This is a genomic window from Nocardiopsis sp. NPDC055879 (assembly GCF_053615935.1).
In genome coordinates, this window is the sequence record NZ_JBSHCT010000012.1 from 1 (window position 1) to 57,671 (window position 57,671).

General features: G+C 68.2%; 48 protein-coding genes, 1 tRNA gene, 1 pseudogene and 1 riboswitch (1 of these 51 running past the window's edge). Of the genes and pseudogenes, 28 read left to right on the plus strand and 22 right to left on the minus strand.

What is annotated here, in order from left to right; all coding sequences use genetic code 11:
- Positions 1-442: 442 nt before the first annotated feature.
- From ACWGKS_RS15670 to ACWGKS_RS15700, 7 genes are all read right to left on the minus strand, one after another.
- Positions 443-655 carry a DUF397 domain-containing protein gene (locus ACWGKS_RS15670; protein WP_358512941.1) on the minus strand — a complete coding sequence of 71 codons (213 nt, stop codon included), beginning with the start codon at positions 653-655 and terminating at the stop codon, positions 443-445.
- A 378-nt stretch (positions 656-1,033) separates the two neighbouring features.
- Entirely contained in the window at positions 1,034-2,245 is a 1,212-nt protein-coding gene (locus tag ACWGKS_RS15675) for an acyl-CoA dehydrogenase family protein (protein WP_358512943.1), read from the minus strand.
- A 204-nt stretch (positions 2,246-2,449) separates the two neighbouring features.
- Entirely contained in the window at positions 2,450-3,529 is a 1,080-nt protein-coding gene (locus ACWGKS_RS15680) for a ribonucleotide-diphosphate reductase subunit beta (protein ID WP_358512945.1), read from the minus strand.
- Positions 3,530-3,623: 94 nt separating this feature from the next.
- Positions 3,624-6,212 (minus strand): ribonucleoside-diphosphate reductase subunit alpha, encoded by a 2,589-nt coding sequence (locus tag ACWGKS_RS15685; RefSeq protein WP_358512947.1) that lies wholly within the window; start codon positions 6,210-6,212, stop codon positions 3,624-3,626.
- Positions 6,213-6,368: 156 nt separating this feature from the next.
- Positions 6,369-6,575: riboswitch (cobalamin riboswitch) on the minus strand.
- A 388-nt stretch (positions 6,576-6,963) separates the two neighbouring features.
- Positions 6,964-7,527: a hypothetical protein gene (locus tag ACWGKS_RS15690; protein ID WP_358512949.1), complete on the minus strand. Its 564-nt coding sequence runs from the start codon at positions 7,525-7,527 to the stop codon at positions 6,964-6,966.
- Positions 7,528-7,561: 34 nt separating this feature from the next.
- Complete coding sequence (locus ACWGKS_RS15695; RefSeq protein WP_358512951.1) at positions 7,562-9,205, minus strand: NYN domain-containing protein; 1,644 nt, start codon at positions 9,203-9,205, stop codon at positions 7,562-7,564.
- A gap of 197 nt (positions 9,206-9,402) precedes the next feature.
- Positions 9,403-12,348, minus strand: coding sequence for a sigma-70 family RNA polymerase sigma factor (locus ACWGKS_RS15700; protein WP_358512953.1), 2,946 nt, complete (start codon positions 12,346-12,348; stop codon positions 9,403-9,405).
- 221 nt (positions 12,349-12,569) lie between these two features.
- Between ACWGKS_RS15700 and ACWGKS_RS15705 the strand changes: the two genes are divergently transcribed.
- A complete protein-coding gene (locus tag ACWGKS_RS15705; RefSeq protein ID WP_358512955.1) occupies positions 12,570-13,331 on the plus strand; it encodes a hypothetical protein in 762 nt (253 codons plus the stop codon).
- A gap of 277 nt (positions 13,332-13,608) precedes the next feature.
- On the opposite strand, the gene ACWGKS_RS15710 is transcribed toward ACWGKS_RS15705, so the two are convergent.
- The 6 genes from ACWGKS_RS15710 to ACWGKS_RS15735 all read right to left on the minus strand — a co-directional run bounded on the left by ACWGKS_RS15710 (position 13,609) and on the right by ACWGKS_RS15735 (position 19,265).
- A complete protein-coding gene (locus ACWGKS_RS15710; RefSeq protein ID WP_358512957.1) occupies positions 13,609-13,962 on the minus strand; it encodes a hypothetical protein in 354 nt (117 codons plus the stop codon).
- Positions 13,963-15,254: 1,292 nt separating this feature from the next.
- Positions 15,255-16,145, minus strand: coding sequence for an ATPase (locus tag ACWGKS_RS15715; protein WP_358512959.1), 891 nt, complete (start codon positions 16,143-16,145; stop codon positions 15,255-15,257).
- A gap of 14 nt (positions 16,146-16,159) precedes the next feature.
- Positions 16,160-17,485 carry a type VII secretion integral membrane protein EccD gene (gene eccD, locus ACWGKS_RS15720; protein WP_358512961.1) on the minus strand — a complete coding sequence of 442 codons (1,326 nt, stop codon included), beginning with the start codon at positions 17,483-17,485 and terminating at the stop codon, positions 16,160-16,162.
- Positions 17,486-17,577: 92 nt separating this feature from the next.
- Entirely contained in the window at positions 17,578-18,558 is a 981-nt protein-coding gene (locus ACWGKS_RS15725; protein WP_358512963.1) for a TNT domain-containing protein, read from the minus strand.
- Between the two features lie 43 nt (positions 18,559-18,601).
- Positions 18,602-18,901, minus strand: a complete 300-nt coding sequence (locus tag ACWGKS_RS15730; RefSeq protein ID WP_452456164.1) for a hypothetical protein — start codon at positions 18,899-18,901, stop codon at positions 18,602-18,604.
- Between the two features lie 25 nt (positions 18,902-18,926).
- On the minus strand, positions 18,927-19,265 hold the full coding sequence (locus ACWGKS_RS15735; protein WP_358512967.1) for a hypothetical protein: 339 nt from the start codon (positions 19,263-19,265) through the stop codon (positions 18,927-18,929).
- A gap of 376 nt (positions 19,266-19,641) precedes the next feature.
- Here ACWGKS_RS15735 and eccCa point away from each other — a divergent pair, with 376 nt between their 5' ends.
- The 5 genes from eccCa (at position 19,642) to ACWGKS_RS15760 (ending at position 28,616) form a co-directional block, all read left to right on the plus strand.
- A complete protein-coding gene (eccCa, locus tag ACWGKS_RS15740; protein WP_452522968.1) occupies positions 19,642-23,646 on the plus strand; it encodes a type VII secretion protein EccCa in 4,005 nt (1,334 codons plus the stop codon).
- 74 nt (positions 23,647-23,720) lie between these two features.
- Positions 23,721-24,083: a DUF6507 family protein gene (locus tag ACWGKS_RS15745; protein ID WP_358512971.1), complete on the plus strand. Its 363-nt coding sequence runs from the start codon at positions 23,721-23,723 to the stop codon at positions 24,081-24,083.
- 16 nt (positions 24,084-24,099) lie between these two features.
- The gene (locus ACWGKS_RS15750; protein WP_452522970.1) at positions 24,100-26,829 is read left to right on the plus strand and encodes a DNA/RNA non-specific endonuclease; all 2,730 of its coding nucleotides are present in this window, start codon (positions 24,100-24,102) and stop codon (positions 26,827-26,829) included.
- Positions 26,826-27,257, plus strand: a complete 432-nt coding sequence (locus ACWGKS_RS15755; RefSeq protein ID WP_358512975.1) for a hypothetical protein — start codon at positions 26,826-26,828, stop codon at positions 27,255-27,257. The genes ACWGKS_RS15750 and ACWGKS_RS15755 overlap by 4 nt, the downstream gene beginning before the upstream one ends.
- Positions 27,258-27,287: 30 nt before the next feature.
- On the plus strand, positions 27,288-28,616 hold the full coding sequence (locus ACWGKS_RS15760; protein WP_452522972.1) for a DUF6177 family protein: 1,329 nt from the start codon (positions 27,288-27,290) through the stop codon (positions 28,614-28,616).
- Between the two features lie 39 nt (positions 28,617-28,655).
- Here the strand turns inward: ACWGKS_RS15760 and ACWGKS_RS15765 are convergent, their stop codons facing one another.
- The 4 genes from ACWGKS_RS15765 to cutA form a co-directional block, all read right to left on the minus strand.
- Positions 28,656-28,967: a hypothetical protein gene (locus ACWGKS_RS15765; RefSeq protein WP_358512979.1), complete on the minus strand. Its 312-nt coding sequence runs from the start codon at positions 28,965-28,967 to the stop codon at positions 28,656-28,658.
- A gap of 91 nt (positions 28,968-29,058) precedes the next feature.
- Entirely contained in the window at positions 29,059-29,715 is a 657-nt protein-coding gene (locus ACWGKS_RS15770) for a GNAT family N-acetyltransferase (RefSeq protein ID WP_452456157.1), read from the minus strand.
- Positions 29,716-29,766: 51 nt separating this feature from the next.
- Positions 29,767-30,348, minus strand: a complete 582-nt coding sequence (locus ACWGKS_RS15775) for a hypothetical protein (protein WP_358512983.1) — start codon at positions 30,346-30,348, stop codon at positions 29,767-29,769.
- Positions 30,345-30,686, minus strand: a complete 342-nt coding sequence (cutA, locus tag ACWGKS_RS15780; RefSeq protein WP_452522975.1) for a divalent-cation tolerance protein CutA — start codon at positions 30,684-30,686, stop codon at positions 30,345-30,347. Before cutA ends, ACWGKS_RS15775 begins: the two co-directional genes overlap by 4 nt.
- Positions 30,687-30,753: 67 nt before the next feature.
- Here cutA and pyrE point away from each other — a divergent pair, with 67 nt between their 5' ends.
- On the plus strand, positions 30,754-31,287 hold the full coding sequence (pyrE, locus tag ACWGKS_RS15785) for an orotate phosphoribosyltransferase (RefSeq protein ID WP_358512987.1): 534 nt from the start codon (positions 30,754-30,756) through the stop codon (positions 31,285-31,287).
- Between the two features lie 92 nt (positions 31,288-31,379).
- Here the strand turns inward: pyrE and ACWGKS_RS15790 are convergent, their stop codons facing one another.
- Positions 31,380-31,763 carry a RodZ domain-containing protein gene (locus ACWGKS_RS15790; protein WP_358512989.1) on the minus strand — a complete coding sequence of 128 codons (384 nt, stop codon included), beginning with the start codon at positions 31,761-31,763 and terminating at the stop codon, positions 31,380-31,382.
- A gap of 413 nt (positions 31,764-32,176) precedes the next feature.
- On the opposite strand from ACWGKS_RS15790, the gene fbaA reads away from it, so the two are divergent.
- The 11 genes and pseudogenes from fbaA to ACWGKS_RS15845 all read left to right on the plus strand — a co-directional run bounded on the left by fbaA (position 32,177) and on the right by ACWGKS_RS15845 (position 43,258).
- Positions 32,177-33,199, plus strand: coding sequence for a class II fructose-bisphosphate aldolase (fbaA, locus tag ACWGKS_RS15795; RefSeq protein WP_358512991.1), 1,023 nt, complete (start codon positions 32,177-32,179; stop codon positions 33,197-33,199).
- Positions 33,200-33,451: 252 nt separating this feature from the next.
- Positions 33,452-33,868 (plus strand): hypothetical protein, encoded by a 417-nt coding sequence (locus ACWGKS_RS15800; RefSeq protein WP_358512993.1) that lies wholly within the window; start codon positions 33,452-33,454, stop codon positions 33,866-33,868.
- A 51-nt stretch (positions 33,869-33,919) separates the two neighbouring features.
- Entirely contained in the window at positions 33,920-34,681 is a 762-nt protein-coding gene (locus ACWGKS_RS15805; RefSeq protein ID WP_452522978.1) for an ABC transporter ATP-binding protein, read from the plus strand.
- Positions 34,678-35,988 (plus strand): ABC transporter permease, encoded by a 1,311-nt coding sequence (locus tag ACWGKS_RS15810; protein WP_452522980.1) that lies wholly within the window; start codon positions 34,678-34,680, stop codon positions 35,986-35,988. The genes ACWGKS_RS15805 and ACWGKS_RS15810 overlap by 4 nt, the downstream gene beginning before the upstream one ends.
- Entirely contained in the window at positions 35,982-36,641 is a 660-nt protein-coding gene (locus tag ACWGKS_RS15815) for a hypothetical protein (protein ID WP_452522982.1), read from the plus strand. Before ACWGKS_RS15810 ends, ACWGKS_RS15815 begins: the two co-directional genes overlap by 7 nt.
- 22 nt (positions 36,642-36,663) lie before the next feature.
- Complete coding sequence (locus tag ACWGKS_RS15820; RefSeq protein ID WP_358513001.1) at positions 36,664-37,080, plus strand: DUF3151 domain-containing protein; 417 nt, start codon at positions 36,664-36,666, stop codon at positions 37,078-37,080.
- Positions 37,081-37,298: 218 nt separating this feature from the next.
- Positions 37,299-38,582 carry an adenylosuccinate synthase gene (locus ACWGKS_RS15825; RefSeq protein WP_067605670.1) on the plus strand — a complete coding sequence of 428 codons (1,284 nt, stop codon included), beginning with the start codon at positions 37,299-37,301 and terminating at the stop codon, positions 38,580-38,582.
- Positions 38,583-38,630: 48 nt separating this feature from the next.
- Positions 38,631-39,881 (plus strand): phosphoribosylamine--glycine ligase, encoded by a 1,251-nt coding sequence (gene purD / locus ACWGKS_RS15830; RefSeq protein ID WP_452522985.1) that lies wholly within the window; start codon positions 38,631-38,633, stop codon positions 39,879-39,881.
- 75 nt (positions 39,882-39,956) lie between these two features.
- Positions 39,957-40,073 (plus strand): annotated as a pseudogene (locus ACWGKS_RS15835) (phosphoribosylaminoimidazolesuccinocarboxamide synthase); the annotation flags it as partial.
- Between the two features lie 372 nt (positions 40,074-40,445).
- A complete protein-coding gene (gene murA, locus ACWGKS_RS15840; RefSeq protein ID WP_358513020.1) occupies positions 40,446-41,741 on the plus strand; it encodes a UDP-N-acetylglucosamine 1-carboxyvinyltransferase in 1,296 nt (431 codons plus the stop codon).
- A 251-nt stretch (positions 41,742-41,992) separates the two neighbouring features.
- Entirely contained in the window at positions 41,993-43,258 is a 1,266-nt protein-coding gene (locus tag ACWGKS_RS15845) for a transcriptional regulator (RefSeq protein ID WP_067605658.1), read from the plus strand.
- Positions 43,259-43,334: 76 nt separating this feature from the next.
- Here ACWGKS_RS15845 and hisC read toward each other — a convergent pair whose 3' ends face one another.
- Entirely contained in the window at positions 43,335-44,417 is a 1,083-nt protein-coding gene (hisC, locus tag ACWGKS_RS15850; protein WP_452522987.1) for a histidinol-phosphate transaminase, read from the minus strand.
- 108 nt (positions 44,418-44,525) lie between these two features.
- Between hisC and ACWGKS_RS15855 the strand changes: the two genes are divergently transcribed.
- A complete protein-coding gene (locus ACWGKS_RS15855) occupies positions 44,526-45,221 on the plus strand; it encodes a hypothetical protein (protein ID WP_452522989.1) in 696 nt (231 codons plus the stop codon).
- 24 nt (positions 45,222-45,245) lie between these two features.
- Here ACWGKS_RS15855 and ACWGKS_RS15860 read toward each other — a convergent pair whose 3' ends face one another.
- Together ACWGKS_RS15860 and ACWGKS_RS15865 are read right to left on the minus strand one after the other, a co-directional pair.
- A complete protein-coding gene (locus ACWGKS_RS15860; protein ID WP_452522991.1) occupies positions 45,246-46,235 on the minus strand; it encodes a MauE/DoxX family redox-associated membrane protein in 990 nt (329 codons plus the stop codon).
- A gap of 4 nt (positions 46,236-46,239) precedes the next feature.
- Positions 46,240-47,211 (minus strand): hypothetical protein, encoded by a 972-nt coding sequence (locus tag ACWGKS_RS15865; RefSeq protein ID WP_358513012.1) that lies wholly within the window; start codon positions 47,209-47,211, stop codon positions 46,240-46,242.
- 284 nt (positions 47,212-47,495) lie between these two features.
- Here ACWGKS_RS15865 and ACWGKS_RS15870 point away from each other — a divergent pair, with 284 nt between their 5' ends.
- The 3 genes from ACWGKS_RS15870 (at position 47,496) to ACWGKS_RS15880 (ending at position 50,492) form a co-directional block, all read left to right on the plus strand.
- Positions 47,496-48,023 carry a SigE family RNA polymerase sigma factor gene (locus ACWGKS_RS15870; protein WP_358513014.1) on the plus strand — a complete coding sequence of 176 codons (528 nt, stop codon included), beginning with the start codon at positions 47,496-47,498 and terminating at the stop codon, positions 48,021-48,023.
- A gap of 433 nt (positions 48,024-48,456) precedes the next feature.
- Positions 48,457-50,298, plus strand: a complete 1,842-nt coding sequence (locus ACWGKS_RS15875; RefSeq protein WP_452523080.1) for an ABC transporter ATP-binding protein — start codon at positions 48,457-48,459, stop codon at positions 50,296-50,298.
- A gap of 107 nt (positions 50,299-50,405) precedes the next feature.
- A tRNA-Ser gene (locus ACWGKS_RS15880) sits at positions 50,406-50,492 on the plus strand.
- Between the two features lie 169 nt (positions 50,493-50,661).
- Here ACWGKS_RS15880 and ACWGKS_RS15885 read toward each other — a convergent pair.
- On the minus strand, positions 50,662-51,363 hold the full coding sequence (locus ACWGKS_RS15885) for a GntR family transcriptional regulator (RefSeq protein ID WP_358513018.1): 702 nt from the start codon (positions 51,361-51,363) through the stop codon (positions 50,662-50,664).
- A 115-nt stretch (positions 51,364-51,478) separates the two neighbouring features.
- Here ACWGKS_RS15885 and ACWGKS_RS15890 point away from each other — a divergent pair, with 115 nt between their 5' ends.
- The 6 genes from ACWGKS_RS15890 to ACWGKS_RS15915 form a co-directional block, all read left to right on the plus strand.
- Entirely contained in the window at positions 51,479-52,645 is a 1,167-nt protein-coding gene (locus ACWGKS_RS15890; protein ID WP_452522993.1) for an enolase C-terminal domain-like protein, read from the plus strand.
- Between the two features lie 265 nt (positions 52,646-52,910).
- The gene (locus tag ACWGKS_RS15895; RefSeq protein WP_358515981.1) at positions 52,911-54,608 is read left to right on the plus strand and encodes an SLC13 family permease; all 1,698 of its coding nucleotides are present in this window, start codon (positions 52,911-52,913) and stop codon (positions 54,606-54,608) included.
- Between the two features lie 123 nt (positions 54,609-54,731).
- Positions 54,732-55,907 (plus strand): sensor histidine kinase, encoded by a 1,176-nt coding sequence (locus ACWGKS_RS15900; protein WP_358515984.1) that lies wholly within the window; start codon positions 54,732-54,734, stop codon positions 55,905-55,907.
- Positions 55,904-56,581 (plus strand): response regulator transcription factor, encoded by a 678-nt coding sequence (locus ACWGKS_RS15905; RefSeq protein ID WP_358515987.1) that lies wholly within the window; start codon positions 55,904-55,906, stop codon positions 56,579-56,581. Before ACWGKS_RS15900 ends, ACWGKS_RS15905 begins: the two co-directional genes overlap by 4 nt.
- Before the next feature lie 129 nt (positions 56,582-56,710).
- On the plus strand, positions 56,711-57,571 hold the full coding sequence (locus ACWGKS_RS15910) for a CPBP family intramembrane glutamic endopeptidase (RefSeq protein WP_358515989.1): 861 nt from the start codon (positions 56,711-56,713) through the stop codon (positions 57,569-57,571).
- A 99-nt stretch (positions 57,572-57,670) separates the two neighbouring features.
- Position 57,671 carries a 1-nt sliver of a glycerol dehydrogenase gene (locus ACWGKS_RS15915; protein ID WP_358515993.1) on the plus strand. 1,151 nt of this gene lie beyond the right edge of the window, so a 1-nt sliver of its 1,152-nt coding sequence is all that appears in the window; the start codon is cut by the window's right edge — 1 of its three bases falls inside, at position 57,671; the stop codon falls past the right edge of the window.

The following is a 57,671-nucleotide window of genomic DNA, read 5'->3' on the forward strand; positions in this document are numbered from 1 at the left end:
TCCTGCGCCGCCTGCGCTGCTGCCCGCAGCGGGCCGGGGAGATCACCCGTGCTGTGCTGGTCCTTCAGCTCCGAGAAGCAAGATGAAAAAGGCTCCGTGTACGTCGCTGGGCAGCTCACGGGGGATGGCCTGGCGCGGTAGAACGCCGCTGGAGCCATGGAAATGAACACCACCGTGGACGTCCCTGGCTTGGACCGCTTGGCCGGACACCCACGAAATCCGTGACTCGACCCTGGCGGGTTCATGTTGTCCAAGATGTTCGAGGGAATTGTGGTGTGAAGTGTCGGACACCGTGCGGCTCCGCTTCGAATACCGGGCTCGGGGCACGCAGGAACCTACCCCGCGCTCCCTACCCAACAAACGGCCTTTACCGCCTCCCACTCGGAACACTCCGGGTGGGAGGTCGCGTCCCGGGACCTGTCAGGCCCCAACACCGAAAGAGCTAGAAGGATCCCTTCGAAACCGCGAGAAAGGTCGTCCACTCACGGTTCTCGAACTTCAACTGCGCATCCTCCGGGTGAACGGAGTCACGGAAGAATGATTCCCCTGAGGTCAGGTTGAGCACTTCACAGCAGGCACCGATGTCGTAGGAGTAGTGCGACTTGCGCCACCTACCGAAGAAGTCTTGGGAGTTCCCCATGTGTGTTTCGAACATGCGCCGACCCTGCCCTTGGTCTTCGTTGACTTTGGCCTTTTCCCGCACAGCGCCCGGGCGATCTCATATTATGGACTATGATGACTTGGCAGCCCGGAACGGATCACGGGCAGCAAGCGATGAAAGCAAGCACGCACTGGATCGGCGGGAAGTGATGATCGGAACGGTAGCGTAGCAACACCTGCCACGCGAGCCCCAAACCGGACATCCTTTCAGTTTGTCAAACCGTTCCCATGTGGTGACCAGACCGTTTCCTTTCGGCGGGAAATCTGGTATCGAGTGTCATTCTTCGTGCCTCTTTGATGGCATTTTCAAAGGGCCTACCTTTGACCTGACCGGCGGGGGCGGTCTCTTCCCCTCCCACCCCCGCACTTCATGTCAGCCCACCGAGAGCAACGGCTCCGGTGCGGTCCTCAGCCGACCCGCCAGGCGTTCGGACCACTGACCCTTGTCGGTGCCCAACGCGACCTCTCCCAACCGCAGGAGTTGGACGTCGCTCGTGCCGGCCGGCGCGAAGATGTGGTGGGCGTCGCGCAGGTACCGCTCGACGGGGCTGTCGGTGTACAGACCGCGGGCCGCGTGGACCTCCATGGCGTTGCGCGCGGTGTCCAGCGCGTACTCCACGTTGACGAGCTTGGCGTTGATCAGCTCGTGATCGCAGGGCAGACCCTGGTCCAGCAACGACACCGCGTGGTAGAGCGACAGCGTCGCCACCATCAACCGGGACTGCATCTGGCCCAGCTTGAGCTTGACCGCCGGGACCTCGGCCAGCGGCTTGCCGTAGCGATGCTGTCGGCGGGCATAGGCGCTGGTCTCCTCGACCAGGGCGCGGTGGATGCCCAGGGCCACCGCGGCCAGGTTGGCCCTCCCGTACAGGACGCTGGACGAGTAGGCCACCGACAGCCCATCACCCTCCGAACCCAGCATGTTGGCGGCCGGAATCCGGCAGTCCTCGAAGCGCAGTTCACCGAAGCTGAAGCCGTGCAACCCCATCGTGCCCTCGTGCCGGCCCAGGGAGAAACCGGGGCGGTCCGACTCGACCAGGAACGCCGACAGGCCCTTCGATCCGGGGCCGGTCCGGGCCACCACGCCGTGCAGGTCACCGACGTGGCTGTTGCCCACGAACACCTTCTGCCCGTTGAGCACGTACTCGTCACCGTCGCGCACCGCGCTGGTGGTCATCCCGAGGACGTGCCCGCCGGAGCCGTACTCGGTGACCGCGATCGTGGGCATGCAACGGCCCGCGGCCACCTCGGGCAGCCAGGTCGAACGCTGTGCCTCGTCGCCGAAGTGCACGATCTTGGCGACCCCCAGCTGGGAGGCCTGGACCATGGCGCCCATCGCCCCACTGACCCTGGAGAGTTCCTCGATGATGATGGTCTTGGCCAGGTGTCCGAGTCCCATCCCGCCGTAGCCTCGGTCCACGGTCGCCCCGAGCCAGCCCTGCTCGGCGATCAGCCGGGAGAGGCCCTTGTCGACGCGACGGCGTCGCTCCATCTCGGGGACCCGGGGTTCCACCTCCCGCCGTGCGAACCCGCGTACTTCCTCCCGCAGCGTCCGGTGCCGCTCAGCACCGAAGTAATGTTCCACGTCGCTCCCCTCCGCGCCAGGAACTTCCTGGTCGCACCCGGTTTCGACGCGGGCGACGCGACTTCGTTCGGGTTCTGGCCTCCTCCGGTCAGCGCGTTACCGGAACCGGCCAGGAACCCGGGCACCCTCCTCGGGCACGCGAACGGCCCGGGGCGCGCGCCCGCCCCGGGCCGTGGAGGGAGAGGTCTCTCCCGGGAAGAGGATCTAGTCCCAGTCCAGGCCGCCACCCGTCTGGTACTCGATCACTCGGGTCTCGAAGAAGTTCTTCTCCTTCTGGAGGTCCATCATCTCCGACATCCACGGGAACGGGTTCTCCGTCTCACCGAAGATGGGCTGCAGGCCGATCTGCTCGGCGCGCCGGTCGGTGATGAAGTGCATGTACTTCTCGCACAGCTCGGAGTTCAACCCCAGCACACCGCGCGGCATGGTCTCGCGGCCGTAGGAGACCTCCAGCTCGCAGGCGTCGATCAGCATCTGCCGGACCTCGGCCTGGAACTCCTCGCTCCACAGGTGCGGGTTCTCGATCTTGATCTGGTTGATCACGTCGATGCCGAAGTTCAGGTGGATCGACTCGTCGCGCAGGATGTACTGGTACTGCTCGGCGATACCGACCATCTTGTTGCGGCGGCCCAGCGACAGGATCTGCGCGAAGCCGGTGTAGAACCACATGCCCTCGAAGATCACGTAGAACGCGACCAGGTCCCGCAGGAACGCCTGGTCGGCCTCGGGCGTGCCGGTGCGGAACTCCGGGTCCTCAAGGTTCTGGGTGTACTTGAGCGCCCAGGCGTCCTTGGCCGTGATGGACGGGACCTCGCGGTACATGTTGAAGAGCTCGCCCTCGTCCAGGCCCAGGCTCTCGCAGATGTACTGGAAGGTGTGGGTGTGCACGGCCTCCTCGAAGGCCTGGCGCAGCAGGTACTGGCGGCACTCCGGGTTGGTCAGTTGGCGGTACACGGCCAGGACGATGTTGTTGGCGACCAGGGACTCCGCGGTGGCGAAGAAACCGAGGTTGCGCTTGAGCATGAGGCGCTCGTCGTCGGTCAGCCCGTCCTTGGACTTCCACAGCGCGATGTCGGCCTGCATGGCGACCTCGGTGGGCATCCAGTGGTTGTTGCACCCCGACAGGTACTTCTCCCACGCCCACGTGTACTTGAGGGGCAGCAGCTGGTTCACGTCGGCGCGGGCGTTGATCATCGCCTTGTCGTCGACGTTCACGCGCTCGGCGTCACGCTGGATCTCACCGAGACCGGTGGAGGCGGCGTTGTTCTCGGAAACCGCGGTCATGCTCGTGTTCCGTTCTCCGGTCGTACCGGGTCGTCTACGGGAGTGGAGGGGCGAGGAGGGGCCGGCGGGGGTCGCCCGCCGGCCCCGGGCGTTCCTACTGGCAGGCCTCGCACTCGGGGTCATCGATGCTGCACGCCTGGTCCTCGATGATCTCGAACTCGTCCTCGGGCTCCGTGGGCTCGGTGACCGGGGCCGGGGCCGGGCGGGGGCTCGCTGCCGGACTCGGGGTCGCGGCCGGGCTCGGGCTCGGGCTCGGGGTCGCGACGGGGCTCGGCGCGGCGGCCGGCGTCGGGGTGGCCGACACGGCGTTCAGGCGGCCGTCGGTGCCCTTCAGCGTGCTCTTCTCCACGTGGGTGGCGCTCTGCGAACGCAGGTAGTACGTGGTCTTGAGCCCGGAGCGCCAAGCGCGACGGTACAGGGTGTCCAGCTTCTTACCACTGGGCGCGGCCATGTACAGGTTCAGCGACTGGGCCTGGTCGATCCACTTCTGACGGCGCGAACCCGCGTCCACCAGCCAGGTCGGGTCGACCTCGAACGCGGTGGCGTACAGCGCCTTGAGGTCGTCCGGGACCCGGTCGATCTCACCGAGGCTGCCGTCGTGCATCTTCAGCGCGGACACCATCTCGTCGTCCCACAGGCCCCGCTCCTTGAGGTCGCGGACCAGGTAGTCGTTGACGACGGTGAAGTCACCGGACATGTTCGACTTGACGAACAGGTTCCGGTAGACCGGCTCGATCGACTGGTTCACACCGGTGATGTTGGCGATGGTCGCGGTGGGCGCGATCGCCATGACGTTGGAGTTGCGCATCCCGGTGGTCTTGACGCGCTCGCGCAGTGAGTCCCAGTCCAGGGTCTCGCCGCGGTCCATCTCCAGGGCACCGTCGCGGGAGTCGGCCAGCAGCCTCAGGGAGTCGATCGGCAGGATGCCGCGGCTCCACAGCGAACCGTCGAAGCTCTCGTAGGAGCCGCGCTCGGCGGCCAGCTCCATGGAGGCCTCGATGGCGTAGTAGCTGATCAGCTCCATGCTCTCGTCGGCGAAGTTCACCGCGCCCTCGGAGGCGAAGGGCGTGCGGATCTTGAACAGGGCGTCCTGGAAGCCCATGAGACCCAGACCCACGGGGCGGTGACGCATGTTCGCGCGACGCGCCTCGGGGATCGTGTAGAAGTTCACGTCGATGACGTTGTCGAGCATGCGCACGGCGGTGCGGACGGTACGACGCAGACGCTCGACGTCGACGCCGTCCGGGCCCACGTGCTGGGGCAGGTTCACCGAACCGAGGTTGCAGACCGCGACCTCGTCCTTGTTCGTGTTCAGCGTGATCTCGGTGCACAGGTTGGAGGAGTGCACCACGCCGTTGTGCTGCTGCGGCGAACGCAGGTTGGACGGGTCCTTGAAGGTGATCCACGGGTGGCCGGTCTCGAACAGCATGGTGAGCATGCGGCGCCACAGGTCCACGGCGGGCATCTTCTTGGAGACCTTGATACGACCGGCCTCGGCCTCGGCCTCGTACTTCTCGTAGGCCTCGACGAAGTCCTTGCCGTACTTGTCGTGCAGGTCCGGGACCTCGTCCGGCGAGAACAGGGTCCAGGTGCCCTGCTCCTCCACACGCTGCATGAACAGGTCCGGAACCCAGTTCGCGGTGTTCATGTCGTGGGTGCGGCGGCGCTCGTCACCGGTGTTCTTGCGAAGGTCGAGGAATTCCTCGATGTCGATGTGCCAGGTCTCCAGGTAGGCGCAGACCGCGCCCTTGCGCTTGCCGCCCTGGTTGACCGCGACCGCGGTGTCGTTGGCGATCTTCAGGAACGGGACGACGCCCTGGCTCTTGCCGTTGGTGCCCTTGATGTGGGAACCCAGGCCGCGGACCGGGGTCCAGTCGTTGCCCAGACCGCCCGAGTACTTGGACAGCATGGCGTTGTTGCTGATGCCGTGGAAGATGTCCTGCAGGTCGTCGCCGACCGTGGTCAGGAAGCAGGACGACAGCTGCGCGCGCACCGTGCCCGCGTTGAACAGGGTGGGCGTGGAGGCCATGAAGTCGAACGAGCTCAGCAGCTCGTAGAACTCGATCGCGCGGGCCTCACGGTCGTCCTCGTTGAGGGCCAGACCCATCGCGACGCGCATGAAGAACGCCTGCGGCAGCTCGTAGCGGACCTCGTCGCTGTGCAGGAAGTAGCGGTCGTACAGGGTCTGGATGCCGAGGAAGGTGAACTGCTCGTCGCGCTCGGGGTGCAGGGCCTTGCCCAGACGCCCCAGGTCGAACCGGGCGAGGGCGGGGTCGAGCTGCCCGAGGTCGATGCCACGACCGACGTAGGCGGCCAGGTAGCCCGCGTAGCCCTCGGCCATGTCGGCCTGGGTGGCGGTCTCGGGAGCGCCGCCGATGAAGCTCAGGGCCTCGGTGCGGAGCTTGTCCAGCAGCAGGCGAGCGGCCACGTAGGAGTAGTTCGGGTCGACCTCGACGAAGCTGCGGGCGGCCATGACGACGCCGAGCTCGACCTCGGCGTCGGCGATGCCCGGGTAGAACCCGCGACGCGCCTCGGTCAGGACCTTCTCCGCCGAAACGCCGGAGAGCCGTGCACAGGCCTCGGCCACGACATGCTCGATCCGGTCGACGGCGGCGGGACGACCGCCCTCGTTGTTCGGTCCGGGCCGAACGGATGCGGGCACGGCCTCGACGTCAAGGGTCATACAGCGGCTCCAACCTCGGTAAAAGAGTCCCGGTGGGGGTGCGGGGGCACAAGTGACAAGCGTGCGGCTCACAACGATGGATCGCCGCACCGGATGCGTGCGATCCATCGTCGGGTCGCGGCGACTCTCCCTCGAAGCCCCGACGTTGTACACACCTGGGGGTGTGTGCCGATGGCAGGTTTTCGGACTCGTGGGCGCCCTACCGAGCCGTCGCTTCCCGGGACCTTTCGGGGGTTCCCGGTGCGCGTGACGACCTTCGTTCCCACTCACCGCTGCGGGGCAGTCCCGGACTCGCACCGGGTTCCCTCTCGCGTCACCGGCCCCTTGCGAGCCCGGTGAACCACCAGCGGGACAGATACTACATCTAGGGGATGGCGGCTTGGAACACCGCAAGATGATGGCGTGTCGCTGATTTCTCAGATTCTTCGACGATCGTCGAACACGCCTCCCGGGCGTGGTATGAAAGCGCCGGAACGGGGCTGCGCGACGGTATCGGGAGGGGTCCCCGAAGGGGGCGCGTCACAGCCTAGGACGTTCCCGGGACGAACGCACCCGGCACCTCGCCCGGGTGTCCGCCACGGCACCTCTGGGCAGGGTAGGAAACCTCACTCGCGGCCGGCCGATCCCGGTCTGTCGGTGCTCGACCCGCGCCGCCGCCCCACCCCGAAACCCGCCACCACGGGACACGCGCGGGACGACCGAACCGGAGGCCGCCCGCTCCGATCGCCTACGATCTCGTCGGATCGCGCGGTCACTCCTGGTCGAGAAGGAGGTCCAGATCATCCTCCGCCAGCCCGAGGTCGGCCCTGATCCGAAATCGGATCCGCAGGAGTTCGAGGAACAGATCCCGATCGCACGGACTTTGTGGGCGCCCGGCGTGTCGTCGGGCGCCCACGGTGGCCCACCGTTCGGCGCCCTCCAGGTCGTCGTGGGCGTACAACGCCTCGGTGACGTGGATGTGGGTGGGCAATCCGACCGGTTCACCGGTCTCCAGCCGCTTGAGGTGCCCCTCGGCCTGCTGCCGCTCGTCCAGTTGCAACAGGGCGCCGGCGCTGAGGGCGTGCGCGTCGACCACGGTGGGGCCACCATCGTCTATGGCCCGCTGATAGGCGGAACAGGCGCGTTCGAACTCCTGGGCGATCTCCCACTGTTCTCCGGCGCGTACGAACAGCTCCGCCCGCGTGACCTCGCTACCGGCGTCGACGCTGTTGGCCAGGTCCAGTAGTCGGGCGGCGGTCCGGCCGTGTTCACCGGATCGGACGGCGTGGAATTCCAACCGGTCGAGTTCTGCCGTCGTCACGTGGGTCAACCGCATCGCCCCATCCCAACTCGCTCTCCCCACCCACCGATCAGGGCCTGGCACGCTCCAAGGCCTGCCAGAACCCCTGGCGCAGTCCATCTCGGACCTCGTCGCGCAGCAGGTGGTCGATCGGGAGCGAGGATCCCTGGAGCAGACGAGCCTCCAGGTCCGAGGGCATCCGGGGCCTGCGGGCGAGGACGGCCTCCACCCAAAGGACCGGCGCCTCGCGTGCGATCGACTCCGCGAAGTCGTTCCCTTCCTTGTGCGCGATGTGCACCGCATCATCAACGGTATGCGCGCCGAGCCCCGTCTGTTGGGCATATCCAGGACTGTGAGTGGATTCCTGGTAACCGCCGGGGCCGAATCGGCCGTCGTACTCGGGACCAGTAGGTCGCCGTTCCCCGAAACGGGGCGCGGCGCCACCGCTGTGCGCGGTGTCAGTTGCCGTACTGGTCCCATAGGTAGGGTTTGTGTCCGCCCCACCTCCGAACCCCTGCTCCTCGCCGTGTCCGCCACCGAACCTGGGGTCGGGGGCGGGAGGGTTTCTATGGGGTGGAGCCTGTTGCGGGTCGGGCGCGAACGAGGCCTGTGGACCGGTGCCCGCCCCGAAGGCGGGCTGTGGTCCCGTATTGGAGAAGGCCTGTTGTGGGCCCGTTCCGGCGAAGCCCTGTGGACCGCCTCCGGCCGCCTGGGCGGGTCCGGGTCTGGCCGGCAGCCCGTACCCTCCGTCCGCTCCACGCGGCGCCGGATGGGCGCCCGTGTGGGGGCCGACGTACCCGGCCTGCCCGTTCTGACCGGCGCCCGGGTAGACCCCGTTGCCGTTCACCGCCTGTCCCCCCGAGGGGAAACCGTTGGCGTCGATCGCTCCGGGAGGGGCGTTCTCGCCCGAGGGGCCGGCGAGGTGGTCGCCGCGCTGTTGGGCCAGCGAGCGACGCATCGCGCGCAACTGTTCCATGGCGCTGCCCTGTGGAACGGGCTGGCCACCGGTGCCGGCGAACATCGCTTCGAGTCCACCCGTGGAGGGCGTGGCCGGTTCGACCATGCCGTTCCGGGGCCCGGAGGCCACCGGGTGGGGGGACTGTTCGGCGGGGGCCTGGGAGCGTCCGTTGGCGAAGGGCGTGGTCGTCTTCGCCGCGTTCTCCTGGGTGGATCCACCACCGGAGAGCAGGTTGACGTGCGGGCGCAGGTGACCGGCGCCGATCTCGATCAGGTCGTCGCACTCCTGGCGCAGCGCCCGAGAGATGGTCCAGTTGCCCTCCACCGAGATGTGCACGACGGTGACGCGCACACCCAGGTCCTGGACGTCGGCGACCACGGGGGCCATGTCCTCGTCACCGCTCACCAGGACGGCGTCGCAGAGGACACCGGTGCGGGCCAAGGTGGTCAGGTCGCGTTGGACGTAGCCCTCCACGCCCTCGCGGCGGCCGGGCCGGATCTTCGCCGCTCTGAACTTGATGCCGGGGATGTCGGCGATGCCGTCCTGTTCCTGGGCCCTCCGGTCGTCGGCGACCGCCTCGTACCAGTAGCAACGCAGGAGCGGCAGGCCGGTGCGATCCCGTGCGACCTCGTTGAGGAACTGGACGAGACCGGAGTAGTCCCAGGCGACGGAGTCCCGGTTCCGGGTTCCGTGCACGGCCATCGCGCCGTCGGCGAGAAGGTATCCCGCGTCGACGAACAACGCGCAACGGTCCACGTGACACCGCCCCCTTCCCTGTCGATCTCTGGGGCCATATCCATGACCGGGGCACAGCCTAGCCAAGTCTGTCTGATTTTGCGTGCCGCCTTTGAATACTCCCCGTCAATACATTGCTACACACAGGAGGCCTTCCCGGTCGGCGCGGGCCCTTCGGTCGCCCTGTGCACACGATGAACTCCGCACCGATGTTCGACTCAGGTGCGCATCGGGGCCGTGAGCACGATCGCGCCCATCAACAAGGCGTCCTGTCCGGAGGAGATTCGGATTTCCGATTCGCGTCCGAGCCGCGCGTCGAATCGGACCACATCCGTCCCGAACGTCATCGGGTCGCCATCCGAGCCTCGCGCGGAGCTCACGAAGACGTTGCCGGCGTCACCGCCGCCTTCGCGTGGATCGAGCGGGACGCCGTCCAAGAGCACACGGTCCCCGCCCAGATCGGCGTCACCCTCCCAGGCCACCACGTCGAACGTGGCCGGGACCGACGCCGGCAGCAGTCCCGAAACCGGGAACCGCGCGCCGACCTCGTCCTGGAAGACCGCCGAGGTCTCGTCCAGAACCATGGCCTGCCGGTGCCCCTCCACCGAGGGGTCCTCCAGGATCACCACCAGGCTCCACCCCGCGTACGCCCCCCGACCTTCGGTCGCGGGAACGTCACCGACCCACCACTGGCCACCGCCGGCTGAACGCACCAGCTCGGTGACCTCGGCGAACGCCTGGTAGGCGGGGTAGGCCGGCAGCTCGGCGGAACGAACGTCGGCGGCCGTGACCGTCGTGTAGGAGGCCATGCCCGGCCCCTTGATCCGAGCGGTCGGAGCGCTCGGGTCGCCCGCCGCGGAGAAGTACAGTCCGGCCCAGCGCACGGATCCGCCCGCGGGGAGTTCCCAGGTCGCGGCGCTGGACGAAGTCGTCGTGGGGTCCCGGTCGTCGTCCAGGGGCCCCATCACCCAGTTGTCGTTGTCGAGACGCTCACCGGAGCGGTCGCGGGCCTGCGCGCACTCGCCCGGCTCCTCGTCCTCCTCCGGTTCCTCTTCATAACCGTCCTCTGGCGCCTCGGGTCCTTCGGTCTCCTCCGGGGTCTCGGGGGCCTCGGGCGCCTCGGGGGTCTCGGTACCGGATTCCCCGCCGTCCGACCCTTCGTTTCCGGGAAGCCCGGGGACCCCCGGAAGATCGTGATCGAATTCCTGTTCTTCGCCGCCGATCTCCCCTCCCTCCCCGAGGAGATCATCGAGCGCACCCTCCCCCTCCGTCCCAGGGGTCCCGGTGTCCGCGGGAGGGCGACGAAGATCGGCGTCGTCCGCACCCGGCTCGGAGTCGGGGTCGACATCGGTCTCCGCGTCGGGTGACCGCTCGGGCGGGGCCAGGGGGTTGTCGTCCCCGCTCCCCGGCACCCGCGGACGCTCCCACCACGGCCAGGGCCACGGGTTCTTCGGGTTCTCCGGCTGCTCGGGTTCGATGCAGGTCATCAGGGTGTTGCCCACGCTCTCGGAGCGCACCTGACCGGCCGTGGCGTATCTGGCCGGGATTCCCTCCGAGGACACGCCACGCTCACCGGTCGCGGTGTAGCGCACCTCTCCGGAGGAGACCGCCACGTCGGCGGGAACGTCCACGTCGGCGTCGGGCGCCACTCGGACATCCAGGAAGTGGGTGCTGCTCTCACCGGCGGCCATGTCCGACCGCACGCATTCACCACCGCCGCCACCGGCGGAACAGCCCCAGTCACCGTGACCGACCGACAACGGGATCGCTCTGCCCGCACCACCCGAGGAGACCATCTCCACACCGGGGGGCAGGGTGATCTCGGCGACCACGTCCTCGGTGGTGTCCGCGCCGGTGTTGAGCACGTCCAGGACCATGATCCCGTCGCCACCGGGCACGAGGGAGCCGACGGGGTCGATGCCCACGGCGAACTCCGGCCACTCCGCGGGTGCCTCGGGTACCTCGGGCTCTTCGGGTGCCGGTTCGGGTTCCGGTTCGGGCTCTGGTTCCGGTTCCGGTTCGGGGACGGGTTCCGGCTCACTCGGAGGCGGGGGCGGATCGGGCGACTCGGCCGCGGGTACGTCCGCGGGGGGCACCGGCGCGGGAACGGGCTCCTCCGGCGCAGGCGGATCGGCGGGCGGTGTGTCCGGGTCATCCGAGTCCGCGGCCGGGGGCGGTGGGTCCTCCGCGGGGGCGTCGATCGGCGGAGCCGCCGCCGTCGGGGGGTCCTCCTCGATCGGGGCGTCCGCGCCCACCATCGCCAGGGCGACGGACACCGCCACGCAGGCCGCCGCGGCGGCGCCCGCCGTGGCCTGCTGCCGACGCTTGGACATCCGGTTCCACCAGGCGCCGGAAACGGCCGCACCGGGAACGGACGCCAGGTAACCCGTGGCGCCGAAGCCGACGACCAGGGGAAGCACGATCCCGCGCAGCCCGACGTTGACGTCCATCAGCTCCGCGTACACCTCGCGGCAGTCGGAGCAGTCGTCCAGGTGCCGGTCCACCTTGCCGGTGTCCCGCTTGGCCAGGCCACCACGCACGTAGGCGCCCAAGAGACCGATCGTGGGACGGCACGTCTCCGCGGTCCCGCTACCCGCAAGGTGCATCTGCAGGTAGGCCTGCCGCAGCCCTTCCCTCGCGCGGTAGGCCAGGGCGGCCACCCCATTGGGGTTCATTCCCAGGATGGTCGCCGCCTCCGCGGGCTTGACCCCCTCGATCTCGGTGTGCCACAGGACCGACTGCCAGCGTTCGGGCAGGGAGAGGAAGGCCCGGGCGATCAGGGATCGCTCCAGCCCTTCGAGGGCGGGGTCGACGAAGGGCTCACCCGAGTCGTAGCTCTCCATGTCGTCGGTGACGACCTGGCGTTTCTCGCCTCGGCCCCGGTCGTAGGCGGCGTTGCGGACCGCGGTGAGCAGGTAGGGCCGGAAGGCGTCGCTGGGACCACCCCCGCGTTGGAGGACACTGAGCACCTTGGTGAACGCCTCGGCCACGGCGTCCTCGACCTCGGCCTCACCGCGCAGAAGTTGGCGGGCCAGCCCACGCGCGGCGGTCGCGTGGCGTTCGTACAGGGCCCCGAAGGCGGCGTTGTCGCCACCCTTGACCTGCTCGATGATCTGAGCGTCACCGAGCAATGTCTCTGTGTACTCCCCTTCGGCGTCGGTCACCCCGCGCCCTTTCACTCGTAGTCCAGCCCCACCGCTGACCGGAACCGGACGTGGGGGCGTGGGTTCGGCGTCCGAAAACACGTTCTCGAAAAATATCCCCTATCCGCGTCATGAACGCCACCGATCTCCGTGATTAGGGGTGAGGCGGACGGAGGGAGCCCACCGCGGGGGCGCGGGCCCACCTCCGTCCACCTGGGAAAACGACGACCAGGAGCTGAACCATGGGCGAGATCGAAGTAGGAGCCGGAGCGGGGGGCCGCAACGTTCACCGCGCTCGGGAACTACGTACGCCGTGGAGGCACCGCTCACAGGCAGCGGGTTGGTCCCGGTCCGAGGACTGGTGGACCCCGGCCGTGGACGTCCTCTGTGAGGCCTACGCGCACGGTGGCGAACTCACCGAACCCTGCGCGAGGCTCGGCGAGGCCCGCGCCCGTGTGGGTGTGGGGATCGGGCGCGCCCTGACGGACCTGGACGCGTTCACCCGCTCGATCGGGCTGGACCGATCACCGTTCGCCATGGTCCGAGCCCTGGCCGAGGGCTGGGAGCGAGGTGGTCGCGACCGGGACCACTGCCAGGATCCGCTGACCGGACTGGCCGATCGTGGCTACCTGCGAACCAGGGTGGGCGAGCTCTACCGGGGCATCGACGACGGCGTGCCCGCCGCCTTCGACCACCGTCTGGTGGTCATGGCGCTGGACCCCTCACTCGACCCTTGGCGGCGGACGGCGCGGCTCATCGTGCTCGGTCACGAACTGCGCCGCTTCTTCACCCGTGGCGAGTCGTTGTGCCTGGTGAACCGCTCACGGATCGCGGTGCTGACCCAGGACGGACCCAACCTCGCGGAGGAACTGGACCTCCTGCGCGAACAGACCGGTTGGGAGCACGGGGCGGCCGTGTGGTCGGTCCCGTTGCCCGGCACCCACGCCGAGGCCTTGTCCCTGCTCGACGCCCTGGACGGCGGGGGTGCTCGATCCGACCGATGACCCACTGACGCCGTTCCGGTGGACCAGGCCCTCCTTGAGGGGAGAGGAGCCCCCACCGGACGGCAACGCCGACCGCCGCGCGACGCCGAGGGGACGCGCGCAGAGCGGTCGGCCCCCGCCCGACGACCACCCCGGGCCCTCTGGCCCCGAGAGAGGGCGGCCCAAGGGAACGTCGGACGGGAGGGCGCGTTGACGAACGCGCCGGGGCGCGCTCACACAGGGGAGGTGGGCGCGCCCCTCTCCTTCGCGCAGGGGCGTGGCCGCCCGGTTCGGCCCGTCACCCGACCTTGATCCGGCCAAGGCTCACCCGGAACAGCGCTCTACCGAACAGGGACGCGGGGACCGCCCGCACGTTCACGATGCGTTCCTCGAAACCGCCCGGCATCGGCGGGGTCCGGTCCACGATGTCGGCCCACGCCTCGATGCCCTTGGCGGACGGCACCGGATCGAAGGTGCTCGACGCGAACGGTTCCGAGTCGACACCCGACGATTCGGCCTCGTCCTTGGGCCGGGTCCGCTGTTCGGGCCGTTCCGGGGCCGCCGGTTGCACGGGGGCCGCCGGCCAGAGCGGTTCCTCGGGCCGGAGGGTTCCCTCGGTCCGAATCGGCTCTTCGGGCGGAACCGACTCCACCGGACGAGCGGACGTGTCCTCCACCCGGGCCTCGGGGCGCGGGGCCGACGGCGGTTCCGGGACGGGGGCGGGGTCCGGTTCACGAAGGGGGTCGGGTGCGATCGGCCCTGGCTCCGCTTGGACCCGGGGGTCGGTTCGCGGGGCCTCCCACGGCACGGGTTCCCGAGGTCCTGTGTCCTGCCGGGGCGTGACCGAAGGGGGCGCCGAGTCCTTCGGAGGGGGGTTCCAGGGCTCGCTCGGCGGGGGCGTCGGTTCGGGTCGGGGCCCCTCCCACGGATACGGGTTCGGCGGCGGTACCCGACGTGGCGCTTCCGGCCGAGGAGTCGGTGCCTCCCGAGGACGTTCCGGGGCGGGCGGAGCGGGCGGAGCGGACATGCCCGACGTACCCGAGAGGAAGGCCTCGGCGATCGAGTCGTTCGCCCGTGTGCGCGGCGGCCCGGACGGGGCCCGCGAACCGGGAGGAGGTGGCGCCTGACCCGACGGTGGCGTTCGCGCGGTGTGCGGTCCGGCCCAGGGGTACTGAGGTCCGGAAGAGCCCGGGGGGACCTGAGGTCCGGACGGAGCGGTGTATCGCCTCGGCGGCGCGCCGTCGCCCTGGTACCGCGGTGGCACGTCGCCGGCCGGAGGTGACCCCGGCCTTTGGTGGCCGAAAGCCCCCTGAGGGTTCTGGGGGCCTTGGGGCCCCGGAGGACGGACGGGCCCATGGGTCGGCCGGAAGCCTTGGGGAACCTGAGGACCGGAAGGGTTGTGGGGGACCTGGGGCCCGGAAGGGTTCTGGAGAGCCTGGGGAGCCTGGGGATTCTGGGGCCCCTGAGGACCGGAAGGGTTCTGGGGAGCCTGGTATGCCTGATGCCGGGGAGGTCCCTGGAGGTTGTGGGGAGCTTGAGGACCGGAAGGCCCCGAAGGAGTCGGCGAACCCTGGGATGCCTGGCTTCCCTGGAGACTCTGGGATCCCTGGGGGTTGTGGGGAACCTGAGGACTATGGGGGCTATGGGATATCTGGGTTCCCTGGGGACTCTGGGGGTTCTGGGTTCCCTGAGGACCGGAAGGCCCCGAAGGAGCCGGCGGACCCTGGGATCCCTGGCTTCCCTGGAGGTTCTGGGGTCCCTGAGGACCGTTGAACGGGTATCGAGGATCCGGTCGTCCCTCGGGAGACGACGTGTCCGGATCCCCGGGGTGCCGCTCCGCGCCCGGGTGGGCCCGTCGAACCGGGGCCGGCCCCCGGGAAGAGGCGTCCGTTCGAGGGGACGACCCGTCCCTCGGTTCCGACGAGTCCTCCGCGTCGCGCCGGCTCATGCCCACTCACCTCTCCCTTCCATTGCCGCGTACCGGGGTCGTACCGTCGCCACGGCCTTGGTCATGGCCTCCGCCGCCATGTGGATCGCCGTTCGATGGGTGGCCTCCGAGACCCGGCGCATCTGCACGGCGAGCCCTTGGGCGAGGTGCCGGTCGTAGCGCAGGCGCACGGCCTCCGCCCCACTCTCGGCGATGATGCGGGTGATCCGCGTGGCGTCGAACCCCGGGTCTTCGTCCCTCTCCTGGTCGAAGACCACGATCACGCTGTTCTCCACCTCGTGTCGTCGGCCCTCACGGAGCAGGTGGTCGAGTCTGCGACCCACGATCCGAGCCGAATCCCGAGTCGCCCGCACCACACGGACACGAGAGTGGGCGGTCTCGGCGACCGCCTTCACGAACGCCCCTCCCGAACCACCGGTCACCAGCGTCACGCCGAAGAACCGGAAGAGCGGAAGCAGGCCCGCCGCGTAGGCGTCCTCGTTGTTCTGGGCCGCCTGGACCGTCCACAGGCCGGGCCCCACCTCACCGAGGCTCTCCTTGGCCTGCTCGAAGCTCGCGGTCCGCACCCCCTCGCCCAAGGCATGCGCGGCGTGGGTGTCCAACCGGGTACCGAGTGGCGGAAGCCGATCGGTGGCGTCCACCGTCAGGACCCGATCCCGACGGTGGTGGGCCAGGACCCGGGCGATCAGAGCGGTCACGACCGCGGTGTCCGCACCGGTGCCGAAGTCGTCCACGAGGATCCGACGACCCGTGGCCGTGGAACGCTGCAGGCGCCCGCGCATCTCGATGGCGTCGGCGATCTCCGACGTCGGCAGAAAGGGGGTCACGACCGCTCGGCCCAACCTGCGCGGCCAGGGGTCCCCGTGCACCGCCTTGGTGGTGCCCATCGTCATCCTCCCCTTCAGAAGGTCGCGAGCAGTCGCTCGAAGGTCCCGAACGCCCCGACCGCCAACGGCACCATGACGATCACGGCGACGACCTCGAATCGGCCGGTCACACCACGCAGACGCGCGCGCACGTGCTCGGGCTGCTCGGTGGCCAGGACCACCATCGGGATGGCCGCCACCGCGACGGCCACGGCCAGGGCCGGCCAGACCGCCCACGACTCACCGGCGGCCCACTCCACGAGGAAGGCGAGCAGCACCACGAGGCTCGCGGCGATGAGCGCCGCCTTCTGCGCGATGAGCGGGAACAGCCGGGAGCGGCTCGCCACCACGATCGCGAGCACCACGCACAGCCCGGACGTCCAGGGGGTGAGGTTCGTGACGAGCCCGAGGCCCGCGACGGCCACGGCGATGGCCACCGCCACGGTGGCGATGACCAGACTGCGATGCGCCCTGGCCACCGAGGTGAGGACGTCGTCCCTGGCCACCGATTCGCCGGAGCTTCGGCGGTCGTCCAGGACCGTCAGCCCCGAGATCATGAGGGCGACCCTCAGGAGCAGGCTCAGCCCGAGCACACAGACCACGGTCAGCAGCACCGCGACCAGATCGGTCGACAGGCCCAGGACGCGGGACAGGGTCCACACCGAGGCCAGGGCCAGACCGACACCGCCGCCGGCCAACCCGCCCCGGCCCAGGCCGGAGGTGAGGCCCAGCAACAGCACGAGCCCGGAGAGCAGGGCGGCGGTCCCTCCCCACAGGGCCCAGTTCGGCCAGTCGAAGTGGTCGCCGGCCCGCCATAGTCCGAAGCCCCCGACCACGGTGCCGGCGATCGACAGCGCGGTACCCAGCGGTTCCCGCCAGGTCGGTCCGATCGCGGCGCCGGCCGTCACCAGTACCAGCGCGATCGCGGCGATCGCCACGAGGCCCGTTCCTCCCGGCAGGTGTCCATGGACGAGCCAGGCCGTGCCCAAGGCGAGTGCGGCCAGCGAGACGGTCGCGCTCCAACGGGCCGCTTCGGGGGTCCACCTACCGGTGTGGTCGTCCAGGGCCTTCGACACCGCCTCGGGCACTTCGTGCACCACGGGGGCGGGTACGGGAGCCTCGTCCTGGACCAACCAGAGCACGGACCCGTCCTCGATCCGGCGTTCCTCCAGGGTGTTCTCACCCGCCAGGACCGCGCCGGACGCGGTCACCAGGTGGCGCAGCCTGGCCGGGTTCTGGGGCTCGTCCCCGAGTAGTTCCAGGACCTCCGGCATGAGGACACCGACGGGCTCACTCGCCGGGAGTACCGCGTCGACCCGGCGCTCCTCACCGACGATCGTCACGCGGCTCCAAGCGGTCATGACCTTCCATTCTGCTGGGCGGGCGGCGCGGTGCGCCACGGTCTTGGTGACGCGTCACGCGCGTCGACCGGCTTCGTCATCGGGGAACTTCGTCATCGGGGAACACTGTCGACCGCCACACGCTCGACGTATCCCTGGCCGATCAGCCAGCGCAGGGTCGGCGCCGGTGGCACCTCGGAGAACCCTGCCGTGTCGAGCGTGAAACGGATACCTCCACCGGGGGCGCCGTCCTCCGCCGGGGCGGTGGTGGCCGTCACCCGGAACGGGTGGACGACCCGGTAACGGTGATAGAGGTCCTGATCACCGGAGTCCGTCCGAACATAGTCGGGCAGACCACGTTCGGCGTAGGGGGTCCCGTCGGGGAAGAGGTGGCGCCCACTCTCCGGACCAAAGGAGTCGAGGATGTCCCCCGGGTCGAGCGTGTGCAGGTAGGACTCGGCGCTGCGCTGGTCCAAACCGTCCCGGACCTCCTGCACCAGCTCCGCCGTGTTCTCCACGGCGGCGGCCTCGTCGGTGGCGCTGAGCGTCGCCGGATCACCCTCGGTGGTCGCCAGTTCCTGGAAGAGCCAGCGAGCGGTCTCGTCCTCGTCGGCGAACTGGTAGCCGGGACGCCCCTGGTCGAGGTCCATGACGACCACGGACAGCGCGCCGAACTCGTCGTCCTCGGTGATGAGGTAGTAGCTACCGACCGTGCCGGGCTCTGGCCGAGGCTCGCCGGGCAGGACGTAGAGGTCCTCCGGAACCTGGGCCTGATCCAGTTGCTCCTTGAGCATGGCCAGGTCGACCCGCGCTCCCACCCATTCGCCGGGGATCGCCGGGATGGCGTTCTCCACCGGCCCGGACTCGGCCTGTTCACGTTCCAGGCGCTGGTTGCCGAGGGTGTTGCTGACGAAGGACCAACCGACCGTCCCGGCGCACGCGACCGCGGCCAGGCAGGCGCTGATCACGATCTTGCCGATCCCTTCGTCCAAGCGGCGTTTGGTCCGCTGTCCACCGAACAACACCGCCTCGCGCAGGCGTTGCCGACGGACCGCGACCGATTCGAGCAACTGGTTGTCGTAGTCGCGGCCCATCGGTGCTCCCCTTCGGTGACTTCGTTCCCCTACCGGAACGGGGTCAGATGCTCTCTGCGGCGGTCCGAGCCCTGGTCAGGGCGGTGTCGGCGATTCCATCGTTCTCTTCCATCACGGAGCGGATGATGGCGATGATCTCCCTGGCCTCATGAGCCGCCAGGGCCCAACGCTGGTCCTTCTCCAGGTAGGTGACGTCCGCACCCTCGATCACGGTTTCCGACATGACGGAGTTGACATCGATCTCGTGGTCATCGATGAGTGTCTCCAACTCGCCGGTGATGCTCGTGATCGTTTCCTGGACGTCGGCCGAGGCGTTCTTGCTGTATTTCGTGTAGTCGCTCATCTACGCACTATCCCCAAGGAATGATCTAGGCCCGCAGCTTACCGGCATCGAAATTCGCGGCGTTCATCTGGGATTGAGTCGAGTCCGCCATATCCTGGTCACCCTGGAGTACGGCGTTCATCATTTCCCGCTGACCTTCGTTCAGGTTGTTCAGATCGCCGCCCACCAGGATGGACACCGTCTCCGCCCGACGGTGGAGCTCGTCGAGTGAATTCCTGCCGCTACCCTCGAACTTGTCCTTCAGCGGATCAACCGCGTTCACGAGTCTGTTGACCAGGGTGCTGAGCTGCTCACCCGATTCACCGGTATTGCTGGTCATCTTGGCAAAAGATGCCTGATGGAAATCGAGTTCCTTGTCCGCCATTTTCCACCTGCCTTGTCACGAGGATTGGCTTCGGCCGATCCCGACTTCCAGGGGATGCGCCGAACAGACCTACGGTTCCCATACTCCATCACGGCGCCCCGACAGTGCCGCCCGCGCTTCCAGCCCCTCCGAGCACACCGATCACTTCGCTGACCTGCCCGAACACACGGCGCGTCCGATTCACCACCCGAGTCGAAATGTTCGACGAACCCGAGAATAGTGAGGAATATCACCATAGGGCACTCGAATGCCCCTTGCCCCTTCAAGCCCCGACACCCGTGCGGGCACACGAAAAAACGCCGGAATCCCTGCTTCGATAGGGTTTTGTCGCTCCTGCCCGATCTCATGACTTCTCCCAGAGTCGAGAGGAACGCCGATGGCCCTCCGTGTCGTACACCGACCGACACGCACCACCCACCCGGCTCCCGCCGAGGAGCCCCGGGAGGTGGAGGCTCCTCCGACCCTCCCCGACGGCAAGTCCCAGGGCAATCCGCTCATGGCCATCCTTCCGATGGTGGGCATGATGGCCTCCCTGACGATCATGATGGTCATGCGCAACCCGGCCTTCATGGCCCTGGGCGCGGTCGTCCTGTGCGTGGCCCTCCTCGGTGCGCTGCTCATGCTGTTCTCCAGGCGCGGCCAGGTCGGCAGGCAAAGGCGCAACCAGCGCGAGCTCTACCTCCAGTACCTGGAGGAACTACGGGAGAGACTGAGCACCTGGGAACAGCAGACACAGGCACACGCGCGTCTGCTCGACCCACCCCCGGAGGCCCTCTACGACGTCCTTCGCGACCCCAAGCGACTCTGGGAGCGTCGCCGGCGCCACAACGACTTCCTGAAGGTACGGGTCGGCACCGGTGTTGCCTCCGGTCGCCCCCTCGACCTGGCCGAGCAGGGCACCGCCCTGGCGCCCACCGACCCGTTCATGCAGTCCGAGGCCCAGGGCGTCATCCAACGCTTCGAGACCATCCCGGACATGCCGTTCACCCTGCCGTTGGACATGACGGGCAACGTCAGCGTCGTGGGCGAACGCGAGGACATCATGCGCATGGTCCGGGCCATGGTCGCCCAGTTCGCCGTGTTCCACGCCCCCGAGGACGCCGGGCTGGCCGTCTCCTACCCCGAGGAGCACGCCGACGACTGGTCCTGGCTGCTGTGGCTCCCCCAGGTCCTCGACCCCCAGCGACGCGAACAGGGCGTCGCCACCCGCCTCATCGCCCCCTCCCCCCGCGACCTCGGCACCCTGCTCGCCGACGAACTGCGATCGCGGAGCGACTTCGCCTCCGAGGTGCGACGCGGTATGGGGCGTCGCGAGGCCTACCAGCTGCTGCGCCGCCTCCTCGTCATCCACGACACCCACGGCGAGGTGGCCACCGAACTCGTCCGCCCCGACCACACCGTCGACCCCACCTCGCTCGGCGTCACCGTGCTGCACCTGGTCTCCCGGCAGATCGACGAGCCCGGCGACGTGAACATGCGCGTCACCGTCACCGGCGACCAGGTCAGGGTCGAGGACCTGCGTCCCACCGACCCGGTCCTGCGGACCGGTGTCCTCGACGACGTCTCCCCCGCCACCCTGACCGGGCTGGCCCGCATGCTCTCCCCGCTACGGCTGTCCGCCGAATCGCTCGAAGAGACGGCGCAGGAGGGTGGACGCGTCGACTTCACCGCCATGTTGGGTGTGCGCGACCCCGGTGACATGGACGTCCAGCGCCTGTGGGCCCCACGCAGCGAACGCGCGTTCCTGCGCGTTCCGATCGGGGTGGACGAGATGGGCCAGGCGCTCGTCCTGGACCTGAAGGAGTCCGCCCAACTGGGCATGGGTCCGCACGGACTGTGCGTGGGCGCCACCGGCTCGGGCAAGAGCGAGATGCTGCGGACCCTGGTGCTGGCCCTGGCCGCGTCCCACCCGCCAGAGCGGGTCAGCATGGTGCTGGTCGACTACAAGGGCGGCGCCACCTTCGCCCCCTTCGAGGAACTGCCGCACGTCTCCGGGATGATCACCAACCTGGAGGACGACGCCGCCCTCATCGAACGCGTCCACGCCAGCCTCTCCGGCGAGGTACAGCGCCGCCAGCAGATGTTGCGCGACGCGGGCAACGTGCCCAACATCGGGGACTACACGCACAAGCGCGAGAAGGACCCCTCGCTCGACCCGATGCCGCACCTGCTGGTGATCATCGACGAGTTCGGTGAGCTCCTCACCGCCCGCCCCGACTTCATCGAACTGTTCCTGTCCATCGGCCGCATCGGTCGCAGCATCGGTGTGCACCTGCTTCTGTCCAGCCAGCGCATCGAGGGCGGAAAGCTCCGCGGCCTGGACACCTACCTGTCGTACCGCCTGGGCCTGCGCACCTTCTCCGAGGAGGAGAGCCGTACGGTCCTGAACACCCCGGACGCCTTCCACCTGCCCGCCCTGCCCGGATTCGGCTACCTGAAGGTCGACACCACCGTCTACCAGCGCTTCAAGGCCGGCTACGTGTCCGGCGCCTACCGCGGACCGGTCATCGAGGAGGAGCCCGAGGACGAGAACGTCACCCCCTCGCCCCGGCTCTACACCGCCTACAACCCCTCCCCCGAAGAGGTCGCCGAGACGGCGTCCCCCGACGAGGAGGCCGCGATGCCCACCCGCACGACCGATCCGACCCTGTTGGACGTGATGGTGGGACAGCTCGGCCAGCACGGCGAACCCACCCGGGCGATCTGGCTGCCCCCGCTGCCCAAGGCCACCACCATCGACGCGATCTGCGGTGCTCCCGAGGAGACCGAACACGGGCTGCGGATCCCCGGTGAGCGTCCCACCCTGAATGTGCCGATCGGGCTCCTGGACGACGCCACCAAGCAGTGGCAGGGCGAGTGGCTCCTCGACCTGACCGCTTCGGGTGGTCACGTCGCCGTCATCGGTGGACCGCAGAGCGGGAAGACGACCCTCCTGCGCACCCTGGTCCTTTCATTGGCGCTCACCCACACCCCCGACCAGGTGTCCGTGTACTGCCTGGACCTGCTCGGCGGCGGCCTCCAGTCCCTCTCCGGACTGCCGCACGTGGGCGGCGTCGCCGTACGCACCGACGCCGAACGGGTCCGACGAACCATCGAGGAGGTGCGGGGGATGCTCGAACACCGGGAGGAGGTGTTCCGGGAGCGCGGCATCGACTCGATGGAGCAGCTGCGCGCCATGCACGCCCGCGGTGAGGTTCCAGAATTGGCCACCGCCGACATCGTCCTTTGCGTGGACGGCTTCGGTGCCCTGCGCCGCGACTTCGAGGAGGTCGAGGGAATCGTCACCGAGCTGCTACAGCGCGGTGGCGGGTACGGCGTCCACATCGTCTCGGCGATGCTCCGGTGGAACGACGTACGAATGAACGCGCAGTCGAACTTCGGTCAGAAGGTGGAGCTTCGGCTCAACAACCCGACCGACTCGGCCATCGCCCGCAAACTCGCCGAGACCATCGGCGAGGGTGACAACGGCCGTGCCCTGACCACCATGAAACTGTTCGCGCAGACCGCGCTGCCCCGATTCGACGGCGCCCCTTCCACCGAGAACCTGGGCGAGGTGGTGGAGCACGCCGTACGCGCGATCGACCGTGCCTGGATCGGCGCCCGCGCCCCCGAGGTCCGCGTGCTACCGCACCGTCTCTCGGTACACGCCCTGCCGGACAAGGAGGCCGAACCCAAGGCCCTGCCGATCGGCCTGGACGAACGCGCCATGGCTCCGGTGCGACTGGACCTGTTCGAACGGGACCAGAACCTGCTGGTCATCGGTGACAGCGAGTGCGGCAAGACCAACCTGCTGCGGATGATCGCCGAAGGGCTCGTGGAGCGCTACACGCCCAAGGAGGTCGTGTTCGCGATCATGGACCCCCGACGCAACCTGCGCGACGTCGTCCCCCCGGAGTACGTCGGCGGGTACGCGACCAACCCCCGCGTGTGCGGTGGCCTGGCGACCGGTGTGGCCAAGGAGATGGAGAACCGGATCCCCCAGGACGGGGAGGGCCAGGAGGTCGAACCGGGCGCCTTCGACGGCCCTCGTGTGGTCGTGCTCGCCGACGACTACGACGTGCTGACCACCGCGGGCCAAAAGCCGTTGAGCCCGTTCGCCCCGTACGTGTCGAACGGACGCGACATCGGTCTGCACTTCGTGATCGCCCGCCGCGCCGCGGGCGCGAGTCGCGGCATGTACGACTCACTGCTCCAAGCGGTCCGGGAGGTGGGCAGCAGCACGCTGCTGATGTCGGGCGACCGCGGTGAGGGACAGATCTTCCCGCGCGTGTACGCCTCGCCCCTGCCCCCGGGTCGGGGCAGGTGGATGCCCCGTGGCGGCGCCACCCGCCTCATCCAGACCGCCCTCCTCGACCAGGACCACCCCAACGAACACACATGAGCACGAACCGATCACCGTCCGAGAGCATCCTCCTGAAAAGGATGCGGGAGGCCATTTCGCCATAAGGAGGAAACGTGTCCGAGTGGAGCATCCAGACCGACACCGTGAGATCCGTCCTCACCACCGTGTTGGGACACCTCGGCGACGGTGAGGCCACGGAAGGCCTGTCGGGGAACATCCTCGACATGGACACGGCCATCCAGGGCGCCGCGACCGAATGCTCCGACAGCATGCCGGTGAGCTCGGCCATCGGCATGTTCATGGAGCACTTCTCCCCCATCTGCGGACAGATGGTGCGACGTACGTCGAGCGCTCTCTCCGGCTGCGCCGAGGCCACCGAGTACTACGTCAACGGAGACTACGAAATGGCCGCGGAGGCCCAATCCGCGCACCTGGACACCCCCATCACCGAGGACGACCTTCCCCCCAACCTCTGATCCCAGGAATCCCCCCTTGCCCCTCAACGACCCCTTCTTCAATGACCTGGAGGCGAGCGCCTGCTACGGCGACGGCGCCATCGAGCCCTCCCAGATCCTGATCCCGCAGATCGACGCCGACGCGCTGGACGAGTACGCCAGGGACCTTCGCCGCGCCGGAAAGAACATCGGTACGGACGGAAACGACATCGTCGCCGACTGGGGCGGACTCGGTGACGCGTACGTGGCACCCGAATCCGAGACCATGCTCTCCGCCGTCGACAGGGTCGCCACCGACGGCGACACCGTGGAGACCGGTACCGGCGGCCTGGCCGCCGCGCTGATCGACTTCGCCAACGAGGTCCGCACGTTCAAGAGCAAACTCCATGGTCTGCGCGGCGACGCCACGGCCATGCGCACCCGGATCAACGAGGACGAGGACTGGCGGGACGACGAGGACCTCGTCCAGGAGCACAACGACCTCGTCGACGAGGTCGCCAGAACCCGTCAGGAATGGGAGGAGGCGGAGATCGCGTGCGCCAACGAGATCACCGCCCTCTTCGACGGGCCCACCTTCACCCGGTACGACGAGATGGAGGGGGACGGCTACAGCGGCAACGAGATCCCCTACGGCTTCAGTGAGATTCCCGAAGGCATGGAGATGCCCTGGGGGACCGCACAGAACGTGTCCAGGGGTTTCGTCGTGGACGCCTGGGACGGCGTGGCCGACATCGTCGTGGGTGCGGCTCAGGACGTCGGTGGCGTCACCGGAGCCTGGCATGACGGCAAGTGGGGAATGCCGATCTTCGGAGAGCAGGGGCGCTCGAACTTCACCGGCTACATGGAGGAGAACCTCGAAGGGCTCTCACTCCTGACCGGCTTCTACGACCCCACCAAGCCAGAGGGCGAGCAATGGGGCGTGGACAGCTTCGGCGAGTGGACGGACAACTTCCTTCCCGCCATCCGCGAGGTCGGGCAGGGCATCGTCCCCACCGACGAGTGGGATGAACGCAAGGGTTACGTGGTCTCCCAGACCGTGGTCAACGTCGGGCTCATCGTCGGCGGCGTCGTCCTCTCCGCGACCGGTGTCGGTGCCCCCGTGGGTGTCCCCATGCTCCTGGCGGGTCTGCGGACCGGTCTGCGGGCCACCAACAACGTCGGCACGATGGACATCCCCCGGTTCCACGATGACGCCGACTTCCACCTCCCCGGGGTCCCCCACCTGAACCTGTCCAGAGGCGGAGGCGGTGGAGGTGGTGGTTTCTGGAGCAGTCTCCCCGGTGGGGCGTGGTTGGCCGACCTCGTCAGGACACGCGACGCCTTGGACGGCATCGGTGACGGCGGTTCCACCACGCCGAACACCTCCGCCGACCGGTCACCCTCCCCAACGAGGCCGCAGGACGACACCGACGGTGCGTCGTCCGACCGGTCCCGGTCCGAGGACGAGGAGATCGACTCGGGGGTATCTGCCTCCGAGGTCGAGACCGGCCTGCGTGATCTGGAGGACTACGTCCGCCGTCACGCGGAGGATCCCGACATGTTGTTGGAGGAGATCAACCGCCGTCAGGGCAACGAGATCGTCGACGCGCATCGAACGCCCGAACTGGTGGGAGCCGGCAATGGTCCGTCCGCGTCGAGCGACTCCACCTTCACCAACAGCGCCGGTGGCGGTGGTGGCGGCGGCATCGATACCCCCACCACCGGCCGAGGCGGCACCACGGAGAGTTCCTCGGATGGCGGCAACAGTGGTGGCGGTTCCCACAGCGGCGAAGGCAACGGCCAAGGAAACACCGGTTCCGGCACATCCCCTTATAACCATTACGGAACAAGCAACGACCACCCCCGAACCATACCCGAAGATTATCGGGCCATGGACAAAGAAGACATCAAATACGCAGAGACTCCATATGGAACCCTGCCCACCAATGAGATAAAGCCGGTCAGTAGTTGGGATACAAGTAGGTCAAACCCCAAGGACTTCCCTGAAAAAATAGTTTCCCCAAACACCAACAAAGATCTTTGGCCCCAAAAATCCGGTCTTTTCGGCCGGGGAGTCGACTTGGACCCGAACACTAGATACGAGATCAAAGAAGGGAACGGTCGCCCCGCCGCAACATATTTCACCGACGACACCGGAAGAATCACAGAAGTCCACACAAAAAGCGGAAAGACAAGAAATTGGAACCCTGAACTCAGTGACCCACTACCGAACGCAAAGTACTTCGTAGACGAATTCACATACATCACAGACAACAAGGGAAGAACCGCATACATGGAAGGAGATATAACAAAAAACGGAAACATCCGAGGGCGAGATGAATCAAATATTGGCCACATCAGCAGGCTTGAATATGATCTGGCCAATCAGATATCCAGGATGCAGTTTGCGCATGATCCGAGCATGCGCTACCGAACAGAGTACGAGCAGGTCACCTGGAATGGAGGGCACCTCGCCGCACGAGAACACGGAGGAGGGGCAGAGAAAATCAATCTCGTCGGGATGCCTGAAGAGATGAACAAATATAAAGGAACCGACGAAAAAAGAGACCGGAGCTGGAGAGCGATGGAAATGGAAATTTCCGAAGTGCTCTCCGCCAACCCCGGGAAGAGGGTAAAACTTCAAATCGAATGTGTTTATTCTGAAAGTAACATCATCTCCGACACGCCATTAAAAATCCTGGTACAATACACCAGCCCCACCGGCAGGGTCAGGAGATTAACCTTTGGCAACACCCCACCACACACCATCATAGGGAGACAACCTTGAACCCTGAGATCGAAGCCGAGCACGCCAAGCAAATCGGAATTATCCTACTTAGCAATGCACCCGAAGACTGGCAAAGGATCAAGTGCACTGCGGCCTTCGTTGACCACTTCGGAGAAATATGGAATTACGCCGTAATGCCAGATGGCTCCAAAGACCATTTTTGGACCTCAGCTAAACTCAGCATGCAGTTTGAATCCTTGCGAAATGCCATGTACAGGCCAGGCAAGGGAACATGGTTTTCAGCCACCTATCACATCACCCCACCAGCTTCCTACTCTATCGATTTCAATTATGATCAGGAAGCCATGACCGAGCCTCCAACGCCAAGCTCCATGGACTATTACAACGACCTTCAACTATTTCCTCGGGATCCCGAGCACATCCCCGATTGGCTCCAGGAAAAGATCCGCGAAGCCGAGCAGGAGTAACCCGACCGCCCCGGCATCCGGAGAACCCCAGTGACGTACAACGTGGTCGCCCTGACCGAGGAACTTCCCCACGCACGCTCGGTGATTCGCGCCCTCGAAAACGCTCATCCGGACTTCACCATCCGAGGTGCGAGCAAGGCTTCGGTGGTACGCCTGCGGGACGAGGATGGCCGCCCCTTCGTGTCCGTGGAGATGCCCCAGGCGGTAGAGGCCACCACGGACGTGCGTCGGCTGCTCGGTGACGAAGCCGCCGACAGGCTCACCCACAACGCCTGGTGGATGGAGGTTCGCGCGCCTGCGGGCAACCCCCGGGCCGCGGAGGCTGCCCATCGGTTCGCGGCGACGGTGATCGAGCACCACGGCGGACACGTGTGGCCCTCCGAGCCTCGAAAACGCTGGGCGTTGGACCTGCCCACAGGGGGTGCCGACCATCCGTCCGCGTTGGTGGAGACGGAGAAGACCCGAATCGTGGCGGTCGACTCACCGGTCGTCGGCTTGTCCGCCGCGATCGCGGACGCACTCGCCACTGGGGTTCGGGACGCTCGTGGCCTCCAGGTACTCACCCCGGCCTCCGCTCACATCACGCATTCGCTCCGAAGAGTGCTGACGGCCTCCGGCTGCCGGTGGGTCGTCGAGGGTCCCGGAAACGACCACTACGACGGGCTCACCGGGATGCCCTTGCTCTGGGAGGACGGCCTCGGTTTCCAGGCACGTCGGGACGGTGCCCCGCCCGCGTCGGCCGAACGGCGAGGCGACCCCGGGCTCGCGTTGGACCTGCACTTCATCCACCCGGCCGAAGCAGACCTGCGTCTGGGCGAGATGGTGGAACACACGACCAAGCTCATGTGCGCGGGCCCGCCCACCGGCTGGGGCACCAACGAACCCGCCCTGATGGCCTGGGACCCCGGCCGGCTCACCGACCTGTGCCGTGCTCGGGCGCCGAACCCCACCCGTGTGGTCTTCTCCGGTCCGGGATTCGCCGGCACGTTGAACGTGTCCCGAGTCGTCGAAGGGGTGAAGGAGAGCCTGAGTCTGGTCACAGGCGACGCCGACCACGCGGCATTGCCCGAACTTCTGGCCGAACTGCCGGATTCCTTCCAAAGCCTGACCGCGCACAGAGTGCCCGGCGCGGCGGACACCCACTACCGTCCGGCGCTCGGCGGCGCCTCCGTCCCGTTGGGGTTGGCCCTGGGTCCCGAGGTGGTCGCGCAGGTGGGCCGGGCGAAGGCGCTGGCGGCACCCGTCGCCGCCGAGACGATCGGACCACTGTGGTCCTCGGTCCTCTGGTATCCCCTTGGGGAAGGGGAGCCACGGGAGCTATGGCGACGTTTCCGGGGGCTCATGGGTCATTTGGGTTAACCGGCGGACGTTGAAGCACTCGTGGCGACGCCGCCCGACTCATCCAGGCCGTCCGCTTCGCCCAGGGGCGAGGTGGCTCGAACGCGGACGCACCGGAAAACGCGGCACCGCGTACGGGTGGGGCCTTCCGTTGAGGAACGCGTCCGCGTAGGCGTCGGCCGCGATGGGGCCCCGAACCGGCATCCTGGCCACGGGACGGGGCGCCTGAGGCCAGAGCGGTTCGTTCGGGCTTCCGGGCGCGTGGTTCGGCGCGGTGGGCTGACGGGGTCCGGGGCGGTTGACCGCGTACGGGGCCGCGGGGATGCCGGCGGCCACTCCCGGCACGAATCCTCCGTACACGTGGTCGTTCATCGCATACCTCCCCGTTCGGTCCGGCCTCGTGCGCGAGCACCCGTCAAGGAAAGCACGCGCTCTACCGCCTTCACCAGACACGGAGGCGAAGTCAGTCGGGTAGGTCGCCCAGACCGAAGTGGGGAAGCGCGGGGCCCAGGCCCTCGACCTCGACCGGAACCGTCCGGTGCTTTTCCCAGTCCTGCCTGGTCAACCGATACCGCAGTTCCCGGACCCGTTCGCCGCGCACCTGGACGTAGTGGACGCCATCCGGCCGATACCCCAGCTTTCGGGTGACGCCCTGGGACGCCAGGGACGTCTCGAACATGCCTGTGACCGCGTCCAGCGCGCCGAGTCCCTCGAACGCCAGGTGCAGGACGGCGGCGCGCATCTCGGTACCGATCCCACGTCCCTGCGCGCTCCGGGTCAGCCACGAACCGGTGCCCACCTGGCGCAGGATCGCGAAGTCCCTGGCCCTCATGTCCTGGATGCCGACCACACGGCCCTCGAACTCGACGATCCCGTTGAAGCACCACGACTCGGGTGTCCAGGACCCCAGGGTCCGCCAGTTGTGCTGGATCACGCCCTGGGCCAACCGCTTCGGAGGCTGGTCGGTCCAGGGGAACATGAACGGCATGGTGTCCGGGTCGTGGACTCCGGCCACGGCGGCCTCGGCCAGCGCCGCGAGGTCGGAGTCGGTCGGCATCCGCAACGTGAGTCGGGGCGTGGTCAGGCGTATCCCCATCGGGGGAAAGTGGTCGGCGATCATGTTCGGAGATTCTGCTGCCGCCGACACACTCTGTCACCTGGTTTTATCCGCTCAGCGCAAGAGTTCGGCGACGAGCTCCGCCAGCGCCTCTCCGGCCGTTTCCGGGGCGGCCGTCGCGTCTCGGACCTCCCACCCGCGCATGCCGGCCAGATGCGCCGGATGGGCGTAGGCGGGGTCGGTCAGCAGGTATCCACAGGGCGCGTCCGGCCAATCCGGGACGGTGGGCAGGTGCTCGCTCCGATAGGCGGCGGGTTCCTCGGCCGGGACGGGCAGGTCGGCCAACCCCTGAGTACGTGCGATCTCCGCGCGTGTGGGACTTCCGGGGCGTGGCAGTGGAGCGTCCATCAGCACGTAGCCCAGGACCGGACGGTGGGCGGCGCGCTGGGCGGCCCCCACCGCACCGAGCAGCGGGCCCGTGTCGCCCTGGGCCACCAGGACGATGGGCGCTTCCGTGGCGACCAGGCGGTTGATCTCCAGGCTGGCGAGGGCCACGTAGCGGGCGGCGTGCGGCGGGGTGTCGTCGCCGATCACCTCCGGCAGGACCGGGTGGTGTCCGGTGTCGGCGAGGGCCTTCTCCACTCCGGGCGGGGTGAGGGGCACACCGAGGGTGGGGGGCAGGAGGACGGCGATCACGCGACGCCGCTCCCGCGGGTCTCATCACGGACCCAGGACAGGTACTCGGAGTTTCCACCGGTGACCGGCACGGCGACGATCTCGGGCACGTCGTAGGGGTGCGCCTCCACCAGGTGGGCGACCAGGTCGTCCAGGCGGTCGGCGGCGGTCTTGACCACGACCATCCACTCCTCGTCGGATCGCACCTCGTTCTCCCAGCGGTAGAAGCTGCGGATGGGCCCGCTCACCTGCGCGCACGCCGCCAGGTGGTGTTCGACGACCGAACCGGCCAACCGTTCGGCCCCCTCTCGACCATCGACGGTGGTCTCCACCCTCATGACGTCTGTGCTCTGGGTCAAGGTCGCCTCCTTCGAGGTGGGATGCCAGGTCCGCGGACCCCCACCGGGTGTTCTAGGCTCACTGATCATGAACGAACGTGATGAACTCCTGCGCCAGATCAACGATAAGGCGGTCGTGCGCGGAAAGGTGACCCTCTCCTCCGGCAAGGAGGCCGACTACTACGTCGACCTGCGCCGGATCACCCTGGACGGGGAGGCCGCGCCGCTGGTCGGTTCGGTCCTGCTGGACACCGTCGCGGACCTGGAGTTCGACGCGGTGGGCGGTCTGACCCTGGGCGCGGACCCGGTGGCCACCGCCATGGTGCACGCCGCGCACGCGCGGGGTCGCAGGCTGGACGCCTTCGTGGTGCGCAAGGCGGGCAAGGCACATGGTCTGCAGCGTCGGATCGAGGGTCCCGACGTCGCGGGGCGTCGGGTGCTGGCGTTGGAGGACACCTCCACGACCGGCGGTTCGGTGCTGACCGCGGTGGAGGCCCTGCGAGAGGCCGGAGCCGAGGTGGTGGCGGTCGCGCTGATCGTGGACCGTGGCGCGCGTGCCCGCCTGGAGGAGGAGGGTCTGGAGTACCGGCCCGTCTTCGAGGTGTCCGACCTGGACGTGTGATCTCGGCGGGCGGGGTCCGGATCGACCCCGCCCCAGGACCCTCGAAGGAATCGAGTGCTCAAGGCTCAAGGGTTCGGTGGTCTCGGGGCGAATCAGGGGGTCAGGGTGAAGCTGTGGTCTGGGTCCTTGCCGGAGACGTCCTGTTCGACGCCGTTGACGTAGACCTCGACGGCGCTCGGGTCTCCGATGCTGACCTCAAGGCCCTGTGTGTTCTCCGCGTAGTGCACGGAGTTGCCCTGCTGTAGTTCCTGGTCCATGAGCACGTCGCCGCCGGGCACCCGGACGAACACGTCGCTCGACTCGCCCACCACACGTATGTACAGAGCGCCCATATCGCCGGAATCCACCGGCTCGGCCGCGGCCTCGGACGCGTTGGCGCTGACGCCCGCACCCGTTCCGGGCAGCGATCGGTACAAGAAGTACCCGCCGAGGGCCACCAGAGTGACCAATAGCAGGACGGCTCCGACGATGGCCATCACCTGGCCAACGCCTCGCGGATCATTCCTATGCCTTCCCACGGCGACGAATGTAGCGCGTATCACGGCAAAAAGCGACAGCAGTCATCTCGAAGCTCCTGCTTGCTCACATGGAGCCCCAAATCGGGATGCAATCCGTACTTCTCTCGTACCCCTCATGACGAGCGCCGTTCGCCCCCCGTAAGCTGCGGGTACGCCGACACCCCGGGACATTTTGGTCTAGACCTTTTCAACGGCTCCGGGGATTCGAGATACTTGTGACGACACCTGGTGGACGCACGCACGCACGGCCCGGTCCATGGGCCACCCCGACGGACGGGCTTCCACCGGGCACCGCATGTGGGGTCCCGCCGGCACGCGCAGTGCGGCACCGGCGGACGCTCGCTCCAGGCCGAACCAGGGAGAGTCAAGCCATGCCCATCGCCAGCCCCGAGGTCTACACCGAGATGCTGAGCCGCGCGAAGTCCGAGGGCTTCGCCTACCCGGCCATCAACGTGACCTCCAGCCAGACGCTGCACGCCGCCCTGCGCGGCTTCGCCGAGGCGGAGAGCGACGGCATCGTCCAGATTTCCACCGGAGGGGCCGAGTTCCTCTCCGGTGCCTCGGTCAAGGACATGGTCACCGGCTCGGTCGCCTTCGCCGAGTTCGCCCGCGTCGTCGCCGAGAAGTACCCGGTGAACATCGCCCTGCACACCGACCACTGCCCCAAGAACAAGCTCGACGGCTTCGTCCGTCCGCTGCTGGAGATCTCCAAGGAGCGCGTGGCCAAGGGCCAGGACCCGCTGTTCCAGTCGCACATGTGGGACGGTTCCGCGGTCGAGCTGGAGGAGAATCTCCAGATCGCCGAGGAGCTGCTCGCCTCCGCCAAGGAGGCCCGCATCATCCTGGAGATCGAGGTCGGTGTCGTCGGTGGTGAGGAGGACGGCATCGTCGGCGAGATCAACGAGAAGCTGTACAGCACCCCGGAGGACGCCCTGCGCACCGCCGAGGTCCTGGGCCTGGGCGAGAAGGGCTACTACATGACCGCCCTGACCTTCGGCAACGTGCACGGCGCCTACAAGCCGGGCTTCGTGAAGCTGCGCCCCGAGGTGCTGAAGAACGCCCAGGACGCCATCGCCGCCAAGCACGGCAAGACCAACGCCTTCGACTTCGTGTTCCACGGTGGATCCGGCTCCACCCTGGAAGAGATCCACGAGGCGATCGGCTACGGCGTGGTGAAGATGAACATCGACACCGACACGCAGTACGCCTTCACCCGCCCGATCGTCGACCACATCATGAAGAACTACGACGGTGTGCTCAAGATCGACGGTGAGATCGGCAGCAAGAAGCTCTACGACCCCCGCGCCTACGGCAAGGCCGCCGAGGTCGGCATGGCCGACCGCATCGCCCAGGCGGCCCAGCACCTGAAGTCCGCCGGCAACAAGATGAAGTAGGACCCCACGGCGTCGCCCCGTCGGCGGCCCGCACCGGTGCCCGGTGACCGTTGTCGGTCACCGGGCACCGGCTTTTCCGTACCGCGCCGACACCTGAACCTGGAATTCCCGGCACGGAGAATCCGACACCGCCTTTCACCGCGCATCGACACAAAAGGCACAGCGATCCGCCACTGATCCCGAACGTACGGTTACGCCCGATAGGTTTTCGGGGATTCCACCATCACGCCTCCCCGCGCGGAATGAGGAAACGTGAAAGACAGTGACCGTGGGCTACGCATCGCCGCCATTGGCGCACTCGTGATCGGTTCCATGCTCATCGGGTCATCGGTGGCCGGAACCGCCTGGGCCTCCTCTCCGGACGAAAGCGCGGTGGAGCGAACGTCGGCGGCCTGTGGTCTGGGCGCCGACAATCCCCGCGTTTCTGGTGGCACCATCTCCGGAAGCGGATCCCGGGCCGGTTGTGGTGGCACCGTGACCCTGACCGTCCAGGTACGCAAGCACCGCCCCGCCTGGCCCGACAAGGTCGTGGCCGAGACGAGCCGGACCGGGTTCTCCAACGGCTCTCTCACCGCCTCGGGTGGCTGCGACGGCAATGGCACCTACTTCACCGAGGCCAGGAGTTCGAGCGGTAACAAACTGTCGTCCGGAAGGGTCAACAGGTGCTGACCGGAATTCGTTTCCGGTTCCCTCTCCTCGCGAATGGAAATGGACGGACCCATGCGGGTCACCCTTGAGGGACTGGACTTCGGCTATCGAGGTCGCCAGAAGGTCCTGAACGACCTGACCTGGACCCTGGAGCCCGGTGTCACCGGGCTCCTCGGGCCGAACGGGGCGGGCAAGACCACCCTGCTCTCGCTCATCGTGACGTTGCTCCCCGTGCGTGAGGGACGCCTCTTCATCGGGGAACACGACCTGTCCACCACGGTCGGCCGGTCCCGGGCCCGTCGAACGCTGGGGTTCGTACCCCAGCGTTTCTCCCTGGCCGGTGAGCTGACCGTGGCGGACACGGTCGCGTACGCGGCATGGGCGCACGGACTGGGTCGGCGCGAGTGCGGGCCGGCGGCGCTACGGGCACTGGAGTCCGTCGACCTGTCCGACCTCGCCGACCGGCCCACACGCACCCTTTCCGGTGGTCAGCGTCAGCGCGTCGGCATCGCCGCGGCACTGGCCCACGATCCTCGGGTCCTGGTCCTGGACGAGCCCACGGCCGGGCTCGACCCCGGACAACGGCTCCGCGTGCGCGAGGTCGTCGCCGGGTTGGGCGAGGACCGGACCGTACTGGTCTCCACGCATCTCATCGAGGACGTCGCACACCTGTGCTCCCGCGTCGGGGTACTCGCGGGCGGACGGATCGAGTTCCACGGCACCTTCCCGGAGCTGAAGGCGCTCATCGAGGACGGTTCCGCGGGAAGCCCCTACGGTTCCGAGTTCGAGCGGGCATACGACCGGCTGATCGAGCAGGTCGGGGAGGGTCCGTGACCACGTTCCGAGGTCGGGTGAAGGCGTCCGCGCTCTTCTGGCCGCTCCCACCGCTCCTGTGCCTGGCCCCGGCCGGCCTGATCCTCGCCCTGACCCTCGCCGGGACCTGGAGCACACTCTCCTGGAGAGCCCTGGACTGGGTGTACCTCTCCGGCCAAGTGGGGGCCCAGGCCCGGCTGCCGGTCGTGGTGGCGGCCGGGACCGCGGCCCTGGTGGCGGCCAGGTTCACCCGGGCGAGCCTGGTCTTCGCCCAACCCTGGCAGCCCCGTCTGGGACGGGACGTTCCGCTGCGGCACGCGCTACTGCTCACCGGGTGGTGCCTGGGCGCCTACCTCGTGGGACTGATCCCACTGACCGTCGCGGTCGCCACGCATGGTGCGGGAGTGGTCAGCCCCATACCGGTGCTGGGCGCCCTGGCGGGTTTCGTGGCGCTCACCCTGCTCGGCTACCTGTGCGGGCTGTTCGCGCGCGGGCTGTTCGGCGTCCCCGTGGCGATCGCCACGGTCTTCGTGCTCACCGCCCTACCGATGGTCGCCGACCCCTGGACGGCGACGTCCCTCCAACTCCCGTTCGTGCCCTTCGTGGGCATGCGGGAGAGCGTTCCGCTCGGTTCCTACCGACTGGGGTTCTTCCTTCTGGCGGTGACCATCGCGGCATGGACGACCGCCTGGTTCCTACGTGTCCCCCGGCGGTTCTCGGTCCCGCACGTGTCGGGGGTCGTGCTCCTGGCCTCGGCCTCGCTCCTGCCCCACCTGTACACGTTCCCGCTCCTGGCCTACGCCCAGGACGGAGACGAGGTCTGCTCGGAGCGCGACGGGATCCGCTACTGCGTACACGAGGGGCACGCGGACGAACTCGCTCTGATCATCGACCTGGCCGCCCCGGTCTTCGCCGCCCATGGGCAGGCCGACGCCGTCCCGAACGAGGTTCGCGACCACGGTCTGGCCACCGGAGACGGCGAAGTACTCGATGGTCCCGCTCACGGAGTGCTCTGGATGCGCGTCCATCCAGGTTGGGATCCGTACCGACAGGTGCCCGGAGACGCGGCCGCGTGGCTGGTACCGGACCTGTTCGTGTGCGGTTCCGAGGGTGTGGCCGCCACGGACCGGAACGCGCGGGCCCGAGAACGGAGGGCGGCCGTGATAACGGGGCTTCAGGCCTGGCTCGCTTCGCGGGCGTTCGAGGGCGACACCTCCGAGGACGGCCTGTTCGCCGATGCCGACCCCGACGAGGTCCGTGCGTGGATCGCCCGGGACGGGGACCGTCTGGCCGCGTGTGAGGTGGAGCCGGAGGAACTGCCGTGGTGACCGTGACGCTGCGCCCTTCCCTGCTTCCGATGCTCGTCGCACTGGTCTCGGCCATCGTGGCGACGGCGCTCGGCCTGGCCCTGACCGGGGCCGTGGTTCCGATAGCGGTGTTCGACTGGCCCAACGAGGAACAACGAATCCCCATCGCCGAACTGTTGTGCGTGTGCGCGGCCACGGCGGGCGCCTGGGCGAACCGCCCACGCCTGTGGGAGTGGGAGCGGCTGGGCGGGACCCGGACACGGGCCAGGGCGGCCGCGGTGGCCGCGCTCGGCGTACTGCTGTCCACGACCGTGGCACCGGCGCTGCTGTCGACCACGGCGGATGCCCAGAACTCGTGGTTCCTGGTCACGAACGTCCTGCTGGCGGTCTCGGCCGTGTACCTGCTGGCGCCCTTCCTGAACGCGGTGCCCTCCGGGCTGCTCGTTCTCGTCGGGATCCTCCTGGGAGCGGCGGCCTGCAACATGGTTCCCGGCCTGTACCGGGTGAGCCCGTACGCGTACGTGGGTTCCGACGGTTGGCGGGCCCCGGACCTCCTACCCGGGGCGACCGTTCCGGCGCTGGCGGTCGGCCTCGCCGTGGCCGCGGTGGCCGCGCACGCGGTGACGCACGGCTCCACCGCTCGGGCTCGGTGGCGGGGAGCGGAATCGAACTGACCTCGATGGCAGGATGGGACGTATGAACCTGCACCAGAACCTGCTGAACGAGCCGCCCGAGACACGTCTGGCCGAGGACACCGAAGCCCGCGACGCCCTGGCCGCGGCCGACGACCCCACCCCGGTCGCCGGCCGCTTCCCGTCCTACTCCGCAGCCTGGGCGCGCCTGGCCGAGCTGGCCCTGGCCGACGGAAGGCCGGTGGCCGCCTACGCCTACGCCCGCACCGGCTACCACCGGGGGCTGGACCAGCTGCGCCGTTCCGGTTGGAAGGGGCACGGACCGATCCCGTGGGAGCACGAGCCCAACCGCGGCTTCCTGCGCGCGCTGCACTCTCTGGGCAAGGCGTCCGAGGCGATCGGCGACGCCGAGGAGGCCGAGCGCTGCTCGACCTTCCTGCGCGAGTCCAGCCCCGAGGCGGACGAGGCCCTCAACGGCTGAGGTGAGCACGGGGAGAAGGGATCCGGTCCCTTCTCCCCCGCACCATCCGGCACCACCGAACGGCGCGTCCCAGACGCCCCGAGGCGCACCTGACCAGGATCCACCGGTCGTGTACCCTCAATACGCAACGGCCCCTGTCGCTGCCTTGCGCCAGGGGTTGATCCATGTCCGGGGTGGGAAAAGCCCCGTTCAGGTATCGAGCGAAGAGGTAGAGATCAATGCCGGCGATCACGCTCGTGGGTGCCCAGTGGGGCGACGAGGGCAAGGGCAAGGCCACCGACCTGGTCGGTGGGCAGGTGGACTATGTGGTCCGTTACCAGGGTGGCAACAACGCCGGGCACACGGTGGTCATCGGGGACCAGAAGTACGCCCTGCACCTGCTGCCCTCCGGCATCCTCTCCCCCAACGTCGTACCCGTCATCGCCAACGGCGTCGTCATCGACCCCGGGGTTCTGTTCGAGGAGCTGCGCGGCCTGCAGGAGCGGAACGTGGACACGTCCCGGCTGCTCATCTCGGCCAACGCGCACCTGATCATGCCCTACCACCGGGCCCTCGACAAGGTCAGCGAGCGCTTCCTGGGCAAGGGCAAGATCGGCACCACCGGCCGCGGCATCGGCCCGGCCTACGCCGACAAGGTCTCCCGCCAGGGCGTGCGCGTCCAGGACATGTTCGACGCCAAGATCCTTCGTAAGAAGATCGAGCTCGCCCTCCACGACAAGAACCAGCTCCTCACCAAGGTGTACAACCGGCGTGCCCTGGAGGCCGAGCCGATCATCGAGGAGTACCTGGGCTACGCCGAGCAGCTGCGTCCCTACGTCGCCGACACCTCCCTGATCCTCAACAAGGCGCTGGACGAGGACAAGACCGTCTACCTCGAAGGTTCCCAGGGCACCCTCCTGGACATCGACCACGGCACCTACCCGTTCGTCACCTCCTCCTCCCCCACCGCCGGCGGTGCCGCCGCGGGCGCGGGCATCGGCCCCAACCGCATCTCCAAGGTCGTCGGCATCCTGAAGGCCTACACCACCCGTGTCGGCTCCGGCCCGTTCCCGACCGAGCTCCACGATGAGCAGGGCGAGTGGCTGCGCACCCAGGGCGGCGAGTACGGCGTGACCACCGGACGCAACCGCCGGTGCGGCTGGTTCGACGCTCCGATCGCCCGCTACGCCACCCGTGTCAACGGCGTCACCGACTTCTTCCTGACCAAGCTCGACGTCCTCACCGGTCTGGAGCGCATCCCCGTGTGCGTGGCCTACGACGTCGACGGGGTCCGCCACGACGAGATCCCGATGACGCAGACCGACTTCCACCACGCCACCCCGATCTACGAGTACTTCGACGGGTGGTCCGAGGACATCACGGCCGTCCGGGAATTCGACGAACTCCCCAAGAACGCACAGTCGTACGTGCGTACTCTGGAGGAGATGGCGGGGGCACCGATCTCCGCCATCGGTGTCGGCCCCGGGCGTGACGAGACCCTCGCACTGCGCTCGCTGGTCTGATCCGGCGACCATCGTCCTTCCTCCATACAGAAGAAGAGGCCCCCTTCAGTGAAAGCCCTCGTTCTCGGCGGCGGAGGCCGCGAACACGCACTCGTCCGTGCCCTCTCCCTTGACCCGGGCGTCACCAGCATCCACAGCGCCCCCGGCAACCCGGGCATCTCCGACCTGGCCGAGAACCACGTGATCAACGTGACCGACGGGTTGGCCGTGACCGAGCTCGCCGCGCGTATCCGCACCGAGCTGGTCGTGATCGGTCCGGAGGCCCCGCTGGTGGCGGGCGTGGCCGACGCGCTGCGCGACCGCGGCATTCCGGTGTTCGGTCCCGACAAGGAGGCCGCTCGGCTGGAGGGGTCCAAGGCCTTCGCCAAGGAGGTCATGGAGGCCGCGGGGGTGCCCACGGCCAAGGCCCGCGTGTGCCGTACCGCCGGTCAGGTCTCCGATGCCCTCGACGAGTTCGGGGCGCCCTACGTCGTCAAGAACGACGGGCTGGCCGCCGGCAAGGGCGTCGTGGTGACCGAGGACCGCGCCGTCGCCGAACAGCACGCCCGGGAGTGCGGTCGGGTCGTCATCGAGGAGTACCTCGACGGGCCCGAGGTGTCGCTGTTCGTACTCACCGACGGCGCGCACGCGCTGCCGCTGCTGCCGGCCCAGGACTTCAAGCGCGCCCACGACGGCGACCAGGGTCCCAACACCGGTGGGATGGGCTCCTACTCCCCCGTGCCGTGGGCGCCCGCCGGGCTGGTGGACGAGGTCATGGAGTCGGTCGTGCGACCGACCGTGTCCGAGATGAACCGGCGCGGCCACCGCTACCAGGGGTTGCTCTACGTCGGCCTGGCCCTGACCTCGAAGGGTCTGCGCGTGGTGGAGTTCAACGCGCGCTTCGGCGACCCGGAGACCCAGGTCGTACTGGACCGGCTGGCCACCCCGCTCGGCGCGGTCCTGCAGGCCACCGACACCGGTGGGCTGGGTTCGATCGGTTCGTTGCAGTGGAAGTCGGGCGCGGCGGTCTCCGTCGTGATCGCCGCCGAGAGCTACCCGGGCGACCCGGTCAAGGGCGACCTCATCGGTGGTCTGGACGCCGCCAACGCCTTGGAGGGTGCCTACGTGCTGCACGCGGGCACCGCCTGGGACGGTGTACGCGACGTCAAGTCCAACGGTGGTCGAGTGCTGAACGTGGTGGGCACCGGCACGGACCTGCGTCAGGCCCGTGAGCGCGCCTACGAGGCGGCGAGCCGGATCGAACTGCGCGGTTCCTTCTACCGTTCCGACATCGCCGAGCGCGCCGCCGCCGAACTCTGATTCGGGTTCCCGCGCGGCGGGACGACGTGACGGGCCCTGGGCGGTCGCCGAGGGCCCGTCTTCGCGGGACGCCGATGGGACCGTGCCGCGAACACACCCCCACCAGAACTTCCGGACGACGTGGTGGAACGCACTCTGTCCCGTTACATGGAGATCTACGAGCGGTTGACCGGCACGGAATCGTGCGTGTGAGCCGAAACGCGGGGGTGATTCGGCCCACGCAGGCGCCGATCGAGGTTCGGGAGCACGTATGGTGGATCGAGTTGTGCACGACGCCGAGGTAAACGGTGTCCCATACGCACGACCCCTGGTCTCTCCCTCAGGCGTAACGCCTCTTTGGGCGTTTGTGGGACTCTATCCGTGATCTGCGGGTATACCACGTTTTGGGCCGGTGCCCGCCGACCCTTGCTATAGAGTCATCGCGAACCTACCGGTTCACTGGCCGCGCAGGTCACGCGCAAGTTGGTCGCAACGTTCCAGGGGAAACCCGCGTCTAAACCCACATAGGCGAACCCGACGAGGGTGACCTTTTTTCACATCTGCCTCACGAAGGAGCACATGAGCATGGGCCAGGAGGTTCGTTACCGCGTCCGCGGCGGACGCCCCCTCAGCGGAACGGCGTTCATCCAAGGCGCGAAGAACGCCGTCCTGCCGATGATCGGGGCCGCCCTGTTGGCGTCCAAAGGACGTACCGTTCTGAGGAACGTCCCCGTCATCGAGGATGTGTACCGCGCGCTCGAACTCGCCGAACACGTAGGCGCCAAGGTCGCGTTCCACGAGGCCGAGCGCACCGTCGTGATCGACGCGTCCGGGCTCAATGACCCCGAGAAGGCGGTCCTGCCCGCCGAGATCGCGGCCCGCTTCCGTGGCTCCGTGCTCTTCGTTCCGGCCCTGATGCACCGCACCGGCAGTGCGCGCATCGAGGGCGTCGGCGGTTGCAACCTCGGCAGCCGCAACCTTGACTTCCACTACCGCGGTTTCGCGCGTCTGGGCGCCGAGGTCACCGAGGACCTTGAGCGCAACCACATCAACGTGGAGGCGAGCAAGCTCCGCGGCGGCCGGCTGTACCTGGACACCCCGTCCCACACCGGCACCGAGAACCTCATCATGGCCGCCGTGCTGGCTCCCGGCACCACCGTGATCGAGCACGCGGCCCTTGAGCCCGAGGTCCTGGACGTCATCGACTTCCTCAGCGCCATGGGCGCGAAGATCAGCGGTGGCGGTACCGGTCTGATCACCGTCGAGGGCGTCAAGGAGCTCACCGCCGTCGAGCACAGCATCATGGCCGACCGCATCGACGCCGGCGTGTTCGCGATGACCGTCGCCGCCACCGGTGGCGAGGTCAGCCTGGTGGGTGCCAACCTGGACCACCTGGGTGTGGCCCGTTGGAAGCTCGAGCAGATGGGTGTGGGCTTCTCCCAGGAGGGTGCGGTCCTGCACGTCCAGAGGGACCCGTCCGTGCCGCTGCGCCCGATCAACGCGGTGACCTCGCCGTTCCCGGGCTTCGCCACGGACCTCCAGTCGCCGCTGATGGCCCTGGCCACCCTGGCCGAGGGTGAGAGCTACATCCACGAGGCCATCTACGACGGTCGCTTCGCGCTGGCGGACGAGCTCAACAAGATGGGCGCCAAGATCGAGGTCGAGGGCACCCGCGCCATCGTGCACGGTTCCACGAACCTGCGCGGCGCCGAGGTGATCGCCCACGACCTGCGGACCGGTGCCGCTCTGGTTCTCGCCGGACTGGTCGCCGAAGGTGAGACAATCGTTGCGCCTGGTTATCTGGTGGACCGCGGTCACTCTCAGTTCGCGCAGCGACTCGCCGCGCTAGGCGGGGACGTGGAGCGCGTCACCGGCTCGTAAAGAGTCGTTCGCGCAGTTCAAGCCGGGGTGGGGGGCTTCCCTCCACCCGGGCTTTCGGCGTTGATATGGAAAACGATCTTCTTTGGCCCCGCACAATGGGTACGATCTCGGCAATCATGCCGTGACAGAGATCGGGTCGGGAAACCAGTGGGCGCACATAGTGAAGAGCGTGGAATGGTAGCGGGGAGCAACCCGAGGTGAGTGCCCAGCGTACTGGCGATTTGACGATCGGCGTCATAGGACCCCATGAGGTGGTCGAACGGGTCATGCTCATGGGTCCTGGGTCAACAGGACCTCTCAACGCCAGACTCATCGCCGCCGCGTATCGAGATGAGCAAGAGGCGACGGACAAGGTCGTCAGGCTGGGGTCGGCGATCGATGCCTATCTGTTCGCCAGCCCCGTCCCCTACGAGTTCGCGAGGAAGGCCGGCGTGTTGACCATGCCCGCGACCTTCGTGCCACTCGGTGGGGCGAGCCTGCACGAGGCCTTGCTCCGAGCGACCTTGGACGACCGCTTCGACCCGACCAGAGCGAGTCTGGACGTGCTCAGCCGAGCCGACGTGGTGGAGGCCTACTCCGAGGTCGACCTGCCCGTGGACGGGATCCACGTGCACGAGGAACTGACCAACACCGCCCAACTCACCTCGTTCCACGAGGGGCTTTGGCGGCGTAAGGCCACCCGGATGGCGATCACCTGCGTACGCGGGGTCGCCGAGCGTCTGGAGGCCATCGGGGTTCCGGTGATCAGGCTGCGTCCCACCAACGCCGGGGTGCGCAGCGCGCTGCAGACCGCCGGGCTGTTGGGCGCCCACCACCGCCTGGAAGAGGCCCAGCTGGGTGTCGTCGTGGTCGACGTACCGACCCTGCGCGACTCCTCCCGACGGTCCACGCCGCGTTACTGGCGTGAGGAACTGCGGCTCTCCCTGCACCGACTGCTGTTGCAGGAGGCGCACCGCATCAACGCGACGGCCCACCGTCTGGACGACCACTCGTTCATGATCACGGCCACCCGTGGCTCTCTGGTCACCGCGACCGAGGGGTTCCGGCAGCCGCCGTTCGTCGAACGGATCAAGGCGGAGTTGGGCATCGCGATCGAGGTGGGCATCGGTATGGGCCGCACCACCCAGGACGCGGAGTCGCACGCCCGCGCGGCCCTCAACCGCGCCCAGGCCTCCCGACAGAGCTTCGCGGTGGACCGTGAGGGACGATCCCTGGTCCCGGCCCAGCGCGCCCCCGCACGGCACTCCTCCGAACCCCTGCGCACCAAGGGCCGTGAGACCCTCGTGCGTCTTTCGGAGAAGATCGCCGAGGAGGACGGCCCCCTGGTCGTCGACGCGGAGAACGCCGGGCGGATGCTCGGGGTCACCTCCCGGACCGCGCGCCGGTTGCTGCGCACCCTGGTGGAGGAGGGCCTGGCCTGGCCTCTGCCGCCGAACCGCACCCTGCAGCCCGGCCGCCCACGTCAGCTCTACCGGCTGATCGTGGAGAAGCTGGACAAGGACTCGGCCGGCAAGTAGCCGCACGTACCGTCGACGGGGGCGGGTTCCCTTTCGGGAGCCCGCCCCCGTCGGCTTATGACCCGGTGACGAGGGTTCAGCGACGCTTGGCGTAGGCGGTGGCGACCGTCAGGAACGTGTCGTTCTCCTCGGGCGTGCCGATGCTGACGCGAACACCCTCACCGTCGAAGGGCCGCACCGAGACCCCGACCTCGGCGCAGGCCGCGGCGAAGTCCAGGGTGTCCTCCCCCGCACGCAGCCACACGAAGTTGGCCTCGGTCGGGGGCACCGTCCACCCGGAGGCCAGCAGGGCCTCACGGACACGCTCACGCTCCTTGACGGTGGTCGCCACCCGTTCCAGGAGCTCGTCCTCCGCGTCCAGGGAGGCGACGCCCGCGGCCTGGGCCAGGTGGTTGACCGCGAAGGGCACGAGGGTCTTCCGCACCGCCGCGGTCACGTGGGGATGACCGACGAGGAACCCGAGTCGGACGGCCGCCAGACCGTAGGCCTTGGAGAAGGTCCGCAGCACGGCGACGTTCGGCCGGTCGGCGTACAGGGCGATGCCATCGGGGACCTCGGGGTCGCGCACGTACTCGCGGTAGGCCTCGTCCAGGACCACGAGGACGTGGTCAGGGACGCGGTCGAGGAAGTCGACGAGTTCCCGTTCCCGGACCGTGGTGCCGGTCGGGTTGTTCGGGTTGCACACCAGCACCATGCGGGTGTCGTCGGTGATGGCGGCGAGCATGGCTTCGAGGTCGTGGGCCTCGTCCTTGAGGGGCACCCGGACCGACGTGACCCCGGACAGCTCCGCCAACAGCGGATAGGCCTCGAAGGAACGCCACGCGTAGACGACCTCCGCGCCCGGCTCGCCGACGGCTTCCAGGAGCTGCTGGAGCAGCCCGACGGAACCGGCGCCGAGGGCGACGTGCTCTACCGGCACGTCGAGGTGGACGGCGAGTCGTGCGGTGAGCTCGGTCGAGCCCGGGTCCGGGTAGCGGTTCAGGTCGACGGTGGCCCGGGTGATGGCGTCACGAACGGACGGGAGCGGACCGTAGGGGCTCTCGTTGGAGGACAGCTTCATGGAGCGCCCGTCGGGACCGACGACCTTGCGGCCGGGCTTGTAGGCGGGAATGGACTCCAGTACCGCCCGCAGATATGGCGATTTCGACTCCGACACCATTGTCCTTCCTCAATACTTTGTGCTAGCCCCGAGACACTCTCGGCAATGAGATGTCCGGGTTGGCCACCGCTCCAAGCGGAAATATCGCACAAACCAGGAGAAACCACCATGCGTTTGCGTCAATTCACCCGCACGGCCGTGGCCGTTTCGGGGGTGGTCCTCCTGGCCGCCTGCGGCGGTCAGGAACAGGATCAGGGCAACGACCCCAACGCGGAGGCCTCCGCGGCACTGCACGAGGCCCAGCCGGTCAACGTCCGGGACGCGACCCTGCTGGCCGAGAGCAGCGAGAGCGGCACCTATTCCGAGCTTGTCACAGTGCAGTACTCCGAGGAGGTGCGGGCCTCCACGGAGCTGGACAAACCCGAGTGCCTGGACGCCGCCAACCGCTGGGGCGACCTGGATTCGGTACGCGACGCGCCCGCGTCCGTGGCCGCCTACGAGTGGGAGCGGGGCTCGGTCTCGCACATCCTCGTCGAACTCGACGAGGAGTCCGCCACCGAGGCCCTGGGGACCCGGCCGCCGGAGACCTGCTCGGAGTACACCGCCACCTATGAGGACGGCAGCAGCTCCGAATACGGGGTCCGCGACCTCGAACTCCCAGAGTTCGGTGACGAGTCCCGTTCCTTCGCCATCCAGGTCACCGACGATGGCGGAGAGAACAACATGTACACCGTGATGTACCGCAACGGCGCGCTGCTCGGCACCACGTCGATCATGGGGCCGGGCGACCCCGAGGAGTACGAGCGAATGCTCGTGGACTTCACCGAGGCCGCCGTCGAACGTCAAGGACAGATGCTCGGCTGACCGGCGCCGAGACGCGAAGTCCGGTCAGACCTGGATCGGCTCCCCCTCGGGGTCGCCGGGGATCCCTCGCCCGGCCTCGCCCGGAGGTTCCTTGGCCAACGTGTCCGGTCTGGCGACACCCCGGCCCTCGACCTCGTCCCTCTTGGCCGCCTGACGCGGTCGGGGCAGCCTGCGCGGCGGCCCTTGGAGGTCGAGGGTGGTGACCGCGCCGAAGGTGGCGATCACCGAGCCGCTCTGACGGTCCACGAGGGCCGCGCGCACGCCGGTCCGGCGCGGTCCACCGACGCGCACCGCGTAGACCACGTCCACCCGTTGGCCGTGGCGCATCCCGTCGTAGCGCAGGAAGCGCCAGCAGCCGTGCCGCCAGGTGTCCTCGGGTTCGGTGGAGAGCATCACCTTGGCGTTGGTCCGCCAGACGTCGCTGCGCCGCAACCGGCTCAGGCTTCGACGTGGGGAGTGCTCCCGCAGGGCGCACGAGTCGGCACCGACCGTCCGGCCGAGGGCCTCGCGCAGTTCCGGGCTGAGAGCCGCGAGCAGGAGCAGTTCCACCCCGAGCACGACGCCGTGGGTCAGGGTGGGCGTGGCCGCCACGTCCCAGCCGTTCGGCGCCAGGCCGACGGTGGTGGCGGCCGCCACCGCGAGCAGGGACGCGCGGGTGAGCGTGCGCCACCCGATCGGTTCGCGGCTCAGACCGCCGAAGCATCCGCAGCCCGCCTCCGGGTCGCGCCTTCGCACCACCGACAGGACAACGACGGAAGCGGCGAAGAGCAACACCGTGAGCACTCGCGCCACCTCGCCGAGCGACCCGGTGAGGGTCAGCAACGCCACCGCCAGGACCACCTCCAGCAGGCAGGTGAGGACCGTGACGGGACGGCGCCATCCCTGCGGCACCAACACGGCGACTCCTGTGCCCTGCGAACGCGGGGCGGCCTTGGCCACCGCGCCCATCAGCAGCAGCGCCGCCAACAGTGGCAGCTGGACCTCGCGGACCGCTGCGAGGATCTCCGGGAACATCTACTCACCCCTCCTGGTTCGCGACGGTCACGGTCGCGTTGAAGCAGCCGGCCTCCAGCCGCCCGCCCAGGGCGACGAAGGAGATCATGGTGAGGGAGGCGATGCGTCCCGCCGCGTGCGTCCCACAGGACGGGCACAGGTCGCAGAACCAACTGTCGGCGGCGGCGCAGTCGAGGACGGGCACGACCGCCGTCTCCCGGGTGCAGTCGTTGCGCATGCTGAGGGTGGCGCCGGTCGACAGCAACGGCAGGGGTAGGCAGGGGGTGCGCCGGTCGCACCGTCCCTCGTGGTCGGCCCGGTCCAGGGACGGATAGGCGGCACCCGCCGCGTGGGCTCGCGGATCCAGGTGCGCGGAGCGCCCCCAGGCCGGGTCGTACCAGGTGGCGATGCCCTCGATCGTGCTGGAGTGTTCGCGGGTGAGCGGCCTGCGCGGGGCCGAGTCGAGTGGGTGTGGAGGCTGTGTGGTCGCCGGTCGCGCGGCCCAGACCGCGCCACCGCGCCAGACGCCGACGACGTCGAACAGGTAGCCGGGCTCCAGCCGCGGATGCCGGACGGAGACGCGCCCGGACGTGCGGTAGGGCATGACCACGGTGAGCCGAGGACGCCCGTGCCCGGGGTCGATTTCGAGGGTGTCGCCCTCACGGGCGATGATGACCCCGCTCGCACGCGCCGTCTGCGCCCAGACCCGTTCGGCGATCAGCCTCCCGTCGTGCGAACACAGCACCACGGCGTCGTCGCCGGGCCTCAGTTCGGTGGGAAGGACCTCACCGCCGCGCCAGAAGGTGGTGCCCCGTTCGAAGAGGAAGCGTTCCTCCCCGTTCGGGGTGGCCAGGCAGAGCATGTACGAGGTGGCGTCCACGACCACGCCGCGGACGACGCGGTGGTGGACGGGTGTGGGTTCGGGTGCCGCCGCCGAGCCGAGCAACGCCGCCGTGAACCGCCGACGGTCCCGACCACTGTCCATGATCACTGACATGTCCCTCGCGCCCCCTGCCGCCCGACTCGTCCATCCGTGACCCATTGTGACCCCGAGTCGCGCGATCGGCCGTTCACACGCCGACACGCGCCCGCTCGTGTCGATGAAGCGCCCCGCGAACACGACCTGATTCATGTCGCTTTCACGCGGTTTGTCGGCACGTGGTATCAAGCTGCCTGGGCGTTTGCGTTCACTATGTGACAGTTGAGGACCAAAGGCGGACGTACACCGCCGTGCACACAGCGATGCCGCTCGACGAGAGTCAGCGCCACCCGTGAAGGGCGGTGGTCCACGTGACGGGAACGACCCGGACTCCCAATTCCGAAGAGTTCAGCCGCTACGTGTCCGAGCGCGGGCCCGCGCTGCTCCGCATGGCCCGTTCACTCACCAACAGCCACGCCGACGCCGAGGACCTGCTCCAGGCCGCGCTGGTCAAGACCTTCCTCGCCTGGGGCCGGATCGCCGACCCCCGCGCCCGCGACGGATACGTCCGCCGGGCCATGGTCAACGCGCAGATCTCCGAGTGGCGCCGCAAGCGCCTGGACGTCTACCCCACCGACGAGATCCCCGAGCAGCGCGTGGACGACCCGACCTGGCGCAGCGACCTCGCCGACGTCGTGGGGCGCGCCATCGAACGTCTCCCCGAACGTCAGCGCGCCACGGTGGTCCTGCGTTACTACGACGACCTCACCGAGGCACAGATCGCCGAACGCATGGGCGTGACCATCGGGACCGTGAAGAGCACACTCTCCCGTTCCGTGGAGAAGCTGCGCCGCGACGCCGACCTCATCATCGAACGCACCACCGCTTGACCTCCACCATCGGGACCCGGCCGGACTACGGCGCCCCGACCGGGCCACCAGGTTTCCCGATGGTCTGAAGAACCTCGCCCCTTCTCGGACACGACCCCACCGGCTTCGGGAGCCCGACCCACGACTTCGTGCGGGGCCGTTTCGTACAGGGATTCGGATCGCGACTTTCTCCCGAATTCCGCCGCGTCGCTCGATCGTCCTTCTCCCGGCTGCCCGCAGGACGCATCGAACACCCATGCGATGCGGACGGTCCACAACGTCCCGCGGCTCCCCCGAACGGTGGTCGGTCGAAGCATCATCGGCCCGTCCGATCCGCCCGGCCGCCAGGAGGAACCCCGTGAGCAAACGCCACTCCCCCGCCACTCCGCCCCCAAAGGAAGGCCTGGACCTACCCGAACTCACCCCACCCCGGTGGAACCGACACGGCGACGCGATGCTCGACGCCTCCTGGCTCCGGATCGCCCGCCACATGCCCTCGCTCCTCGCCAAGGCCGCCGTTCTGGCCTGGCGGAGCGGCCCCCGCGACGTCGTCACGACCGTCCTGTTCAACCTCGGTTCCGGCGCCGCCACGGCCTGGGCCCTGATCGCCACCACCTCGGTCCTCGGCGAGTTCTTCACACAGGTCCCCACCCCCGAACGAGTGGTCTCCGCGCTCCCCTCCCTGGGGCTGCTCGCCCTGGCGCTCCTCCTCCGAGGCGGCTGTGGCGCCCTCGCCGGGCGCGCCCAGGCCCGATTGGAACCCAGGGTCGTCCTGGCCGCCGAACGGCGCCTGCTGCGCGACGCCACCTCCGTGGAGCTACGGGCCTTCGACGACAGCGAGTTCCACGACCACCTGTTCCGCTCCCACACCCGCGGCTGCGCCGAGGCGGGCACCCTGGTCCGACAGGCCGTCGACCTCCTGACCGGGTCGGTGGGCATCGTCGCCGCGGCCGGGGTCCTGGCCACCCTGCACCCGGCTCTGGTGCCGCTCCTGCTGCTCGCCCTGGTGCCCCAATGGTGGGGCGCCGCGGCCTCCGCCCGGATGCGCTACCGGATGATCCTGGCGTTCACCGAGGGACGACGCCGTAAGTACATGCTCGACCAGCTCATGACCGCTCGGGAGAGCGCGGCCGAGGTCCGTTCCTTCACCATGGAGCACCGACTGCTCTCCGAGTTCGACAGGGTCGCCCACCGAGAGCTGGACATCCACCTGGGGTTGGCCACCCGCCAAGCCGCCGTCCGCCTGGCCGGTGACACCGTGAGCGGTCTCGTCACCGCCGTGGTTTTCGCCGCGCTGGCCCTGTTGCTGGTCCAGGGGGCCGTACCGATCGCCGTGGCCGGGGCCGCCGTCGTCGCCGTCCGCGTGGCCCAGGGGGCGCTGGCCAACGCCCTACACGCGATGAACCAGGTGTACGAGTCGGGCCTGTACTTCTCCGACTTCGTGGCCTTCCAGCGGGAGGCCGCGGATCGACTGCCACGCCCCGGCCTGCGAACCGCCCCGGAGGGGTTCGACCGGATCGAACTGCGCGACGTGACCTTCGGATACCCGTCGGGCGAGGGGCCCGCCCTGGAGGATGTGAACCTGACCCTCCACCGGGGTCGGACGATCGCCCTGGTCGGCGAGAACGGATCCGGGAAGAGCACCCTCGCCAAGCTGCTCTCCGGCCTGTACACACCACAGAAGGGCGGTGTGCGCTGGGACGACACCGACCTGTCCGAGGTGGACGGGGTGAGCCTTCGCACACGGATCTCCGTCATCGCCCAGGACCACACACACTGGCCGTTGACCGCACGCGGCAACACCGTGATGAGCAGCCCGGAGGACACCGAACGCCTCACCCGCGCCGCCGAGGCCGCCCAGGCCGACCGTGTCGTGGCGGGTTTCGAGCACGGTTGGGGAACCCTGCTGGACAAGCGATTCGCCCACGGCGTGGAACCTTCGGGAGGGCAGTGGCAACGGCTCGCCGCGGCCCGTTCGTTCTACCGAGGCGATGACGGCGACGAGGTTCCCCTGCTCATCGCCGACGAACCCACGGCCGCCATGGACGCCCGCGCCGAGCACGGATTCTTCGCCTCCGTCCACACGCACGCCCGGCGCACCGGTGCCACGGTCGTTTTGATCACTCATCGCCTCGCCTCGGTACGCATGGCCGATCACATCGTCGTGCTCGAACACGGCCGGGTGACCGCCCAGGGCACCCACACCGAACTCATGACCGCCGGTGGCCTGTACCGGGAACTGTGGGAACTCCAGGCGGATTCCTACCGCGTCTCCGACGTCCCGGAACCCCGGTGACCCTGATCCACAGGGGAGACCGGAACATCCCGGTCTCCCCGCCCCGGATCCGTCCGGAGGGTTCGTTTTGCGCCCGGCCCCCGCGCTCTGTAGTCTGGTCGCAGCCAGGAGGATTCGCCTAGAGGCCTAGGGCGCCGCACTGCTAATGCGGTTGGGGGGCAACCCCCTCATGGGTTCAAATCCCATATCCTCCGCTTGATGAGAGGGGTCTCGTGCTTCGGCGCGAGGCCCCTTCGCTTTACCCGAAACCACTCCGGGCTCATCCAGGCGGGAACCCGCCCTCGTCGATGGGCCCGATCCCATCGGATCCGTTGGCGGGGCGTGGCGGGCCGAGTGTTCGCGTGACCGACGCTTCGGGTGGCCTCAGGCCGATCTCTCGGCAATGGAGTGGTAGGCGCGTTCTCGGCCTTCGAGGGTGTCCGTGACCATGGCTCCGAGGCTGTTGTGGATATGGGAGCGCACCAGCCCGGCCGCGGCGGCGCCGTCGCCGACGATGACGAGCTCCAAGATCCTGTGGTGCTGGTTCAGGTCTATCGTGCGCGGCTCGGCACCCGCGGGCAGTTCCAGACCGATCCGCCGATAACGGTCCGCCTTGTCCCACAGGTCGTCCAGAAGCCTGATCATCACGTCGTTGTGGGAAGCGGCGTAGATCGCCCGGTGGAAGGCCCGATGCGCCGCGATGGCCTCCTCGCCCCAGGTGCGGGTGACCGGCAAGAGCTCATCGGCCGCCGCCTGCATGGCGGCGATCTCCCGTTCCGTCCTGCGTAGAGCGGCGAGCTCGGTGGCGGAGGGTTCCAGCGAGAAACGGACCTCCAGCAGTTCACGCGCTTCGGATGCGCTCATGGGCGCCACGCGAACATCTCGGTGGGCGTCCATCACGACCCAGTCCTCGCTGGCCAACCGTCTCACCGCCTCACGCAGAGGGGTGATGCTCATCCCCATCTCCTCCGCCAGTTCGTACTGCGACAAACGTGACCCCGGGGCCAGCTCACCGGAGGTGATGCGACGGCGCAGCTCGGTGTAGGCCAGCCCGCCCTTGCTGGAGAAGACGTTCGCGCTGGTCATCGTGACCTCTCTCACAGGATTTCCGCCCACGGGCTTGTGGCCCTCGTCTCGGCCAGTATAGGCTCCGCATAACTTATAAGAGTCTTATAAGATCTATCTTCGCAGGAAGAGTGCTATGCGAATCGTTTCCGCCCACGTGGGGACCATCCCGATCAGCTCGTCGATGCGCAACGCGTACATCGACTTCAGCAAGATGGACTGCACGGTCCTGGCGCTGGTCAGTGACGTACTGGTCGACGGCGAGCCCTTGGTGGGTTACGGCTTCAACTCCAACGGGCGGTACAACGCCACGGCCATCCTGAACGAGCGGATGCTGCCGCGGCTGCGCAACGCCGCGGCGGAGGATCTGCTGGACGAGGACGGCGAGCTCTCTCCCGCCCAGGCGTGGGACGTCATGATGCGCAACGAGAAGCCCGGTGGGCACGGTGAACGCTCCGTCGCCGTCGGCGTGGTGGACATGGCGCTGCACGACCTCGCCGCCAAGGCCGCGGGTGTACCGCTGTACCGGTGGATCTCCGATCACTACGGTGACGGCGACCCGGACAAGGACGTCTTCGTCTACGCCGCCGGCGGCTACTACGCGCCCGGCAAGACCCTGGAAGACCTGCAAAACGAGATGCGCGGCTTCCTGGGCTCCGGGTACGAGATCGTCAAGATGAAGATCGGCGGCGCCGACCTGGCCGAGGACCTCGATCGCATCGAGGCGGTCATCGACGTTCTGGACGGCGACGGGTCGCGTCTGATGGTGGACGCCAACGGTAAGTTCGACCTGCGGACCGCGCTGGACTACGGCCGGGCCCTCGACCGGTACGGCCTCTTCTGGTACGAGGAAGTCGGTGACCCACTGGATTACGGTCTGAACGCGACACTGTCGGAGAACTACCGTCATCCCATCGCGACCGGCGAGAACCTGTTCTCGTTGCAGGACGCCCGGAACCTGATCCGCTACGGCGGGATGCGCCCGGATCGCGACTTCATCCAGGTCGACCCGGCACTGAGCTACGGACTGACGGAGTACCGCCGAGTCCTGGACATGCTCGCCCAGCACGGTTGGTCCTCCCGCCGGTGCGTTCCGCACGGCGGGCACCAGTTCTCGTTGCACATCGCCGCGGCCCTCAAGCTCGGTGGCAACGAGTCCTATCCCGGAGAGTTCCAGCCCACAGGGGGCTTCACCGACGACGCGGTGATCACCCGCGGTCGTGTGGCGCCGGGTGACCTTCCGGGCATCGGGCTCGAAGGCAAGGCCGAGTTCCACGACGTCCTCCGGGGCCTGCACGACTGACCGCCCGAGAACGGTGGCTCCCGGGCCGACCCACGGCCACGGGAGCCGCCGTCTTCGGCATCACATACGACCGCTCCGAGGCGGTACGCACGAACATCTGAAAAACGAGTTCCTCAAAGGAACCGATTCCACAATAAAATGGGCTCTTCCCCCTTGCGAATTATATACGAACCCATTTACCTTCATGGCCGGCGTCGAATCTGATGCCACCAGAGTCGCTTTCCCCCAGCAAGCCGAGCCGCGCAAAAGACCAAGAAGGCATGAAATGGCAAACACTTATCTGCATTCCATATGGGGAAACCTGTGGGTATCACACCGACAGATCAAGGAGCTCCTGACCTTCTCGTATCGCAGGAAGTCACCACGCGCGAATCTGGTGGCGGCCGGCGCGAACGACGGCGACGGTCCCGCTGAGACCCATGGCGGTACCGAGATCTCGGAATCGACTACGGAAGCGGATGGAGAGTCCGGTGGCCCCGGCCCCGGCTACACGCCCGCACGCCTCATCGGCCTGCTACTCGGTCCATTGCTGTTCGTGGCGACACTCGTGTTCTTCGAACCCGCGGGGCTCTCGCCGGAGGGGAGGGCGGTCCTCGCCACCACTCTGTGGGTCGCGACCTGGTGGATCACAGAGGCGATACCCATTCCGGTCACCTCCTTGCTTCCGGTCGCGCTCCTGCCGCTGAGCGGTGCGTTGGACGGTGATTCCGTGGTCGCGGCGTACGGCAACGACATCATCTTCCTGTTCCTCGGAGGTTTCTCCATCGCGATCGCGATGGAGAAATGGAATCTTCATCAACGTATCGCGCTCTCGATCGTCTCGGTGATCGGCACGAGTCCGCGTCGTATCATCCTCGGCTTCATGGTCGCGGCAGGTTTCCTGTCGATGTGGGTATCCAACACGGCCGCCACCATGATGATGATCCCCGTCGGAATGGCGGTGGTATATCAGGCCGCCCGTTCCCTGCGGGGTGGAGAATTCGCCGAAGACCTGCCGAAGTTCGAGAAGTCCATGGTGTTCGGCATCGGCTACGCGGCCACCATCGGCGGCCTCGGTACGCTCATCGGTACACCACCGCTCGCTATTCTTGCGGCGACCGTCGGGGAGCTCTTCGGTGAGAGCATCTCGTTCGGTGGATGGATGGTGTTCGGGCTTCCGATCGTCGTCATCCTCCTTGCCTTCGCGTGGTTCTACCTGACAGGTATCGCACTCAAGGTCAGGTTCAAGCACCTTCCCGGTGGCAAAGAAATCATCCGAGGAGAGAAGAGATCCCTCGGTAGAATGTCCACCGAGGAAAAGGCCGTACTCGTCGTTTTCCTCGGCGCCGCCTTCATGTGGGTGACCCGATCATTCATCTGGGAGGATCTTCTTCCGGGAATCAGCGACGGTGTCATCGCGATCGTCGCAACGGTGATCCTGTTCACGTTGCCGACTCGTAGCAAGGGAGAGCAGAGGATCCTCCAGTGGGAGGACTCGAAGAAGATCCCCTGGGGAATCCTCTTGTTGTTCGGTGGCGGACTGGCTATCGCCGCGGGGTTCGTCGAGACCGGACTCTCCTCATGGATCGGCGAGCAACTGCGCATGCTCGACGGGGTCAACGTCATCCTGGTCATCATCATCGCGACCGCGCTCGTGCTCTTCCTGACGGAGATCACCTCGAACGCTGCGACGGCAACGATGATTCTTCCGGTCATGGCGGCTTTCGCCGTTTCACTGAACATCCACCCGTACGCGTTGATGGTCCCCTGCGCGATGGCCGCGAACTGCGCATTCATGCTTCCGGTGGGCACCCCTCCGAACGCGATCATGTTCGGCACCGGAAAGGTGACGATCATCGAAATGGTCAAAACCGGTTTCTGGCTGAATATTATCGCCCTGATCCTCATCATCGCGGGGGTGCTCAACATGCTGCCGCTGTTCTGGGGGGTCGACCTCATGACCATTCCTCCCGGATTCCAGTGACCGGTTCGCACCGGGGTGAGGTCGGCCGATTCCTACGTGGTGCGGTCGAGGGATCCCTGGGCCGCGGCCACTCGTGCGACGCCTTCCGTCCGACCCCGCGGCGGTGCGGGATAGTCTGCTCGGGTGTCCGAGACGACGGCGTGGAGGGAACGGGTGCTCCGCCCCGTGCGAAGAGTGAGAGTCATCGACGCCCTACTCCCCACGGCCCTCGTGGCCCTGTCCTTCGTACCCGGAATCGCCCACCAGGGAGTCGACCTGGCGGAGCTGCCGGACGACCGGTCCTTGGACGCCCTGGGCCTGGCCCTCATCGCCGCCCAGACCGCGCCCCTCGCCCTCCGGCGCCGGTTCCCCGTCGCCTGCCTGGTCGTGGTCGCCGCCGCGTTCACCGCCTTCCAGCTGCTGCGCTACCCCACCGCCTTCGCCTCCCTCGCGCTGATCGTGGCCCTGTACACCGTCGGCACACTCCCGCCGCGCCGCCCCGTGCCGGTGGTCGTGGGAGCGGTCGCCGCCTACGCGCTCCTCTGTCACTCCCTGTACCTCGCGGGCTCACGTGCCACCGTGGCCGACTACTTCGCCTTCGGTCTCGTCCTGGCCGCGTGCTGCGCCCTCGGCGGGTGGGTGCGCGCCCGGGCCTTGGACGCCGAGGAGCGCCGCCGCCGGATGGAGGCCGACGCCGCTGCCGCCGAACGGGCCCGTATCGCCCGCGACCTGCACGACGTCGTCACCCACCACGTCACCTCGATGGTGGTCCAGGCCGATACGGCGGGCTACCTGCTCGGGCCATCCGACCGGGTGGGGACCGCCCTGGTCGGTATCGGGGAGTCGGGGCGGCGCGCCTTGGACGATCTCCGGCACCTGCTCGGCGTCCTGGACGCGAGCGAGGACCCGTCCGGGCCCTCGCTCGGCGAACTCGCCGGCCTCATCGAGCGCTCCCGCAGGGCGGGGCAGAACGTGGACCTGGTCGAGGACGGCGATCCCCGCCCGATGCGGCCCCAGGAGGAGGAAGCCCTGTACCGCGTCGTCCAGGAGTCCGTCACGAACGCGCTCAAGCACGCGCCCGACAGGCACGTCGTCGTCCGCATCGACCACGGGGGCGAGGCGGTCGGCGCCCGGATCACCACCGAGGGCGGCGCGTCCCCGACCGAGGGGACCGGATCGTCCCGACCCCGCCTCGGCGGCGGCCGCGGCTTGACCGGCCTGCGCGAGAGGGTGGGCGCCGTCGGCGGGGAGCTGCGCGCGGGTCCCTCCGACGACGGGGGCTTCACGGTGCACGCCAGCGTTCCCAGGGGGAAGTCGTGAACGGTTCATCCATCCGCGTCGTGGTCTGCGAGGACGACGAAGTGGTGCGCGCCGGGTACGCCGCGGTGCTCGACGCCCAACCGGACATGGTCGTGGTGGGGCAGGCCCGCGATGGAGCCGAGGCGATGAGCGTCATCCGGGACCTACGGCCCGACGTGGCGGTGATGGACATCCACATGCCCCACATGAGCGGTATCGAGGTGACCACCGCTCTGGCGGAGCCGCCGGACCCCCACCCGGTACGGGTTCTGATGGTGACGACCTTCAACCTGGACGAATACGTCTACGAGGCGCTGCGGGCCGGCGCGAGCGGGTTTCTTCTGAAGGGCGCCCCGTTGCCCGAGTTGATCGCGGGCGTGCGCACGGTCGCGAAGGGCGAGGCCCTACTGGCGCCCTCGGTGACCCGGCGGCTCATCGGCGAATACGCCCTGCGGATCCGCCCCGCCGATCCCGCCCCTCCCGTGGTGCGCCACGATCCGCTCACCGAGCGCGAGAACGAGGTGCTGCTCCTCATGGCGGAGGGACTGTCCAACGGGGAGATCGCCGAGCGGATGACGATCGCGCATGAGACCGTCAAGACCCACGTGTCGCGGATCCTCACCAAACTTCGACTGCGCGACCGGGTCCAGGCCGTCGTGTTCGCCTACCGCTCGGGACTGGTGCGGCAGGGCTGAGGGCCGAATCCCCCTGGAGAGCTACCGAAGCGCGCTCGCGCGGGTGATGTGGTCGTCGGGCCCCCTTCCCTAGCGTTGGGGACAGGTCAAAGCGCCCCCGCGCCCCACGTTCTTGGAAGTGATCCCGACATGTCTCATGACACCGCACCCGTGTCCACCCCTCGCAGGTTCCTGCGAACGGCCTCGCGTCTGGTACTCGTCCTGCTCCTGGTCGGCGCCCTGGCCGCACTCCTCCCGACCGTGACGGGCGCGGCGGGCACGTCGGTGTGGGCCCTGCCCCTCGGCATCGCGATGGCGGTCCTCGGTCTGTGGGCCTACCGGATCGTGATCCGCCGGGTCGAGGGGAGGGAGCCGCTGGAACTCTCCCGTGAGGGCGCGGCCCACGGCCTTGGGTGGGGGACGGCGGCCGGGATCGGCGTGTTCACCGCGACCATCGTGGCCATCGCCGTCTTCGGGGGCTACCGGATCACCGGTTGGGGGTCGTTCGAGGCGTTCCTCGCCGTGTGCGGACTGATGTGCGCGGTCGCGGTCGCGGAGGAGTTGCTGTTCCGCGGGGTGATCTTCCGAGTCGTGGAGGAGGCCACCGGGACCTGGGGGGCACTCGCCATCAGCTCCGTGCTCTTCGGCGGGCTGCACCTGGTCAACCCGAACGCGACCCTGTGGGGCGCACTGGCCATCGCCCTGGAGGCCGGTCTCATGCTCGGCGCCGCCTACGCGGCCACGCGTTCCCTGTGGCTGCCGATCGGCCTGCACCTCGGCTGGAACACGGCGCAGGCCGGGGTCTTCGGCACCGCCGTCTCCGGCAGTGAGGACGCCTTCGCCGGGCTGTTGGCGGGGGAGACGAGCGGTCTCACCATGATCAGCGGGGGCGCCTTCGGCCCCGAGGGCAGTGTCTTCGCGGTGCTGTTCTGCGGCGCGATCACGGTGTACCTGCTGCGCGTGGCCCACCGCAAGGGCCACATCGTGCCCCGGCGCGCGAGCCGGGTCTGAGCGTCGGATCCGAGGCGGCGCCGCCTGGGACACGGAACGTTTGAGTCATCGGGATCGCGGCCAGGGCAGAGGAGAGCACCGCTTTCGAAGGGGGAAACCA

Bases quoted from the DNA above. Each gene is read 5' to 3' on its own strand.
- ACWGKS_RS15670 (WP_358512941.1), bottom strand. From the start codon at position 655: ATGTTCGAAACACACATGGGGAACTCCCAAGACTTCTTCGGTAGGTGG.
- ACWGKS_RS15680 (WP_358512945.1), bottom strand. From the start codon at position 3,529: ATGACCGCGGTTTCCGAGAACAACGCCGCCTCCACCGGTCTCGGTGAG.
- ACWGKS_RS15685 (WP_358512947.1), bottom strand. From the start codon at position 6,212: ATGACCCTTGACGTCGAGGCCGTGCCCGCATCCGTTCGGCCCGGACCG.
- ACWGKS_RS15690 (WP_358512949.1), bottom strand. From the start codon at position 7,527: ATGCGGTTGACCCACGTGACGACGGCAGAACTCGACCGGTTGGAATTC.
- ACWGKS_RS15705 (WP_358512955.1), top strand. From the start codon at position 12,570: ATGGGCGAGATCGAAGTAGGAGCCGGAGCGGGGGGCCGCAACGTTCAC.
- ACWGKS_RS15715 (WP_358512959.1), bottom strand. From the start codon at position 16,145: ATGGGCACCACCAAGGCGGTGCACGGGGACCCCTGGCCGCGCAGGTTG.
- eccD (WP_358512961.1), bottom strand. From the start codon at position 17,485: ATGACCGCTTGGAGCCGCGTGACGATCGTCGGTGAGGAGCGCCGGGTC.
- ACWGKS_RS15725 (WP_358512963.1), bottom strand. From the start codon at position 18,558: ATGGGCCGCGACTACGACAACCAGTTGCTCGAATCGGTCGCGGTCCGT.
- ACWGKS_RS15730 (WP_452456164.1), bottom strand. From the start codon at position 18,901: ATGAGCGACTACACGAAATACAGCAAGAACGCCTCGGCCGACGTCCAG.
- ACWGKS_RS15735 (WP_358512967.1), bottom strand. From the start codon at position 19,265: ATGGCGGACAAGGAACTCGATTTCCATCAGGCATCTTTTGCCAAGATG.
- eccCa (WP_452522968.1), top strand. From the start codon at position 19,642: ATGGCCCTCCGTGTCGTACACCGACCGACACGCACCACCCACCCGGCT.
- ACWGKS_RS15765 (WP_358512979.1), bottom strand. From the start codon at position 28,967: ATGAACGACCACGTGTACGGAGGATTCGTGCCGGGAGTGGCCGCCGGC.
- ACWGKS_RS15770 (WP_452456157.1), bottom strand. From the start codon at position 29,715: ATGATCGCCGACCACTTTCCCCCGATGGGGATACGCCTGACCACGCCC.
- pyrE (WP_358512987.1), top strand. From the start codon at position 30,754: ATGAACGAACGTGATGAACTCCTGCGCCAGATCAACGATAAGGCGGTC.
- ACWGKS_RS15790 (WP_358512989.1), bottom strand. From the start codon at position 31,763: ATGGCCATCGTCGGAGCCGTCCTGCTATTGGTCACTCTGGTGGCCCTC.
- fbaA (WP_358512991.1), top strand. From the start codon at position 32,177: ATGCCCATCGCCAGCCCCGAGGTCTACACCGAGATGCTGAGCCGCGCG.
- ACWGKS_RS15805 (WP_452522978.1), top strand. From the start codon at position 33,920: ATGCGGGTCACCCTTGAGGGACTGGACTTCGGCTATCGAGGTCGCCAG.
- ACWGKS_RS15820 (WP_358513001.1), top strand. From the start codon at position 36,664: ATGAACCTGCACCAGAACCTGCTGAACGAGCCGCCCGAGACACGTCTG.
- ACWGKS_RS15825 (WP_067605670.1), top strand. From the start codon at position 37,299: ATGCCGGCGATCACGCTCGTGGGTGCCCAGTGGGGCGACGAGGGCAAG.
- murA (WP_358513020.1), top strand. From the start codon at position 40,446: ATGGGCCAGGAGGTTCGTTACCGCGTCCGCGGCGGACGCCCCCTCAGC.
- hisC (WP_452522987.1), bottom strand. From the start codon at position 44,417: ATGGTGTCGGAGTCGAAATCGCCATATCTGCGGGCGGTACTGGAGTCC.
- ACWGKS_RS15855 (WP_452522989.1), top strand. From the start codon at position 44,526: ATGCGTTTGCGTCAATTCACCCGCACGGCCGTGGCCGTTTCGGGGGTG.
- ACWGKS_RS15860 (WP_452522991.1), bottom strand. From the start codon at position 46,235: ATGTTCCCGGAGATCCTCGCAGCGGTCCGCGAGGTCCAGCTGCCACTG.
- ACWGKS_RS15865 (WP_358513012.1), bottom strand. From the start codon at position 47,211: ATGTCAGTGATCATGGACAGTGGTCGGGACCGTCGGCGGTTCACGGCG.
- ACWGKS_RS15875 (WP_452523080.1), top strand. From the start codon at position 48,457: ATGCTCGACGCCTCCTGGCTCCGGATCGCCCGCCACATGCCCTCGCTC.
- ACWGKS_RS15885 (WP_358513018.1), bottom strand. From the start codon at position 51,363: ATGACCAGCGCGAACGTCTTCTCCAGCAAGGGCGGGCTGGCCTACACC.
- ACWGKS_RS15890 (WP_452522993.1), top strand. From the start codon at position 51,479: ATGCGAATCGTTTCCGCCCACGTGGGGACCATCCCGATCAGCTCGTCG.
- ACWGKS_RS15895 (WP_358515981.1), top strand. From the start codon at position 52,911: ATGGCAAACACTTATCTGCATTCCATATGGGGAAACCTGTGGGTATCA.
- ACWGKS_RS15910 (WP_358515989.1), top strand. From the start codon at position 56,711: ATGTCTCATGACACCGCACCCGTGTCCACCCCTCGCAGGTTCCTGCGA.